Below are 44,237 nucleotides of genomic sequence, written 5' to 3' on the forward strand. Positions count from 1 at the left end.
AGCAGCGCCCAGATGAGCGCCGAGATGAGCGAGGAGTCGGCGCAGAAGGCCGAGGCCGGCGCGGAGACGGTGCGGAAGATGATGGCCGCGATGGAGGCGGTTCGCGAGACCGTGGCAGAGGTTGGCCAGAAGGTGGAGCAGATGCAGGAGTACTCCGCCCAGGTCGGCGCCATTGTGGAGACCATCGACGACATCGCGGAGCAGACGAACCTGTTGGCGCTGAACGCGGCCATTGAGGCGGCACGCGCCGGGGAGCAAGGCCGAGGGTTCGCGGTGGTGGCTGATGAGGTGCGGAAGCTAGCGGAGCGAGCCGGACAGGCCACGAAGGAGATCGCCCAACTGATCGGGAACGTGCAGGAGGGCACGCAAGCGGTGGTGAAGGCCCTGGAGGCGAACCTGCGGCAGGTGGAGTCGGGCTCGGCGTTGGCGGCGCAGGCGGACGAGGCGCTGCAGGAGATCTCCCAGATGGCGGAGCAGGTGAACGAGCAGGTGGAGCAGATCGAGATCGCGGCGCAGAAGATGACGGCGGCGAATCAGGAGCTGGTGAAGGTCATCGAGAGCGTCTCGGCCATCGCGGAGGAGAACACGGCGGCGACGGAGCAGGTGGCGGCGAGCAGCGGCGAGATCAACGAGGCGATGGAGACGGTGGCCAGCGTGAGCGAGGAGAACGGCGCTGCCGCGGAGGAGGTGAGCGCGGCCGCGGAGGAGATGAGCGCCCAGTCGGAGGAGATAGCGGCCTCGGCTCAGAGCCTGTCCGACCTGGCGGAACAGTTGACGGCGTTGATCTCACAGTTCAGGCTGACGGGAGATGGATTGGGAGTCGCTCAGGAGATGGGGGAACGTGTAGTGGTCAGAGCGCATGGGGATGGATCAGAGAACGGGCATGCGAGGCCGGAAGCGGTGGCGAAATCGGTGCCGACGAAGGTGTCGGTGAGCAATGGGAATGGTCGATCGTAGGGGGATTAGAGGAGCCAGATAGTGGGGGGAAGCGATGAGCCATCGCTTTCCCCCACGCACAGCCACACAAGATAAAGCCATTCTGAGGAAAGGAGGAAGCGAGATGGCATCGGAGGCTGTGAATGCTGAGGCGGTAGGCAGCGTGCGAGAGGAACAGCTGGTGGTGTTCCGGCTGGGCGATGAGCTGTATGGGATCGACATCAATCGAGTGCAGGGAATCGAGCGGATGCAGCGGGTGACGAAAGTGCCGCGTGCCCCCGAGTTCGTGGAGGGGGTGATCAACCTGCGAGGGCAGATCACCCCGGTGATCGATCTGCGGGTCCGGCTGGGCTTTGAGCGGGTGGAGGCGACCAAGGAATCCCGCATCGTGGTCGTGATGATGGGAGAGGATCGAGTGGGATTGGTGGTGGACGGTGTGGACGGGGTGACGCGAGTGCCCGTGGACCGGATCGAGCCGCCATCGGACCTGGTGAAATCAGAGGAGGCCGCGTATCTGCGGGGGATCGCCAAGCTGGACGGGGGATTGCTGGTCCTGCTGGATCTGGACAAGGTGCTGGAGGGATATGAGGTTGGCAGGGTTGAGGTAGCCGAGGCCGCCTAAGCGTTCGTAGGGAACATCCATGTCGGTCGGGGGTGGAACTTATGGAGATGAACTTTGATCTCACGCCGGAGGAGGCGGAGGTTTTCCTCCAGGAGGCTGATGAGCTCATCACCAGCCTGGATGAGAACTTCGTTCGGCTTGAGAGGGACGATGCGGATCCTGCGCTGTTGCAAGACATCTTTCGCAGCGCGCACACACTGAAGGGTAGCGCGGGGATGATCGGGCATCAGGCGATGGCGGCCGTGATGCACGAGATGGAAACCACCCTGGATCGGCTACGTCAGGGCCAACTTCATGTGACCGTTGAGCTGGTGGACACCCTGTTTGCCGCACTGGATGTTGTCCGGGCGATGGTGGAGGAGGTCAGGACCTCGCAGAGCAGTGGGGTGGAGTACGATGACGTATTGACGGCCCTGCGGGCCTTTGCAGAGGGTTCACAAGGGACAGGTGGAAGGGAAGCTGCTGATGATCACCCGGTTCCCCCTGTTCCGGAGGATGCGCTGCCTCCGGATGTGGAGCAGGCGTTCCTGGTCTTCGCGACCATCGCTCAGGACAGCGTGGCGCCCGGGGGACGCGCGCTTCAGGTCCTGCTGGCGCTCGACCAGTCCGCTCGGGTTCTGTGGAGCCAGCCCACGATCGATGACCTTGATGAGGAATGGTCTGAGCATCAAGTCCTGGCCCTGGTCACGGACGCGGATCCGGCGCAGTTGGAGCAGTTGCTGAGCACCATCTCCGAGGTGGAGTCGCGCGTGATGCCGTACTCCCCGGCGGAGACGGGCGAATCCCTCTCCGCTTCCCTCCCATCTCCTGAGTCGCAGAAGGCTCCCGAGGCGGAGGGGGCGCCTGATGCGGAGAAGGGCCCCTCACCCCAGAAGCCGTCCGGTGATGGCCGCGTCGCCTCAGGGCGGAAACCGGCCGTGGACGGGAAGACGCGCTGGGTGCGGACCAGCGTGGAGCGCCTCGATAAGTTGATGAACCTGGTGGGCGAGCTGGTGATCGACCGAAACCGGCTCTTTCAGATCCGAGCGCGGCTGCTGGATGGGGAGAACCGGGAGGAACTGCTCATGCACCTGGGCGACGCCATCTCGCATCTCTCCTGGATCACGGACCAGCTGCAGGACGAGGTCATGCGGGCGCGAATGGTGCCCGTGTCCCAGGTTTTCAATAAGTTCCCCCGTTTGGTGCGGGGACTGGCTCGGGACCTGGGCAAGAAGGTCGAGTTGGTGATCGAGGGGCAGGATACGGAGCTGGACCGCTCGGTGATCGAGCTGATCAATGATCCCCTGGTGCATCTAATACGCAATGCCGTCGACCATGGCATCGAGCCGCCGGAGGAGCGGGTGGCCGTCGGCAAGCCGGAGACGGGGCGAATCCTCCTGTCCGCTCGCTCGGAGGAGAACCACATCATCATCACCGTCGAGGATGATGGGCAAGGGATCAATCCGGACAAGATCCGCCAGACGGCGGTGGCTCGTGGCGTCCTGGATGAGGAGGCCGCGCGGCATCTCTCTGACGACGAGGCACTGGATCTGATCTTCGCCCCGGGGTTCAGCACGGCCAAGAAGGTGACCGAGCTCTCGGGTCGCGGCGTGGGCATGGACGTGGTGCGCACCAACGTGGAGCGGCTGAACGGGACCGTGCGGGTGAGCAGCCGGCCAGGGGCTGGGACGACGTTCGAGTTGCGATTGCCGCTGACCCTGGCCATCATGCCGGCCCTGATGGTCTCCGTCTCGGATCAGATCTACGCGATCCCGCTGGCGTCCGTCATGAGCACGCTGAAGGTGGAATCGGATCAGATCTCCAACGTGCTTCACCAGGGCGTGATGACCCTGCGCGATCGGGTGCTGCCCCTGCTGTGGCTCTCGGACTTCTTCGGCTGGGAGAATGGGCATCAGGCGGACTCTTGCTACGTCGTGGCCGTGCGGTGGGGGGATGCCCAGGTGGGCATCGTGGTAGATGGTCTGCTGGGCCAGCAGGATGTGGTCGTGAAGCCACTGGGGTATCAAATCGGGGACATCCCAGGGATTGCGGGGGGCACGATCATGGGAGATGGCACCGTCGCCCTCATCGTGGATGTACCCGGGTTGGTCGAGACGACCTTGCGGGAGCGGAAGGCCGCATAATCGATGGAGGAGGTGTCGGGTGAGCGGAGGGAATGGTCAGTTTGATCGCGTGATGGAGGCGATCACGAAACAGGGGCTGTCCACCACGGCGGAGGGGCTGTCCACGATGCTGGGGCGCCCCATCCAGGTGCAGGTCCCTCGTGTGAGCAGGGTCCCCATCCGTGATGTCGCGAATCGTGTGGGCGGCCCGGAGCAGCTCATCGTGGCCGTGTATCTCATGACTACGGGGGATCTTCCCGGCCATATCATGCTGATCCTACCCCATGAGAGCGCGTTGCGGCTGGTGGATATGCTGCTGGAGCAGCCCGAGGGGACCACGCAGCAGCTGACTCCGCTGGGGGAGTCGGCTCTGGGCGAGGTAGGCAACATCTCTGCATCCATGTTGCTCAACTTCATCGCGGCGACGCTGGGACTGAGCGCTCGTCCATCGCCGCCGGCCGTCATCGTGGATATGGCAGGCGCCATTTTGGACGTGATCCTGACCAGCGTCTGCCAGTCGGATGATGAGTTGCTGTTGTTGGAGGCGGTTTTTCAGGGACCGGATCGCAAGATGGAGGTGTACTTCTGGCTCGTCCCCGACAATGGCGCGGGCTTGGACGCTTTCGGAGGCGACGAGGATGGCGAACAGGCGATTGTCTGACGACAAGGGACGGAGCGAACATCTGCAGGATAAGAACACGATCGCCGTTGGCCTTGGGGAGATGGTGGTGACCAAAGATAGGGAACACGTGCTGGTGGCTTATGGGTTGGGATCGTGTATCGGGTTGGCCGCTTATGATCCGATGGGGCCGGTGGCTGGGATGCTCCACGCGGTGTTGCCGATGCGCCGCAATGGGGATGACAATCTGTACAAGTTTGTGGACACGGGGATACCGGCGTTAATCGACGAGATGAAGCGTATGGGGGCGAGTATGCGCCGGATCCGGTGGTATGTGGCGGGCGGAGCTCATATGTTGACCGCCCCCGGATTCAAGGGGATGTTCGACATTGGGCGTCGAAACGTGGAGATGACGCAGCGGCTTCTGACCGAATACGGGATCGAGCCGGTGGCCATGGCCGTGCGTGGAAGCAAGGGGCGTACGCTCAAGCTATATGTGGCCAGTGGCCGCGTTACGGTTCGCTTCGCTGGAGGGGAGGAGAAAGTTCTGTCTGTCGCCGGCAAGCGCTGAGAGAGATCGTTCGTGGGAACGCGGGGAGGGGATATGACTCGGATCGGCAGGGACGGCCAGCTACAACAGGTCCATTCCCATGAACGGGGGAATGGGACGGCATCTGCAGAGATGCGCCCGGCGATCCTCATCGTGGATGACGATCCGGAGCTGCGTCGATTGATCTCGCTGATCCTGGGGGATCGATATCAGGTGTTGGAGGCGAACAACGCGGACGAAGCGATCCGGGTGTTGGATCGATCCGCCTTTGGCCCCGCGGGATCTCAGATCAAGGTTGTCCTCCTGGACATCATGATGCCGGGCATGGACGGGATCACGCTCTGTCGACGCATCAAGAAGGAGTTCGGGGTTCCCGTCATCATGTGCACTGCCCGGGTGACGAAGGGGGACGTGCAGGCGGCTTTGCGTAACGGGGCGGACGATTACCTGGCAAAGCCCTTTGATCATCAGACGTTGATCACCCGGGTGGCCAGGTACACATAGATACGTCATTGATCGAATCTGCGATGCGATTGTGGAGAAGTGGGTAGAGGGGATAACGGATTCTGGGCCCCATTGGGGCTTGGAGTAACGACCGTCTCAGGAGTCATCATGCAAAATCCATCTGGGACTGAGGGAGGCTCGGAAGATGCCAAAGGTGCTCGTCGTGGATGATGCGCAATTCATGCGTATGCGCTGCGCTCGATTGCTCACAGAAAAGGGGTTTGAGGTGGTAGAGGCGGAGAACGGGGCTGAGGCCGTCCGTGTGTATCAGGAACAACGTCCGGACGTCGTTTTGATGGACATCACGATGCCGGAGATGGATGGCCTCACCGCCTTGAAAGAGATTCGCCGCCACGATCCCAACGCTCGCGTGGCCATGTTGACCGCGTTGGGCCAGCAGGGGATCGTGATCGAGGCGATTAAATCGGGGGCTCGGGACTTCATCGTCAAACCGTTTGATGCCGACCGCGTGTTGCAGGCGGTGAACAAGCTGCTCTCATAGCGTCGTATACGCATTGGAAAGCGAGGGGAGCCATGATTCGAGTACTCGTCGTGGACGATTCGGCGTTCATGCGGGCTGCGCTGACCCGGATCCTCGATCAAGACCCGGAATTGGAGGTCGTGGGGACGGCCCGGGATGGCGTGGAGGCCTTGACGAAGGTGGAATCCCTGCAGCCCCATGTCATCACCCTGGACGTAGAGATGCCCCGCATGAACGGGCTGGAGTTCCTGGCCCGTTTGATGAAAGAGCGCCCCATGCCGGTCGTCATGCTGAGCAGCCTCACGCAGGAGGGGGCTGATACGACGATCGAGGCGTTGACGCTGGGGGCGGTGGACTTCGTCCCAAAGCCCGATCGGACGATCTCCATTCATCAGGTCGCCCCCGACCTGATCACTAAGATCAAGCGGGCAGTCACGGCGAAGGTGTCCCCGGGCCCGCGTCGCCGCCCGTTGCGACGGGATGGCCATCGCAGTCGTCCGAGGATCGTAGCGACCCGTGAGGACTGGGATCGGGTGTTGGTGATCGGCTCCTCCACGGGAGGACCTCGTGCGCTGCGGGAGGTGTTTAGCGGACTCCCAGGGGATCTGCCGGCCCCTGTGCTGGTGGTGCAGCATATGCCGCAAGGGTTCACCCGCTCCCTGGCGGAGCATTTGAACGAGTGCTCGGAGCTGGAGGTGAGGGAGGCGAGCGCAGGTGATCGCCTTGAGCGCGGCGTGGCGCTGCTGGCCCCGGGGGGATATCACATGACCGTGCGTCGCAGCGGCGTGATCCGTCTGGACCAGGGGCCGACGGTGAACGGTGTGCGGCCTGCGGTAGATGTGACCCTGCTCTCGGCTGTGGCGGCCTTTGGCGCCCGGGTTGTGGCGGCCATCCTGACGGGCATGGGGCGTGATGGAACGGACGGAGCGCGAGCGCTGAAACAGGCGGGCGGATACGTGTTGGCGGAGCATGAGTCGACCTGCGTGGTGTATGGCATGCCCAAGAGCATCATCACGGAAGGGCTTGCGGACGAGGTGGCCGTGATCGAGGAGATGGCCCAAGCCATCGTTCGTTATCTGGAGAAACCCATAAGGGAGCGGAAGGATGATCGAGCAAGACTATCGGCTCGTGTATCGTAAGATCAAGCGGCTGACGGGCATCGACCTATCTTACTACAAGGGACGTCAGGTACAACGTCGCCTGGAGGCGTATCTCAGGCGCAGCGGCGCGGCGAACTGGAGGGAATACCTCCATCGCCTGGAGCAGGATCCTCAGGAGGTGAAGGCTCTCCGGGACTATCTGACGATCAATGTCTCCTGTTTCTTCCGGGACCCGCACAAGTTCCAGTATCTGCGGGAGAAGATCCTGCCCGAGCTCGTGCGGCCGGGGGGAAAGTTGCACATGTGGAGCGCCGGGTGCTCCTATGGCGCCGAGGCGTACACGCTCGCCATCCTGGGCGACCTGACGCGGGCGAGGTGGTTCCAGGTATGGGCTACGGACGTCGATCGCGGGGCCCTGACCAGGGCGCGAGCCGGGGGGCCGTATACCGATGAGGATGTGAAATATGTGGCGCCGGATCTCCTGAAGCGATACTTTGACCGACGGGATGATGGGTTCTACGTCAAGCGGACTTTGCGCCGTCATGTGGTGTTTGAGGAGCACAACCTGCTGGAGGATCAGGTGACGCGAGAGTTCGACCTGGTCCTGTGCCGTAACGTGATCATCTACTTCTCGGATGAGGCGAAGCGAAAGGTGCTGACGCGCCTGGTGGGGGCGCTGCGACCGGATGGGGTGCTCTTTATCGGGGGGACGGAGGTGATCTCCACCGCGCTGGCGCGGGAATTGGGCCTTCAGTCGGCAGGCATTTCCTTCTATCGAAAGATGGCTCACGTGATGGAGGGCGTGGTATGAACGTGAAATTCATCAATCCGTTCGTGATCGCCGCGGGGGAGGTCTTGCGGTCCGAGGTGCAGGCGGATGTCCGTCGAGGTGAGGTGAAGGTTTCCAATTCCGCCCACACGCAGAACGAGGTGACGGCCCTGTTCACCCTGGTAGGCCAGGTGGAGGGCGTCGTCATGTACGGCATGAGCAAGGAGATGGCGCTGGCCTTTGTGTCCAAGATGTTGGGCCAGCCGGTGGAGGAACTGGACGAGCTGGCGCAGAGCGGGATCGCCGAGCTGGGGAACGTGATCACGGGACATGCCAGCACGCTGTTGGCCTCGCAGGGGTATCACACTGACATCTCCGTGCCCACGCTCATCATCGGCGCCGGGGCGCAGATCTCCACGTTGGACTTCCAGCGGTTGGTGGTGCCTCTGGTTACCCAGTACGGGACTCTGGAGGTCCAGCTGGCGCTCCGGGAGAGGAGGAATGGCTCCTCATCGTCTCGGCAGGAGGTGGCGGGAGCCGCCAAGCAGGCGTGATGGGGCTGGAGATCATCGGATTGGCGGGGTTGTCAGGGGATTATGCTTTGTTTACAAAGGTTGGTACTATGGCGCTATCCTCGAAAGCGGGGCGAGCACTTATATTACATGTGGCCATTACCCCGCTTAGCCGGGAAGCACCTCAAAAAATCTTAATCTACGCTCCTAGATATTTGCCCCCATCTCCCTCACCAGAGGGATGGTCTGGCTATCATCAGGACCTATACGAGTAGGACGGATTGAAGGAGGTTCTCGTCTATGGCGAACATACTGGTCGTTGACGATGATGTCCGCGTGTGCAAAATGATCGAGGCTGTCTTGAAGGGTCAAGGGCATTTTGTGGTGACTGCGAACAACGGTACGGATGGTCTGGAGCAGGCCACGAAGCTTCTCCCGGATCTGCTGATCCTGGATGTGATGATGCCCGACTTGAACGGCTTTGAGGTCTGTCGTCGTCTACGATCCAGTGCGCGGCTGTCAGATGTTCCAGTCATGTTCCTGACCGGGCGCGGCATGGTGGACGACCGTATCGAGGGGTTTGAGGCGGGTGCTGATGATTATCTGGTGAAGCCCTTTGATCTGCGGGAGATGGAGCTGCGTGTGGAGGCCCTGTTGCGGCGCTCCGGGAATGGGAAGAAGAATGGCAATGGCGCCACTCCCAAGCAGCTGGAGGCGGGCGGCATGCGTTTGGATATGACGAAGTATCAGGTGGAAGTCAACGGGCGTACGGTGCAACTGACCCCTGTCGAGTTCGAATTGCTCCATTACCTGATGAGCCGGGCTGGCGAGGTGGTCTCCGCCGAGAAGCTGTTGCAGGAGGTCTGGCGCTACTATCCGGGCACCGGGGATCCCACCGTCGTGCGCATGCAGATTATGAATCTGCGGAACAAGATCGAGCCAACACCCAAATCACCGAAATATATCCGCACCCGGTATCGGCACGGATACTACGTGCCAGCCTGATCAGATTCTCGGGTGGGAACCAAGGACGGAGCCGGCCGCTCTCAAGGAGGCCGGTTCTTTGTTTTTCCCTGATCAAAAAGTCCTTCTTCTGCCTTCGACCTGCCCGGCCTTGGCCAGCCTCCAGCGGAAAAGGCCAAGAAAGGCAGGTGTGGGCCGGAAAAGTGGGATTTCCATTGAGGGGGCTTTCCCTCCACACCTCCCCCTGTAGGGTTGGTAGCTGAGGGAGACCCTCAGAGTGTGTCTTAGAAATGCCGTGCTTCTGCTGTGGGGAGGCCCGGAGGGGCGGAGCCCCTCCGGAAAAAGCCTTTCTCCCGCCTTCGACCTGCCGCCTTCGACCTGCCCGGCCTTGGCCAGCCTCCAGCGGAAAAGGCCGAGAAAGGCAGGTGCGGGCCGGAAAAGAAGGGCTTCTGTGCAGGTCGGAAGGGCTGCAGGGAATGATACGAGACTTTTACGATGGCTTTACGCTCCGTTTATCCGCCCATTCTGGGGCGTATGCTAGGATGCCCTGTGGAAGGGCGGAGGGCTTCCGTCCCACCGTGCTGTCTTGGCGACGGAAGCATATACGGTGGAGGAAATCCTGTGATCCATGTGACCCGGTTGGACGGTAGCGATCTGGTCGTCAACGCGGAGTTGATCGAGACGATAGAGCAACGTCCTGATACGGTCATCTCCCTCACGACAGGGCGCAAATTGGTCGTGCAGCAATCGGCGGAAGAGATCGTCGAGCGTGTCATCCTGTATCAGCGACGCATCCATGGTCCGATAGAGATTATCACCCGCAGTAAGGAGTAAGGGTTGGCATGAACATCGCGACCATCTTGGGGCTGGTAATCGGCTTCGGAGCGCTGTTGGCTTCCGTGGTGATCGAGGGGGGCGAGCTGGTTGCCCTGCTGAACGTGTCCGGCGCGTTGATCGTGTTCGGCGGTACCTTCGGCGCGGCGCTGGTGAGCTTCCCCTTGGAGCGCGTGCTGGTGGTCCCCAAGCTGATCGCCCGTACGCTGGGTGGGGGAGGTCTGGAGCCCGAACGGATCGTCTTGCAACTCGTCGAGCTGGCCGATAAGGCACGTCGACAGGGTCTCCTCTCCCTGGAGGAGGAGGAGGGCAATATCACGGACCCCTTCATGAAGAAGGGGATCATGCTGGTGGTGGACGGTGTGGACCCGGCGGAGGTCCGCCACATCCTGGAGACGGAGACGCACCTGATGGCGGAGCGTCACGCCCAGGGCTACAGCATCCTGGAGGCGATGGGCGGGTACGCGCCGACCATGGGGATCATCGGGACCGTGATGGGGTTGGTGCACGTGTTGAGCAACCTGGAGGACCCATCGGAGCTAGGTGCCGCCATCGCCGTGGCGTTCATCGCCACCCTGTACGGCGTGGCCTCCGCGAACCTGGTCTGGCTGCCTCTGGGCTCCAAACTGAAGGAGAGCAGCGCGGAAGAGGTGCTGATGCGCAAGATCATGACCGAGGGGATCCTGGCCATTCAGGCGGGTGACAACCCGCATATCGTGCGTCAGAAGCTGGAGGCCTATCTCCCGCCCAGCATCCGGGAGAAGATCAACCAGGCGTCTGGAGAGGGGGCGTAGGATATGGCCGGCGGACATGACTCGGGCGGTGGGCTTCGTTGGCTGCTCACCTATGCGGACCTTATCACGCTGCTGTTGGCGTTTTTCATCGTCATGTACGCCAGCTCTCAGGCGGATCTGGAGCGCTTTCACGAGGTGGCCGCCGCCATTCAGCGAGGGTTTGGCGTCGGCGTGAGCATTTTGCCCGCGGGAGGGGGGACGGGAATCCTCCCCGGCCAGGGGACATCGAGCGGGGGAGCCCTTCCCGTGGAGTCCCTGTCGCAGCGTAGCAAGGACTTCATGGCGATCTCAGAGGCTTTGGCGATCCAGAGCGCGATGCAGGGGACGGGGAAGTTCGTCGCCGTGAATATGCGTCGTGAGGGGATCGCGATCACGCTCTCGGGTGCGCTGCTGTTCCCCTCTGGGGGGACGGAGTTGAGCCCGGAGTCGGTCAAGGTGCTCGACGAGATCGCCCAGCTTCTGGCGGCACTGCCGAACCAGATCCGGGTGGAGGCGCACACGGACGACCTGCCGACCAACGACCCGCGGTACCCCACGAACTGGGAGCTCAGCGTGGCTCGCGCGGTGACCGTGGTGCGATACCTGATCGAGCATGGCATCGCCCCTGAACGCCTGATCGCGGTGGGGCGCGCCGAATACGATCCGTTGGTCCCGAACGATTCTCGGGAGCATCGAGCGTTGAATCGCCGGGCGGATATCGTGATCCTGTATCCTCCTGAGGACGAGGAGGAGAATGGCATCCCGAAACCGCCGTTGATGGAGTTGATGGAGTCTGGATCTGACTGATCTCGTTGGGTGGGAGCGCTTATGAAGAACCTACTCGCAAATCGCAAGCTGTTGATCATCGGTGGAGCGGTGGCTCTGTTCCTGTTTGGGGTCGGATACCTTGTTGTTCCGTCAAACCTGCCCAAGCCCATCCACATTCAGCTTGAGGTGGGGGGAAAGAGCGCGGAGGCCGCTCCGGCTCCCGTCCCTACTCCGACCCCGGAGGAGCCGGAATTGCCGGTGGCTCCGATACAGCACGTGGTGCCCAAGGGGAACGGCATCATGTTTCCCTTGGGGGAGCGGCTGGTGAACCTGGCGGACCCGGGCGGCTATCGCTATCTCCGGATCTCCATCGTGCTGGAGTTCCTGCCTGAGAGCGCTGAGTTCTATCATCTTCCTCCGGAGAAGCGCCGTGAGGAAGAGGAACTGTTCAAGGAGGAACTGACGCGCCAGAAGCCGGTCATCGATGATGTGATCACGTACGTGTTGAGCAGCAAGACGTTTGCTGAGGTCTTTACAGTGGAGGGCAAGGAGGAACTGAAGAAGGAGATCATGGAGAAGCTGAACGAGAGCCTGGGTAGCGGTAAGTATGTCGGAGCCGTGTATTTCACCGACTTCGTGGTGCAGTAGTCTGATCTCTCCGTGAGTTAGGGAGGCCCTGCGTGGCAGCTACGCCCAGTGACAACCTGTCCCAGGAGGAAATCGACGCCCTCCTGGCTGCTCTGCCAACTGAAGATGCAGATGCCTCCGATGCGGGGGAATCTGACGCGCCGCCGGAGCCGGAGGTCTCCATCCAGCCGTACGATTTCCGTCGCTCGAACAAGCTGTCTAAGGAGCAGATTCGTGCGCTTCGCATGATGCACGAGAACATGGGACGGCGGGCGGCGGTCTCCCTCTCCGCGTATCTGCGGACGACGGTGGACATGATCCTGGTGGAGATCGATCAGGGCACCTATGCGACCTTCCTGGCGCAGACGGCCGGGCCGGCGATCTATAACCTCGTCAGCCTGAAGCCCCTGCAGGGGCAGCTGGTCCTGGAGATCGGGGCTTCCCTGGCCGATGTGGTGATCGATCGGCTCCTGGGCGGGCCGGGCCGGGCCAGCGAGCACCAGCGCGAGCTGACGGATTTGGAGCTGTCCCTTCTGCAGGGGTTTGTGGAGCGGATTTTGGACAGCCTGGCGGAGGCCTGGTCGGCCGTGCTGCCCGTGGAGCCCCAGGTGAACGAGACGCTGCTGAACCTGTATTTCGTGCAGGTCGGCTTGCTGTCCGACGCCACCGTGTGGGTCGTGTTCGAGGTGCGGATCGGCGAGTCGAGCAGCCATCTCCGGCTGGGCTTGCCCTATGCGTTGCTGAAACCCGTCAGCGCCAAGCTGAGCCCTCAGGCGTGGATCGCCGGGTCCGAGGCGCATGTGGACGTCATGCAGGGTGTGGATGTGCGATATCTGCGTGCGCACCTGCAGGATGTGCCCGTGACCATGGTAGCGATCCTGGGGGAGACGGAGACGACGTTTGAGGAGCTTTACAAGCTGAAGCCGGGGGATCTCATCCCCTTGGACTCGGCGGCTGGCCGGGATATCAAGGTGTACGTCGGGGGCCTGCACGAATTCTGGGCACGCCCTGGCGTCCGTGGGAATCGCCTGGCCATCGAGATCACCCAGGTTTTGAAGAATCGGAAGAACGGCATTGACGATGTCTCAATGGAGGAGAACGGCTCCAAAGAGACCTCGGAAGGGATCGCATAAAGCCGGATGAGGTTTGACTAGTAGCACCGCTCGCGATGATCCACGGAACTGAGCGAGATGTGGGAGGCGAGATATCGTGACGGATTCACAGCCACTTGATCCGCAAACGGATCCGCAATCCATGGAGATCCAGGACTCGGAGCTTGAGGCCCTGGGGGCGCAGGAAGTGGAATTCGAGCCCCCGGAGATTCAACTGCCGGAGTCGGAGGACCAGGAGGCTCAGGAGCCTCCGCAGGAGGCAAAGTCGGACACCGCGGTGTCCGGCTCGCAGGCTCTGGACGAGTCACTGGCCCAGCAGGTGCAGGTGGAGGAGATATCCACCCAGCCGTCGGAGTCAGGCTGCCCGGACTGGGAGGACAATGGCCAGGAGGAGGGCGCCGACGGCAACCTGGACCTGCTGTTGGACGTGCCCCTGCGGGTGACCGTCGAGCTGGGGCGCGCCGAGATGCCCATCCGGGAGGTTCTGGCTCTGAGGCCGGGCTCCGTGGTGGAGCTCAGCAAGGTGGCGGGCGAGGCGGTGGATATCCTGGTCAACGGCAAGCTGATCGCCCATGGCGAGGTGGTGGTCATCGACGACATGTTCGGCGTGCGCGTGACGGACATCATCCCGCCGTCGGCGCGCGTGCGATCTCTGAGTTAGGCGCGGAGACGAGAGGATGCGTGCGACGCGTGTGGGGCGGTGGTGGCTGATCGGGCTGTTGTGCCTGGCCGTGTGGGGGACGTCCGGGGCGGTGACGGGGTGGGCCCAGGAGCCCTCGACGGACCTGGCGCGCCCCGCCGCGGAGACGGAGCCTTTTATCCGGGATTACGAGGACCTGATGCCGGCGGTGCCGGCCGAGCCGGAGCCGATGGGATGGCGTACCGGGCTGGGCGTGGTGGGCAGCCTGGGCCTGGTGATCCTGGTCGCCTACGGGAGCATCTGGGGGATGAAGCGGTTCCTGATGTCCCGGGAGGGCCCGGGGGGGACGACGGCGCTGATCCGGGTGCGGGAGCGGGTGAATCTGTCCCCCAATCGCGTGCTCTACCTAGTCGAGGTTGGGGACCGGGTGCTCCTGCTGGGGGGCACGGATCAACAGATCACCACGCTGGCGGATTTGGAGGCGGAGGCCCTCGAGGAGGGGGAGTCGTTTGCCGAACGGCTGGCCCAGGCGACCGATGGGGAGCTGACGCCGGTGATGGCGTGGCGGGATAACGTGGAGACGGCGTTGGAAGGGCTGCGATCCGCGATCGGGCGGTTGCGAGATCTGGATCGGGCGGAGGAGCTATGAGTCGGCGAACGGGTCGCCATCTGCTGCTGATCGTGGTCGCGTTGTCCGTCCTCGTGTTGGCCGGATGCACGGTCCAGTCGAGCGGCGGGGAGACGCCGGAGGTCGATCTGCGCGTCGGGATGCCCGGCGACGCGCAGCAGATGACGGTGGAGCTCCAGCTCCTGATCATGCTCACCACCCTGGCGTTCATCCCGTTCCTCCTGATCGTCACGACGGCCTTCATCCGCATCACCGTGGTCCTGTCCATCTTGCGGAGCGCGATCGGGCTGCCCCAGCTGCCGCCCAATCAGCTCATCATCTCGCTCTCTTTGTTCCTCACCTTCTTCGTCATGGGGCCGGTGTGGGATCAGGTGAACCAGGATGCGATCCAGCCCTTCCTGGCGGGGACGATCTCACAGGAGGAGGCGCTGGATCGAGGGTTGCGGCCCTTGCGGGAGTTCATGCTGCGGCAGGTGCGTGAGGAGGACATGGCGTTGTTCATCCGGCTGGCCGGCCTTCCTCGCCCGCGCACCCCGGACGATGTGCCGACGCGGGCGTTGATCCCGGCCTTCGTGATCAGCGAGCTCAAAACGGCCTTCCAGATGGCCTTCGTCATCTATGTGCCCTTCCTGGTGGTGGACATGGTGGTGTCCAGCGCCCTGCTGTCCATGGGGATGATGATGTTGCCGCCCACCGTGGTCTCCCTACCGTTCAAGCTTTTGCTCTTCGTGTTGGTGGACGGATGGCATCTGGTGGCGCGCTCGCTGGTCCTGAGCTTTCAGGTGTGATGGTGGGGATCGGAGGGTAGGATGACGGACGCGATGGTGATGGAGCTGGGGCGTCATACGTTGATCATCACGCTGAAGCTGGCGTTGCCGCTGTTGCTCACCAGCCTGGTGGTGGGAGTGCTCGTGAGCCTGATCCAGGCGGTGACCCAGATCCACGAGGTCACCCTGACCTTCGTCCCGAAGATCCTGGCCTTCTTCCTCGTCCTGGCGTTGCTGGGCTCCTGGATGCTGCAGAACCTGTTGCAGTACGCGGCCAACCTGTTTAACAGTCTGCCGAATTTCGTGCGCTGAGGGGATCGGATGGAGCTCACGATTGCGGGAGGTTTGCTGGAATATGCGGCGCTGGTGTTCGTGCGGCTGCTGTCCGTCTTCTCCACGGCGCCGATCTTCGGACATCGGAGCGTCCCCGCGCCGGTCAGGATCGGGCTGGCGATGGGGATGACCCTAACGCTCCTGATGGCCGTCCAGCAGCCGTTCACCCCGTTCGCCGACGGGTGGGACTTCCTGCTGGCGTTGGGCGGCGAAGTGGTGATCGGGCTCTTGATCGGCTTCGTCAGCATGCTGATCTTCTACACGTTGGAGATGGCGGGGGGGATCATCGGCGCGGGGATGGGGCTGCAATTCGCCGCTTCCATCAGCCCGGTGCTGCCGAGCCAGGGGGGGATGGTTCAGCAGTTCTACGTCCTGTTCTCCATCCTTCTCTTCCTGGCGATAAACGGGCATCATGCCTTCCTCCTGGCCCTCGGCCGCACGCTGGAGGTGCTGCCACCCGGGGCGTTCCCCCAGGGCGATCTCGCCATGGAGCACCTGATCCGTATGAGCTCAGCGATCTTTCTCAGCGCGATGCAGATCGCATTGCCCGTGCTGGCGTCCCTGATGCTTACGGACATCGCGCTGGCTTTGATGAACCGGGTGCTGCCGCGAGTCCCCGTTTTCATCGTGGGGATGCCCTTGAAGATGGGGGTGGGCCTGGTGGTGTTGATCGCGACGCTGCCCGTGATGGCGCCCGTGATCCTGCGTGTGCTGGATCAGATGGCCCGGAACGTGCTGCTGATCGTTCAGTAGTCGGCGGGGAGGAAGGTTCGTGGCGGAGCGCACGGAAAAACCCACACCTCGTCATCTGGCACGGCTGCGGAGGCGGGGACAGGTTCCCAAGAGCGCCGAACTGAGCAGCGCGATCGGGCTGATGGTCGGCATCTACCTGCTCCGCTCGCGCGGCGCCGAGCTTATTCGGGCGCTGGAGCAGCTGATGCGAGACATGTTCCTGGCGCTGGCCACACAGGATCTGACGCCTGCCACGGTCCAGGCGCGTGGCTCGAAACTGGCCCTGTGGGCCATGACGTTGATGGCGCCGCTGGTCCTGGGGGCGATGGTGACGGGGGTTTTCGCCACCGTGGTGCAGACCAGAGGACTCGTCGCCCCCGCGTTGCTGAAGCCCACCTTCAGCCGGATCAACCCGGTGAACAACCTCCGGCAGCTGCTCTCCCGCCGGGGCCTGGTGGAACTGCTCAAGGACATCGGCAAGATCGCTGTGCTCGGCTTCGTCGTGTTCCAGGCCCTCTCGGGGCAGATCATGGGCATCGCGGCCGCCTCAACGATAGGGGTCTCGGCGGGTGTGCAGCTGCTGGGCGGCGCCGTGTACAAGATGGCCGTCCGGGTCTCGTGGCTGTTCCTGGTGCTGGCCATCATCGATTACATCTATCAGCGGCGGCAGTTCCAACAGAGCAGCCGCATGACCAAAGAGGAAGTGAAGGAGGAGATGCGCAGCGCGGAGGGGTCTCCTCTGACCAAAGGGCGGCTGCGTCGAGAGCAACGGAAGTGGGCGCTGCAACGCATGATGCAGCAGGTGCCCAAGGCGGATGTGGTGGTGACCAACCCGACCCATCTGGCCATCGCGTTGCAATACGATGGGCGTACCATGCTGGCGCCCACGGTGGTGGCCAAGGGCAAGGGATTCATCGCATCCCAGATCGTCAAGATCGCGCGTCAGCATCGCGTGCCCATCGTGGAGAATCGTCCGTTGGCGCACGCGTTGATCCGGCTGGAGATCGGCACGCAGATCCCGCCGGAGCTGTACCAGGCCGTGGCCGAGGTGTTGGCCTTCGTGTACCGGCTGCGTCGGGCTCGAATCGCATGACGAGGATGGTGAGGAACGATGCTAGGCTCTAGCGCGGATATGCTTCAGACACGGACCTTCAGCCGAATTTTGCAGCAGAGTGACATCGTCCTGGCGGTGGCCGTCGTGGCCATCGTGGCCATGATGGTGATCCCGCTGCCGCCGGTCGTGCTCGACCTGCTGCTCACGTTGAATATGAGCGTCTCCATCACCATCTTGCTGATCACCATGTATGTGCGGGAGCCGTTGCAGTTCAGCGTGTTCCCTTCCCTGTTGCTGATCGTGACGCTCTTCCGGCTGGCGTTGAACGTCTCCGCCTCCCGACTGATCCTCCTGCACGGGTATGCCGGGGAGGTGATCCAGGCCTTCGGGAATTTCGTCGTCGGCGGGAATTACGTCGTCGGCATCGTCGTGTTCCTCCTGCTCATGATCATCCAGTTCTCCGTGATCACCAACGGCGCCGGCCGCGTTGCCGAGGTGGCCGCCCGTTTCACCCTGGACGCCATGCCCGGCAAGCAGATGAGCATCGACGCGGACATGAACGCCGGCCTGATCAACGAGGAGGAGGCGCGTCGGAGGCGGCACCTGATCGAGCTGGAGGCGGATTTCTACGGCGCGATGGATGGCGCCAGCAAGTTCGTCAAGGGGGACGCCGTCGCCGCGGTGGCGATCATCCTGGTCAACATCCTGGGCGGTTTTGCCATCGGCATCTTGCAGCAGGGCATGCCCCTGACCGAGGCGCTGAAGACGTATACCCTGCTGACCGTCGGCGATGGGTTGGTGTCCCAGATCCCCGCCCTGCTGGTGTCCACGGCGACGGGCATCATCGTGACCCGCGCCGCCTCCGAGAGCAATATGGGGCAGGATGTGCTCCGTCAGACGGTGGCCAACCCGCGTGCGCTCATGATCGTCTCCGGCATGTTGCTGCTTTTCGGCCTGGTGCCGGGGCTGCCCAAGTTGCCCTTCTTCTTCCTGGGGGCCGTGGTCGGCGGCGCGGGCTATCTGCTGGATCAGTCGGCGAAGGAGGCCCCTCCGGAGCAGGCGGAGGAGGCGCCTCCGAAGCCCGCCGAGGAAACGGAGGATATGACGGCGTTGCTCCAGGTGGATCCGTTGGAGCTTGAGCTGGGGTATGGCCTGATCCCGCTGGTGGACGAGGGACAGGGCGGCAACCTGTTGCAGCGCATCAGCGCGATCCGCCGCCAACTCGCCCTGGAGATGGGGTTTGTGCTGCCCAAGGTGCGGATCCGTGACAACCTGACGCTGCCCCCGAACGTGTACGTCATCAAGGTGCGTGGTGAGGAGGTAGCTCGCGGTGAGGCGATGCCGCATCACTTCCTGGCCCTGGCGCCGGGTGGCGACGCGGCTCAGCAGGGTGGGCTGATCGAGGCGTTGGGCGAGGTCGAGGGGATGCCCGCCAAGGAGCCGGTATTCGGCATGCCCGCCCTTTGGATTGATCAGCAGACGAAGGAGAAGGCGGAGGTCCTGGGATACACGGTGGTGGATGCCAGCTCGGTGGTGACGACGCACCTGACCGAGGTGGCGAAGGCGCATGCCGCCGAGCTGCTGAGCCGCCAGGAGGTGCAGAAGCTGATCGAGGGGCTGCGGGATCGCTATCCGGCCGTGGTGGACGAGGCGCTGAGCGATCGGGTCGGCGTGGGGCTCATCCAGAAGGTACTCCAGAACCTGCTCGACGAGCGTGTGCCCATTCGCGACCTGGTGGCCATCATCGAGGTCGTGCTGGACCACGCGCAGGAGACCCGGGACCCGGACACGCTGAGCGAATACGCCCGGCTCGTCCTCAGCCGCAGCATCACGAACCAGCTCAAGGCCCCCGATGGCGCGCTGCACGTGCTCACGTTGGGGCCGTCCGTGGAGTCGCGTCTGATCGAGGGGCTCCAGTCCACGGATTGGGGCACCACCATCGCGCTGGAGCCGGAATGGGCGCAGAAGCTGGTCCAAAAGGTCGCCGCTCAGATGGAACAGATGGCGGCCAGGGGGTTCCAGCCCGTTCTGCTGTGCTCCAGCCGGCTGCGGCTGCCGCTGTATCGATTCTTGCACCGGGCGCTGCCCACGCTGACCGTGCTGTCGTATAACGAGGTGAGCTCCGGCGTGGAAGTGTACACCGAGGGTATGGTCGAGATCGAAGAGGGCGACGATGACCATGCGAGTTGAGCGATTCCAGGCGCAGGATATGACCCAGGCGCTGGCGATGATCAAGGCGCGCCTGGGGCCTCATGCGGTGATCCTTCACTCTCGGCGAATTCGCAAGGGGCTGTTGCGACGCTCCGTGTTCGAGGTGATCGCGGCCGTGGACGAGCAGGAGCCGCCCGCCTCGCCGCCTCCTGCGGCTGTGGCGCAGCCGCCTAAGGAGCTCCTGGCGATGCGGGAGGACCTGGCCGCCTTGCAGGAGGCCGTGACCCGGCTGACCTGGGAGGTGCGGGGTGCCCGCCTGCCCGCCGTGGCGCCGGGTTTGCAGATGATCTATTCGCATCTCGTGGCACAGGGGGTGTCCGCGGAGCTGGCCTCCGATTGCGTCATGGCGGCGGCGGAGGAGTTGAGCCCCAACGCGGCCAATGATCTGGACACGGCCCGGGCCAGTGTGGCCCGTCACCTGCAGGGCAAGATCCGGACCTGCACGCCCACCGTCGGCGATCGGCCGGGCAGAGTGATCTTCCTGGTCGGGCCTACGGGAGTGGGGAAGACGACCACGCTGGCCAAGCTGGCCGGCCGCTGGACGCGAGAATGGCACCGGTCGGCCGTGTTGGTCAGCATCGATACCTATCGGGCGGGCGCGATGCCCCAATTGCAGGCCTATGGGGAGGTGCTGGGCGTCCCGGTGGAGGCGGCCTACACGCCGGAAGAGTTCGCCGCGCTGGTGCGGGCCTATGGCGATCGGGATCTGATCTTCGTGGACACGGCGGGGCGTCATCAGCAGGATCAGGCCTACCTGGATGAGCTGGGCACCTTTGTGGCCGCGGTGGACTCCTGCGAGGTCTACCTGGCCATCGCCGGTCCCACCTCCTACGCGGACATGGAGGGGATCGTCCGCCGCTTTGAGGCGCTTCCGTTGACCGGAATGGTCTTGACGAAGGCGGATGAGACAAGACGCCTTGGGGCGGCCGTCAGCCTTTCTCTCCAGGAGGATCTGCCCCTGGCGTACGTCACCACGGGGCAGCGGATCCCAGAGGATGTGGAGATCGCCTCAGCCCAGGATCTGGCGCGGTGGATCGTCTACGGGACGCGGGAGGGGGCAACGGATTCGGGGGATGGAGCACACCCGGTGAGTCACCAGGCGTCCGCCTCCCTGCCTGTCACGGAGACGTCGTTATGAGTTGCGATGGAACGGACCCGTCCTCTGGGCGGGTCGCTGGTCCGATAACCAGGGAATCCGAAGCATCCACGACGAAGGAGAGGCGCTTATGGGGATGTCACCAACGGTCATGAGAGCTGTGTACCTGATGAGTCTGGCGTTGGCCCTGCTGGTGGCCCTGACCAGCTTCATGTCGGGCGCCAGCTTTGAGGCGATGGTGAGCCGGAGCATGATCGCTTTGGCCGGCTTCGCCCTTCTCGGCCTGATGGCCATCTTGACGCTGACTCCCGACTCCTCCCCGGTTCGGATCGAGGAGGAAAAGCCCGAGGAGAAGTCCGATGGCGTGGGGACGGAGGGTGGCGAGGAGGTCGCCGACGCGGCGTAGAGATGCCTTCTGACGTGGGAGGGGGCTTCTCCGGCGCGATCGGGATCACTCGGCCTCCGTCCGCTGCTGGCCGTCCTGGCCCGTTGGATGGCGTGGTGTAAGCGGAGAAGGCGGGCGTCCGATCCCCGCCGCACTTACGGACGAGTGTAGGGGAACCATTGGTGGAGAACACGCGACGTTCACGTCGTTCCAGGGCATCCAACCACAAGGAGGATGCGCGCCTGGAAAAGCTCTGGGCGGAATACAAGGCCACTGGCGATCCGGCGGCGCGAGAGGCGCTCATCCTGGCCTACGCTCCGCTGGTTCGACGCGTCGTCGCGCGCATGGGGGTACAGCCCTCCGGTAGCATTGACGAAGAGGACTTGATCGGGTATGGAGTAGTAGGACTCATTGAGGCGGTGGAGCGCTTCGACCCGGAGTTGGGGAACCGGTTTGAGACCTTCGCCGTCAGCCGCATCCGGGGGAGCATCCTGGACGCTCTACGCTCGCTGGATCCGTTACCCCGCAGCGCCCGCCAGCGGGTGCACACCGTGCGAAGAGCTATCGGTGACTTGCAACAGCGCCTGGGGAGGATGCCGACGGATGAGGAGATCCTCTCGTATACGGGCATGGAGCAGGAGACGTACGAGCAGGCGCTGCTGGAGGCCGGATTCGCTATCCTCTCGCTGGATGCCCCTCTGGCCCCCTCGCAAGACGGTCAGACGACCTTCCTGGGGGATATGCTGAACGATCCGAACGGGGTGGAGCTGTCGACCGGCCTGGAGGAGGAGGAGCTGCGGGTGGAGCTGCAGGAGGCGCTGAGACGCCTTCCCCAACGTGAGCAGATCCTGCTCTCCCTGTATTACTATGAGGGGCTCACCATGAGGGAGATCGGCGAGGTACTGGGGCTTTCTCAGGCCCGGGTATGTCAGCTTCACGCGAAGGCGATCCTATCGCTGCGGGCCAGCCTGGGGGTCGAATCCCCGCCCAGGAGAGGCGCGAGGAGACGGATGTATGCATGAGGTGATCGCGGTCGTAGCCCTGGTAGTGGCTGTATGCGCCATGGTCATGGCGTGGAGGGCCTCGCGTCTGGCGGCCTCCGCTTCCTCCATCGAGGAGTGGGAGCGGGCAATGGCGAGGCTGTCCGAGGACCTCCTGCTGACGGCCGAGCAGGTGAGCGCTCATTTGGATCATCAGAGTGATGAACTGGAGGCGTTGCTGGATCGCGCCGAGCGCATGCGCGATGCGCTCCGCGCGCTTTCAGAGGATCGGATAGAGGAGCCGGTGCTGGACGAGGTACAGATCAGCCCGGAGGCGATGAAGCTGGAGACGGCCGAGGAGCCTCACGCTCCCCCCTCGATGGATCAGCGGATCCGTGAGATGCTGGCGCAGGGGAAGAGCGTGCGTGACATCGCCCGTCAAATGCAGGTGGCGCAGGAGGAGGTGGCGCTGCGACTGAAAATATCGGCACAGGAGGCATGATGATGGATTTAAACTCCTTCCCTCAGTGGGCTTGCCCTGAGGATCGCCCTTATCCCGGGCAGGATGTGGAGGATTGCTCCGGGCTTCGTTGTGTCCGGTTTGCCATAGTGATGGGGGTGCTGGCGGCCGTGCTGTTGCTCTCCATTGCCGTCCGAGAGGTGGAGGCGAACGGCGCTCCTGTGGATATCTTCCTGGACTTCATCCCCGGGATGTCCACCTGGGGGCCGGCGACGGCTACAGGCCATGCGGTGGTGTCCGTGGGCGAGGGGGAGGTGCGCCTGGAGATCCAGGGACTTCCTCGCCTGAAGGGGGAGATCTACCAGGTCTGGCTCCAGCGTGCGGATACCGGCGAGATGATCCCCGTGGGCACGTTTAACAGCGATGAGCAGGGGAATGGCCGGTTGCACGTGTTGCTGGATGACCTGCCGTACACCACCTATCGCATGATGCTCATCTCCGTGGAGCCAGGGCCTGATCCCAGCGAGGAGCCCAGCGATCGTTGGGCTCTGGTGGGGCGGTTCCCTAACACGGCCGTCGTGCCCGAGGCGTTGTTGAAGCAGGAGACCTCGGCCGAGGGCTCCTCGGACATCCCGCGGCCGGAGTTCCTTCCCGTGACCGGAGGGGAGACGGGCGGGCGCTCGATCTCACGAGATGTGATCGTGGGAGCTGCGGTGGTGTTCGGCATACTGATCTTCGTACTGTGGGGCGGACGGCAGGAGGAGACTCGATGAACCGAGGGATCTATTCGGTTGCCACGAGCATGAAGACCCTGTTGGAGCTGCAGTCGGTGCTCGCGAACAACCTGGCTAACGTCAATACCCCTGCCTTCAAACAGGAGATTCCGGTGCTCAGCCCGGCTGGGGACGTGCCGCTCGCCCAATGGGATGCGAACCGGGGCGCTGTGGCGGAGGTGGGGGCGCTTGGCATGGGCGTGTATCAGGGGGAACATCGGATCGATCTGTCCCAGGGGCCGTTGGAGGCCACCGATGATCCCCTGGCGCTGGCGATCAGTGGGGATGCCTTCTTCGTCGTGCAGACGCCGGAAGGGGAGCGATACACTCGCAATGGGAGTTTTGGCCGGGACGCGGCCGGTTATCTGGTGACTCATCATGGTTATCGAGTACTGGGCGAGGATGGGGCGATTCAGCTGCCCGATGGCGACGTCTCGATCGATCCCAACGGCGTGATCTGGGCGGGGGAAACGCGCGTGGCCCGGCTGGCCCTGGTGCGCTTCGCGGACCCGACGGCGTTGCAGCGCGTGGGCCAGGGCCTGTTCGCGGGGCAAAACCCCCAGCCCGTCCCGGAAGGGCAGGTGACCATTCAGCAAGGGTATCTGGAGCGTGCCAATGTGGATGTGTCTTCTGCCCTGATCACGATGATGACGGCGCTCAAGACGTATGAATCGAACCAGAAGCTGCTCAAGGTGCAGGATGAGACGATGAAGCGTCTGTTGGATCTTGGGCGGGTGTGATGGAGGGATAGGAGATGGATGCGACGCTGAGCTCGCTTTTGCGAATTGTAGCCAGTGGAATACGCGCTCGCGAGCAGGAGATCGACCTGATCAGCCACAATATCGCCAACCTGCAAACGACCGGCTACAAGCGCTTTCAGGCGATCACGGAAAGTGTGGCGCTCCCGTTGCCCAAAGAGGGAGGCGAGGGATGGGAGTGGCAGCCTGAGGGGACCCGCCTGGCGGCCACGCGTCGCGTCGTCCTGCAGGGCGCCATCGAGCCCACGGAGCGGGCCTGGGATCTGGCATTGGATGGCCCTGGGTACTTTCAGGTACAGCTGTCGGATGGGACGATCGCGTACACTCGGGATGGGGCGTTTCGCCTGGATGCCGAGGGGCGATTAGTCACCGCGGATGGCAAGCTGGTACTGCCGCCCATCACCATCCCCGCCGATGCCCGTGAGGTCTACGTCGATCGCGACGGCGCCGTTCTGGTGCAGGTGAACGGGCAGGTGCAGCAGGTGGGCGCGATTCAGATCGCCCGATTCTCCAATCCCGCGGGGTTGCAGGCGATTGGGGGGAGTTACTACATCGCGACGGCGGCCTCCGGCCCCGCCCAGGTGGCCCAGGCGGGCTCTCCCGGATATGCAGAGATCGTCTCCCGGGCGCTGGAGACATCCAACGTGGACCTGTCCACCGAGATGGTCTCCCTGCTCATCACCCAGCGGGCTTACGGGGTCTCCCTCCGCGCGCTGCAGATGGTGAATCGCATGTATGAATTGGCGGTAGAGATACAGGCCTGAAAGAATCCGTGAGATCGGGGGAAATTGGATTTAACGAGAGGCCGTTTTCTGCCGATAAATATTATAGGACGACTGTATACTCCGGAAGGCGAACGCAGCACATGGAAGGAGTAAGGGGGCGATGATCATTCCGGATAAGATCCCTTCTGAGATCTCACGGGCTTATCAATCCCAGCTCCCTCAGGTCGATGAGAGACTGGTGCAGGGGGCGCGTCAAACTGAGCAGGTGCAACGGGACGAGGTCACTTTCTCGGCGGAGGCACATGTTTTGCAGAAGGCGAAGACCGCCGCGATGGAGGCACCGGAGGTCCGTACCGACCGGGTGAACGAGCTCAAGCGGATGATTGAGGAGGGTACCTACCAGGTGCCTGTGGAGTCCCTGGTAGATCGGCTGCTCAAGGGGGGATATCCGGAGAATTACACGGAGTAAGGGGCCGTGGTGCCGAATCCCTCTCTATCCCCGGCTGGGGCGGATATGGAAAACCGCCTGTTGGACGTACTGAGGCAGGAAGCGGCCGCGTGCGCTTCTTTGTTGGTGAGCGCGCGGGAGATCCAGAGAGCTCTGCTGGCGGCGGATTCGCAGGAGGTGGAGCGGGCCAGCCAGCGGCAGCTGAAGATGTTGGCCACATTGCATCGTATTGAGCTCGCTCGAAGGGCTCTCCTGGTGGCCTGGGCGGATCGCCATGGGATGATGGCCTCAACGGTGACGGTGGCCGATGTGGCGAATCGGATGGACTCCGATCTTGGGAAGGAACTGATGCGCCAGGCGCGAGTGGTCGCCGATCGCCTGGCGGAGCTGTATCTGGTCAACCAGTGCAATAAATCCGTGGTGAACGTGGAGTTGGGATTGCGGCGGGCGCTGTGGCAGTATTTGGTGGGGGAGGAGACGGCGTTGGTGTACGGCCCCAGGGGGCCAGGTGGTGGCCGGAAGGGCGGTCGATTGGTGGAGCGTCAAGCTTGATGGCGGCCGAAATGGTGACGTGGGTCGGGGGGAGACGGTAACCTATGGTGTCATCATTCTTTGGCCTGCAGATCGGTCTCAGTGCTCTTCGAGCGCATCGACGCTCGATGGAGACCATTACCCATAACATCGCCAATGTGAACACGGAGGGATACTCTCGGCAGGAGGTATCCCTGGCTTCGCGTTGGCTGCCGATAAATCAGCGTCCGGGAGGGGGATTCCTGGGCGCCGGCGTAAACGTCGTGGACGTGCGCCGATATACCTCTCGTTTCCTGGCGGAGCAGATACGGCGTGAGGATGGGGAGAAGGCGCGTTGGGAGGTGTTGGGAGATGCTCTCCGCCGGGTGCAGGTGATCCTGAACGAGCCGTCCGAGGAGGGGCTGGGGGCGGCGCTGGATCAATTTTGGAGTGCGTGGCGGAATGTGGGCGCGGATCCTACCAGCTTTGCCATGCGAGCGCATCTACGGGAGATCGCGGAGGAGCTGGCCAATCTGATCCGGCAGAAGTACCAGGAGCTGTTGGCGCTGCGCGAGGAGCTTGCCGAGCGGATTCGCGACGCCATCCGGCAGGTCAATGATCTCTCCTCTCGCATCGCGGATGTGGATCGTCAGATCCGACAGGCGGGGAGCGCCGCCGGGACCCCCAATGATCTCCTGGACGAGCGGGATCGGCTGCTGGCGGAGCTGGGACGGGTGATTAAGATCTCGACGACGATTCGCGAGGACGGCGGGGTCACGGTGAACGTGGGGGGGCATCTCCTGATCAGCAAGCGGGGTGCCCATGAGATCTCGGAGAGCACCGAGCCGACGTGGGCCGAGGACGGAACCCCGGTGCAGGTGCTGGGGGGGGAGCTGGCCGGTCTGCTGCAGGCTCGGGAGGAGGAGGTCCCCTCCTACATCGATCGACTGAATGAGCTGGCCGGCACCCTGATCTCCAGCGTGAACAGCGTGCATCGGAACGGATATGGCCTCAATAACGCGACCAACCTGGACTTCTTCCAGGGCACGGATGCCAGCGATATCGCCGTGGCCGAGCCTATCCGGGAGGATCTGGACAACATCGCGGCGGCGTCCGAGCCTGATGCGCCCGGGGATGGCAGCCACGCGCTGGATATCGCGGCGCTGGCCGATCAGCCGTTGATGCCCCAGGGCACGACGCCCGGGTCGTTCTACAACACCATGATCTCCCTGCTGGGGGTCGAGGTGCAGCACGCGGACGCCGTCGCTCGCAATCAGACCGTGCTCCTGCAGCACCTGGGTGAGCGGATGGACAGCATCGCCGGCGTCTCGCTGGATGAGGAGACCCTCAAGCTGGTGTCGTCGCAGAAGGCCTATGAGGCCGCGGCTCGCGTGATCACGGCTATGGATGAGATGCTGGATCGGCTGATCAACAACACCGGATTGGTAGGTCGGTAAGCGGAGTGAGAGATGCGGATTACACAACGTCGCCTCATAGAGGAAGCCAATCAGAACATCTCGGATCATTTGAGCCGGCTGCAGCGCTTGCAGTCCGTGGTGGCATCGGGAAAGCGGATTCAGAAGCCGGAGGATGACCCCATAGGCGTGGAGCGGGCGCTGGAGATTCGGTCCCATCTGCGGGGGCTGGAGACGACCTTGCGTAACCTGGGGCTGACGACGGACTGGCTTGGGGCTACGGATAAGGCGTTGCGGGATTTGGGCGATGTGGTGAAGCGAGCGCATGCGCTCGCCCTGCGGGCCGTGAACGAGGCGAATCAGTCTCCAGAGGCGTTCCAGGGGTGGATCGTAGAGGTGGACGCCATGCTGCGGCAGGCGGTGCAGATCGGGAATTCGAGCCATCGCGGCCTGTATCTCTTCTCCGGCCGCAGGGTGAATACCGCGCCGTTTGAGCTGGTCTCCACGCCTACCCCGCAAGTGATCTATCACGGGGATGGAGGAGCCCTGGAGCATGAGTTGGAGGAGGGGCTGCGGATCCAGATCAACGTTCCTGGGGACCATCCGCTCTTTCAGCAGGTATTTGACTCGTTGACCGGCCTGCGCTCCGCTCTGGAGGCGCAGGATACGGATGGGATCCGCAGCTCGATCGAGGACATCGAGCAGGCCCTGGATACCACGTTGGAGGCGCTGGCCGTGATTGGATCCCGGGCCGATCGGGTCGACGCGACCGAGTCCCGCCTCCGGGAGTGGGAGCTGGATCTCCGTCAGCTCCTGAGCGATGTGGAAGATGCGGACATGGCGGAGGCGGTGTTGAACCTGAACGTGGAGGACCAGGCCTATCGGGCCCTGTTGGCCGCCAGCGCCCGGCTGGTCGGCCCCTCCCTGGTTGATTATCTCCGATAAGCTCTCCGGCCGTGATCGTGGCGCGGGGAGCCGATGCGGTGGACATGCGGGCCGGATCACCCGGCCCGTTTTCTTTTGGGGCTCAGAGCGGGTAGGACTCCCTGTCTGGTGTTGGTGGCCCACAGGAGGCCATTCCCGTGGGCGGGGGCGATTCATGAATCTCCCCTGCCCCGGCAACCCCATGAGGGAGACTGCCTCAAAGCGCACCTGAAAATTTGCGGTACGGGAATCCCGCTTTTCCGGCCTGCACCTCTCTGCCCCATTCGCATCAACGGAACAGCATGGGCGAGGCCCCCGCCTGTCGCTTTCTTCCTCCACGGGCGGTCGCACCTGAAAGGGGAGGTGCGGAGGGGAAGCCCCTCCGCAGAAAAACGCTTTCTCTCGCCTTTTCCCTGCCTGGTTGGGGCTTTGGCCGGTGGCCTCGGCCCCACGGGGCAGCGGCCTGCACCTCTTTGCCCCTTCCGCTGTGTGGTGTGAGGACAGAAAGAAGCCGGGCGTCTTTGCCCGGCTTGAAGCGATTGGAGGCCGTCTTCCTATGCGTTAGGATCCGGTGTGGGATCCTCTTGGGGTGGTTCATCCGCAGCGGGCTGGCGGGGCGGTAGCAGATCGGCCTCAGAGGATTCCGATCGAAGGATCCGCTCCACCTCCGACCGAGGGATTCGCAGCCTCTTACCGGATGGAAGCCGACCTGCCCGGATATATCCCTTCTTGATGTACCGTCTTACGGTGCCCGGGCTGACCCCAAGATAGCGAGCGGCCTCCCTCACGCTGATCCACTCCTCGAGAGGGGGCTCTTCTTCCCCGTCGCTATGCGAGTCCCCATCTTTTCCCAGCTCGACGACGGTGGTGACGACGCCCAGGTCTTGGATCTGTTGTGCCAGACGATCGAGGGAGATGGGGATCTCCGCGATCTGGGCGTGCAGGTCCCGTACCTGCAAGAAGAGCTCCGTTTGGGCGGCGTCGAGTTCCTCTACGCGGCTGCTGACCTCGGCGATCTCCCGCTCGATGCGTGCGATGGCGTCCTCCTGCCCCCTTCCCGTGACGGGCTCCTGGTGGTTTGGGGTGGGAGCGGGCTCGACGACGCCTGGACCTAGGTACAGCAGACGCCAATGCCGACCGCTGACGGGCCATCGGGCCAGCGTCTTCAAGAGGTAGATTTTCTTCCCATTGGCTCGATCGGTGCTCGGCATGGCCTGACTCCGAGATGTCGTTCGATCGCCTGACGCAGACGCTATTCCGTGACCGGCTTGGCGATGACGATCACGCGATAGGTGTTTCCATCCGGAGGCCAGCATGTGACCAGGGTCAAGCGTTCGTCCCGCGTCGGGGCGATCCAGCGTGCGTTCTGGCGCCGCTGCTCCAGCGGCGCGCCGGCCTCCTTCACCAGGAACTTGTCCACCACCCGGTACTGATAGGGCCGGTCGTCCGCGTATAGGATCACGAGATCCCCCGGCTTGAGGGCGATCAGGTGTTCAAAGACCTTTCCTTCGATATTGTGATGTCCTGAGATTACCGTGTTTCCCACGTGGCCGGGCAGAGCGGAGTCCTGATGAAATCCGGCCGCGTAGGAGGCTGTCTGCCACTCTGAGAACCAACGTCCGTCTCGCTCCTGGGCGGACCACCCCACGGTCACCACCGGCGCGTCCAGATCGATGCTGGGAGCGACGATCCGGGTGGGTGGCGACTGCGCTGGGATCCTGGGTTGTGGCCGTGTAGGCTCGGGTGTAGGCGTGGATGGCACGGCCGTGGGCTCCTCGTCCGCGACGGTGGCTTCCGGCGTGGGCGCGCCATCCGGAAGTGCGGGCACGGCTTCGCCTGCATCCGTCACGGTGGGGTCGTCCGCTGACGGGCCGATGACCACGGCCAGGTGGATGCCGCTGCATCCCACGAGCCAGAGGATCATCAGGCCCAACGTGAGGGCTAGTATGGTCTTGCCCTGGAAGCGATGCTGTCGTCCGTACGGTGTTGGAAGCGATGATGGCGACATATCCCTCACCCTTATGCCCGGCTCTCGTGCCACCGTTGCACATGGACGCCGGGGAGACGGCCTGTGTCCCATCAACTGAGAGCGTGTCTGAAAATTTACCGGCCAGGTGTCTGAGGGTCTCCCTCAGCTATCAGCTCCACAGGGGGAGGTGTGGAAGGGACCTCCCCTCCACAGAAACCCCGCTTTCCGGCCTGCACCTGCCCTTCTCGGCCCTTCCCGAAGGACTCGGTCCGGGGCCGGACACGTCAAGAAGGACTTTTCCGGAGGGACGGAGCCCCTCCGGGCCTCCCCATAGCAGAAGCGGCGGCATTTCTCGGACACACTCTCAGGGATGCCCCCTCCTCGCGGCGTTGCGCCGCGAAGGAGGGGGCTCCAGGGGGCAGGCTCTCCCGGATTCCACGTCCTGTGCAGGGTGCCGCACGAGAGTTCGGATGTTTTTGTAAACTGCACGGTCCATCTGTCTCGGAGACCGGCGAGGCTTTCTCGCCGATCCTGGCGTGTTCTCCCCAGGCGGGTGGCGTGAAAGCTCCACCCGCGGCGGCTGTCAAGCTGTCATGGCCATCTCCGTCGGCTCGCGTGCCCTGGAGCCCTGGTGGGCCCTGAGGGACACGCTAAGCCAGACGGCTGAATGAGCCGAAGAGCATGGTGCCCAGCGTGAACTGGGTGGCGTTCGCCGCGTAGATCTGGTCAAACAGCGCCGTGTATTGTCTGCGGAGGGAGGCCTCCTGCAGCTCCATGCGCTCCTCCATCCGGTCCAGCGTCTCGTTGGTGTCCTCGATCTGGTTGTCGATGTTCTCAATCAGCCGATCCATCAGGCTGTCCACCGTCCGGGTGTACGGATCCAGCCGGCTGGAGAGCCGATCCATGAGCGCATCGAACAGGTTGGCCACCCCCTCGAAGTTGGAGGAGAGCGCCTCGTTGAGGGCGCCGCTGTCGCTGATGACCAGATGCAGGTTGTCGTCAAAGGTGATACCGATCTCGCTCAGCGAGGTGGGATCCCCGGCCGGCAGGGTATCTACCGAACGGATCAGATCTGTGATCAGGGAGAGGCGTAGCCGATAGAACGTGGGCTCATCGGCCAATCCGCCGCGGGTGTACGTGGTGCTCGACGTCGAGGTCGTATCGGTTTGCGTCTTCAGGTAGTCGATCAGGTCGTTGAATTTGGAGATGAAGTCGTTGATCGTGTTCGTGACGGTCTCCGTGTCGGCCGCGATGGTGAGATCGGCTGTGGCGTTCGTGCCCTCGTCGAGCAGGTTGAGCGTCACACCGCGGATGATGTCGGTGAGCCCCGTGTTGCTCTGACGGGTGATGCTGATCCCGTTCACCGTGAAGCTCGCGTCCACGGCCTGTTGCAGGGTGACCAGGAATCCGTCAGAGGTATCCACATCTCCTGTTCCGCCATCTCCCAGAATACCTAGCCCACTGCTCCCGGTCCCGGAGAGGACCGTTCCGGAGATATCGCTGGCTACGATCTGATGGCGCGTGCCCGTATTCGCAGCGGTCAGGACGAGGTGCCGATCCACGACGGTGGCCGTGACCTCGTTTCCCTCCGCGTAGGTGCCGTTGTTGATCGCGCTGGCGATGTCGACCAGCGTATCACTGGTGTCCACCGTGATGGTGGCGCCCTGCGCGTCGTAGCGGACGCTGGCTGCACCGTTCCCTCGCCATCCCTCCGTGAAGGTACCCGTGCCGAAGGTGATGGTCAGCCCACGCCCGGTATCGTAGGTCTGGCCGGCGACCGCGCTCAGGCTCTGCCAGCCGGACGTGAAGGTGGAAGCATCGTTGACGCTTGCGATGCTGACCGCCTGGCCGTCCTCATCGACCAGCCGAAACTCCCATGTGCCCGCGTTGTCGCGAACCTCCACATAGTATGTGCCGCTTCCGAGCTCTTTCTGTCCCGACGTGATGCTGGTCCCGACGCCGAAGTTGTCCACCGTGTTCGCGACGGTCACCAGATTGGACACGGCGCGATTCTGCAGCCCGCCGATGACGAAGGTGCCGGACAGTCCCAGCGCCTGATCGATGTAGAGCTGTTGCTCCGATCGAACCTGGTGTGCTCTGGCGAGCGTCTGGATGGAGATGCTGTACGTCCCCTCACTGGCGAGGGACGTGGCCGTCGCCGTGACGACGTCGGTATCGCTGCTGGTAGCGGTTTTGCTGCCGAAGACGGAGGAGGAACTGGCCGCCAGGCTGTCTACGACGTTGTCCAGGTCGTCCAATCGCGACTGGAGGCTTGTGTACAGAGAGCGAGTGGTGTTGAGCTGATCCAGTTGAGCTTCGATCAACTGGTAATTGCGCTGGTAGTAGGCCATAGCCTGGGTAACCAGCGCATCCAGATAGTCGGAACTTACGGTGGAGGCGGAAGACAGCCCCGAAATCAGGCTTACCATGGCGACCCTCCCACTCGAAGATGTTGCGTTGGCTGAGCGCACCCTCCTCTGGCCCTCCATGTGGGGCGGTTGCCGGGGTGCCCCAGGGCCGTCCTGTTACGCTCATGCCGTCCCATCGTCATGCGGTTCCCCTTCATGCCTTAATGGACATTGGTTTTCGGGGGCGATCCTTGCTCCACGAGGCACTGAATCCAGGCACTGGCAAGCTCTCGGAGCACCCTCGCTGCCTCATCGAACTGACCCTGTCGCGCCATATCGTTGCAGTACTGGTACAGGTAGTAGAGCTGCACGGCGATGTCGCCCTGGCTCATGTCCAACGCCTTGATCAGCGTGTTCACCGCCTGGGTGGTCTTGGCCAGATCGCGACGAGCACACCCCACCAGGGCGGCGTCATAGGCCATGAGCACCAGCTGCAACGGCGTGGCGGACATGATCTGACTCCTCTTGTAGTTGCGCAGTGCGATCTGTGGATTCATCTGTCCTCCCCCCTGGTCTCCAGGTTATGGAATGGCCGAGCTCAGGGTGGGGAACTCCCCACCCTGAGCCCGTGCCGGGATCATGAAGGCTATCCGGCTATCAGCTGTAGGACGGATTGTGGTGCCAGGTTCGCCTGAGCGAGCATGGCGATAGCCGTCTGTTGCAGGATCTGGTACTTGACGGAGTTCAACTGCTCCTGTGCCATATCCGCGTTCATGATTCGGTTGTAGGCCGCTTGTGTGTTGACCTTGCCGATGGCCAGCGTGTCCTCCTTGAAGGTCAGCCGGGCGACCATGGAGCCGATCTCGGACAGGGCGTTCGACACCGTCGAGATGGCGTCGTCCAGCGTGTCCATGTAGGCCCGGGCGCTGGCCGCCGTGCTCACGTCGTTGACGGTGTAGGTGCCGCCGCTGACGCTGGCCAGGTCTCCAAGGCCGTTGGTGCCGGTGCCCTGCACGTCGAACGCCTGGTTGAGCGACCACTCGGTGTAGTTGGAGGACACAGGGCCCGTCTGGAAGTCGAAGTCCGCGGTGCCGTCCAACAGGGCCTGGCCGTTCCACAGGGTTGTGCTGACGATGTCATCGATCTCCTGGGCGTACTGGGCCAGCTCGTTGGCGATGTCGCTGCGCTCGTCGCTACTCAGGGCGTCGTTCGCAGCCAGCTCCGCCTTGGCACGCATCTTGCCCAGGATCTCGTTGATCTTCTTCAGACCGCCCTCGGCCACCGCCAACAGGTTCTTGGCGTCGCCGATGTTGTCGATGGCCACCTGCATGCCGGTCGCCCGCACGTCCAGCTTGGTCGCCAGGGTCAGACCGGCCGGGTCATCCGCAGCCTCGTTGATGCGCTTACCCGTGGAGAGACGGGTCTGGGCCAGCGCCAGGTTCTTGTTCACCTCGCGCAGCGTGTTCAGAGCGTTCAGAGCGGCGATGTTTGTGTTGATCCGGGTGAAATCAATCGTTGCCATCTTACTTACCTCCTCTACCGTCCTATGGATCTCTCATTTCAGATCAGAGTTGAATTGCGAATCTTCGTTTTGGTCCAGGTTGTCAGCCTGTGGCGTTGCAAGGCGCCTTTGCGAGAATGCTCCGTCCCGAGACGTTCATGCGTATCGAGCGCTTGTGCACCTCCTTACCCAACCGGATTGCCAGTGCGCCTGGCTTATGGGTGTTTCTATCCCTCATATCGGCGGGGTGTGTCATCGGATTTGTAAACGTCCCGTAAGTTTCCTTTACAATTCGCTTTATGGATGCGGGGCGAGGCCGTATTGCGCATCGTCGTGGGCGGCGAGGGCTCTCAGCCTGCATGGACCTCTCCCGATCTTTTCCGCTGAGGGGCAGGTCGGGGATGGGAGAAATGCTTTCCCGGAGGGGCACGGCTTCTCAGGGGACCCGCCGTAGCCAGACCAAGGCGGTAGGGCACGGCAGCGTCGTGTCCATTCGCATCAACGGAAGGACTTTGCTCAGTCTTGCCTTGCCCGGCTGGGGCGGGAGCTCTGGCCTGTGGCCTAAGCTCCCGCCGGACAACAGTCCGGCGACACAGGGCGGACTGCTGTCCGCTTGGAGCATGTATGGGCAGGTGCAAAGACTCGAGACATGACCCTTCAAAGGGGCTGTGTCCCCCTGAGCCTCCCTGGGGATGTGGAAGCATGCCCCCCTGGGGCTTACGTTGATGCCAGTGGGACACGGCAGCGCGTGTCCTTGTTTCCGCCGAGAGAGATGCCATACCCCGGCATCGGACGAGGCTGTTACGGACCTTTTACGCCAATATAATGTCGTCTTTATGTTGCCGCTCGCCTCCTCGGCTACACTGTTCCCGGAAGATCAGCCCTAATCTATGGAATGTCCTCGTGTTGCATCTCGTATGCAAGCTTCGCCTGCCGGGGCGTGTCTGGTGCGAGGCGATGCAGCCGGGCATGCAAGGCGACCCTACCCCACCCTCCTTAGCCCCCTCTCCCTTGGGAGAGGGGGCCGTAGGGAGGGGGTGTCGCCGTTTTTGGACGTGATGGCCCGGGCGAGAAACTCACGTGTGTAGCGCTGGATGTGAGGTGACCGAATGGGGAAGCGTCGCTCGGCAACCCGTAGGAAGCGCAAGGGGAACCCCACGCGCTCGAAGGCGCCGCGAACGGCCCAGGAGCTGTGCCGACAGGCGGCGGTGGATTACGACAATGGGGAATACGAGCGGGCCGTTGCCCGGCTGTGCAGGGCGTTGCAGATCCGCCCCCGGGTGCGGGACGCTCATTTCCTGTTGGGGGCCTGCTATTTCAAGTTAGGGCGGCTGGAGGAAGCCGCTCAGGAGGCCGAGGCCGAGCTACGGATGCACCCGGACCATGCCCTGGCCTGGAGTTTATTGGGACAGGTACAGATGAGCCAGGGACGGACGGCCGAGGCGCTGGAGGCCCTGGAGCGGGCGCATGAGATCGATCCACACGACGTGGAGATCGCCCGCCATCTGCATCGGGCACGCCTTCGGGCGTTCGAGGAGGAGCGCAAGGAGGTCTCCGTCCCGGATACGGCCCCAAAGGAGTGGCCGTCCATCTCCGTCTGTATGATCGTGCGAGACGAGGAGGAGACCCTGGGGCGGTGCCTGGATTCGTTGGGGGACCTGGCCAGCCAGATCGTGGTCGTGGATACGGGCTCGCAGGATCGGACCGTCGAGATCGCCCGGGCGTATGGGGCGGAGGTGCACTACTTCGAGTGGATCGATGATTTCTCGGCGGCGCGCAATGAATCCCTGCGGCATGCTCGTGGGGAGTGGATCCTCTGGCTGGACGCGGACGATGAGCTGAGCCCCCGGGCGGTGGCCCAGATCAAATACGCCGTCGCATCGGGGTGGGCGGACGCGTACACCCTGCGCGTCGTCAGCCATCTGCCCGACGGGGCGCAGGATATCGGCTTCCATACGCGTCTGTTCCGGAACGGCCTGGGGATCCGATTCTACGGACGGATTCATGAGTCCGTCTATCCGGACCTCGTCGCCAAGGGGCTTCGGTCCCTCGATACGGATATCACGGTCGTCCACCACGGGTATGAGGAGGATCCGGAGGTCCTCAAGCGCAAGCACGCCCGGAACCTTCCCTACCTGGAAAAGGAGTTGGAGCGACATCCGGATAACGCCTCGCTGTGGTGCTATGTGGGGCTGGCGAAGCTCAGCTTGGGGGATGAGGTCGGCGGCGAGGAGGCCCTTCGGCGCGTGGTGGAGGACGAGCCGATGGGGCTGTACTTCGACCAGTACCGGTTCTGGGCGTGGGCCTCGCTCTTGCGCCTGTACATGCAGCGAGAGGATGAGAGCGTTCTGCGCGAGACGCTGGATCAGGCTTTGCAGGAGTTCCCCGAACATCCTTACCTGTTGGCGGTCGCGGGCGAGGCGGCCGTGAAGCGCGGCGACTTCGCCGCCGCGCTGGAGCTTTTCACCCAGGCGTATGAGCGCTGGGACGCGTCCACTTACGGCCTGCGGCCGAACCGCAGGTTGCTGACCCTGCAGGTGGCGACGTGTCGCATATTGCTGGGACGCCCGGAGGGAGACGCATGGCTCGAACGGGCGGGTGATCTGCCCCAGCGGGAGTTTGAGGAGTACTTGCGTTGGCTGGTGACGATCGGCCGCCATCGGGATGTGGGTATCACGCGAGTTCTGGAGGCGGTGTTGCGACACTGGCCGGAGCATCCGGCCGTCTGGAAGGGCCTGGCCCTGGTGTACGAGCAGCAGGGAAGCCGGGTCGCGGCCTATGGCGCATGGGTGCGCGCGGTGGAGCATGGCGTGCCCAAGGAGGAGGCCGCCCCTCATATGTCGACGCTGGCGGCCAACAAGACGAATGGGACCTCCCTGGATGGCGAGCAGGGGGAGGATCGCTCCCTGGTGCTGTTGGGGCGTGGCATGTTGCACATGCAGACGGGGCGGTTCGTCGAGGCCGCCGAGAGCTTTGCCAAGTTGATCGAGGCGGACCCTCAGGACCTGCAGGCGTATCGCTACCTGGCGGTCGCGCTGCAGAAGATGGGGCGGGAGGATGACGCGATCGATGTGTGGCGAATGGCCAAGAGCCTCGCATCCGGCGGGTGAGGTCGTCGTGTCGATCCCATCTCTCCTCGGACGGGGTGAGGTTCGATGAACGTTCTGGTCACCGGAGGGGCTGGATACATCGGGTCGGTTACCGTGGCGGAGCTGCTGCGGCGGGGCCACCGTGTGCGCGTGGTGGATCGCCTCCTATTCGGAGGCGAATCGCTGTTGGGGGCGTACAACACACCATATTTCGACTTTGTGCGGGGGGATATCAGGGATCGGGGAACTCTGTCAGACGCTCTGGATGGGGAGGTGGACGCCGTGGTCCACCTGGCCGCGATCGTGGGGGATCCCGCCTGCGCGAGTCAGCCGGAGGAGGCGAGGCAGGTGAACTACGAGGCGACGCTGGGCCTCGTGGACCTCTGCCGGGAGAGGGGCATCTCGCGCTTTGTGTTCGTCTCCACGTGCAGCAATTACGGTATCAGCGATCCCTCCCAGCCGGCCACGGAGGAGAGCCCGTTGAACCCCGTGTCCCTATATGCGGAGACCAAGGTGGGCTCGGAGCGGTATATCCTCCAGGCCGCCGATGACGAGTTCCGGCCCTGCATCCTGCGGCTGGCCACGGTCTTTGGCCTCTCGCCGCGGATGCGGTTCGACTTGTTGGTGAACGAGTTCACCCGGGATGCCCTCCTGCATAGGAAGCTGGTGGTGTACGGCGAGCAGTTCTGGCGGCCCTACGTGCACGTACAGGATGTGGCAGAGGCCATCGTCACCGTTCTGGCCTCGCCGACATCCCTGATCGCCGGCCAGGTCTTCAACGTCGGCAGCGATTCCGAGAACTACCAGAAGCGCCAACTGGTCGAGCTGGTCCTCCAGCAGATCCCGGGTACCCAGGTGGAGACGGTGCCGAAGGGAGACGACCCTCGCAGCTATCGCGTCTCCTTTGCGAAGATCGCCCGGATATTGGGCTTCCGGCCGCGATGGCGCGTCCCGGACGGGATCGCCCAGGTAAAACGGGCGTTGGAGCAGGGGGTCTTTGACGATCCCTTCTCCACGAGGTATCGGAACACGAGAGCGTGAGGGTAGGTGCGTGATGAAAGCGATCATTTTGGCGGGTGGACGGGGTACGCGATTGGCGCCATATACGACGGTGTTCCCCAAGCCGCTGGTTCCTCTGGGACATCGCCCCATCATCGACATCATCATCCGGCAGCTCGCGTATTACGGCTTTCGGGATATCGTGCTGAGCGTGGGCTATCTGGCCGAGCTGATTCAGGCCTACTTCCAGCAGGTCAACGGCCGGCTTTCCCATGTGAGGCTGACGTACATCCAGGAGCGCAAACCGCTGGGCACGGCCGGCCCCCTGGGGATGATCCCCGGCCTGAACGAGACGTTCCTGGTCATGAACGGGGACGTGCTGACGACGTTGAACTACTCCGATCTGGTCGCGTACCACCGGGAGAAGGGTGGGATCCTCACCATCGCCATGCACAAGAAGCGGGTCAAGATCGACCTGGGCGTGATCGAGACGGATGAGGACGGCGTGCTGACCGGGTACGTGGAGAAGCCGGAGAAGGTGTACATGGTCAGCATGGGGATTTATGTGTACGAGCCCGATGTTCTCCGTTACATCGAGCCGAACCAATATCTGGATTTCCCCGATCTGGTGCTGCGGCTGCTGGAGAACGGCGAGCGGGTGGTGGGGTATCCCTGCGACGCACACTGGCTGGATATCGGCCGTCACGAGGATTATGCCCGGGCGCAGGAGGAGTTCGAGCAGCGGAAGGCGGCGTTCCTGCCCGGCGACGGAATTCGATGATCTGGGGGTGCTGCCGTGTGGCGCGTTCCTTTGTTCGATCTCACTTTAGGGGATGAGGAGCTGAAGGCGGTGGAGCGGGTGCTCCGGTCCGGATGGCTGACGATGGGGGAGGTCACCCGGGAGTTCGAGCGGCGGTTCGCCGAGTTCCTAGGCGTCCGGCACGCCATCGCCGTGGCCAACTGCACGGCCGCGCTCCATCTGGCGAATCGGGCGCTGGGCATCGGCCCCGGCGATGAGGTGATCTGCCCGGCGCTCACCTTTGTGGCGACGGCGAATTCCGTCGTGTACACGGGCGCCCGGCCGGTGTTCGCCGACATCACCGGGCTGGACGATCTCAGCATCTCGCCCGCGGACATCGAGGCGAAGATCACGCCGAGAACGCGGGCGATCCTGGTGGTGCACTATGCGGGCTATCCGTGCGACATGGATCCGATCCTGGAGATCGCAAGGCGGCACGGGCTTCGAGTGATCGAGGACAGCGCCCATGCCCCCGGCGCCGAGTATAAGGGGCGGAAGTGCGGCACCATCGGGGACGTCGGATGCTTCAGCTTCTTCTCCGGCAAGAACATGACCACCGGCGAGGGGGGGATGGTCGTCACCGATGACGACGAGCTGGCCGAGCGGATCCGGCTCATGCGCTCCCACGGGATGACCAGCCTGACGCTGGATCGCTACAAAGGGCATAGCTTCAGCTATGATGTCGTCGAGCTGGGATACAACTATCGCCTGGACGAGATGCGCTCGGCGTTGGGGCTGGTCCAGCTGACGAGGCTGGCCGACAACAACGACCGACGACGGCGGATCCACGCCTGGTACCGGGAGCGGCTGCGCTCCGTGCCGGGGATTCGCGTCCCGTATTCCGATCCCGTGGGAACCCCGGTGCATCATATCTTCCCCGCGATCCTGGACGAGGGCATCTCCCGGCGCGCGTTCATGGGCGAGATGAAGGCGCGAGGGGTGCAGACCAGCATTCACTATCCCCCCATCCACCTGTTCGAGTTCTACCGGCGCGCCTTCGGCTTCCGGGGGGGGCATTTGCCGATCACCGAGGAGGTGGCCCGGCGTGAGGTGACATTGCCCCTGTACCCGTCCATGGACGAGTCGGACGTGGCGTATGTCTGCGACGCGATCCTGGAGTCGATCGGGGTGGAGGTCGGGCTATGAGGATTCTGGGCATCAACCACGATATGTTCATCTCCTCGGCGGCCCTGATTGAGGACGGCCGAATCGTCGCGGCCGCGCCGGAGGAGCGATTCACGCGCGTGAAGCGTACCCGGGACTTCCCGATCCACGCCATCCGGTACTGTCTGAAGGAGGCCGGATGCCGGATAGAGGACGTCGATTACGTCGCCTCCTCCTGGAACCCCGGCGTGTATTTCAAGAAGTTCAATCCCCTGTTCTCAGGCCGACGCCGATGGAAAACGGAGTACCTCTACTCGGTGCCCGACCACATCCTGTCCCTCTACCCGGATGAGGAGAGGGATGTGGATTACGTGTTCCAGCATATCCGGCTGTTCGGTGCGGACTGCAAGATCTATTACATCACCCATCATCGGGCCCATGCGGCCAACGCGTTTCTCCTCTCCCCATTCGAGGAAGCGGCCATCCTGACGGCGGACGCGCAAGGTGAGTTCGAATCCACCACCTTTGGCTACGGCCGAGGCCATCAGATCACGGTGTATCAGTCCATTCTGTATCCCCAGTCGCTGGGAGGGTTCTACAGCACGTTCACCGAGTACCTGGGCTTCCGCCCCAACTCGGACGAGTGGAAGGTGATGGCCCTGGCCGCCTTCGCCGACTGGGAGAACGTCTACTACAAGATCCTCAAGGACGAGGTGGTGAGGCTGCTGCCGGACGGCCGCTATGAGTTCGATCTGACCTTTTTCAAGGGGTACAACGTCGAACAGCCGAACCTGTATACCGAGAAGCTGGTGGATCGCTTCGGCCCACCCCGGCCGCCCGGCGGCGAGCTGCACATCCGGCACTACGAGATCGCCGCCGCCATGCAGCGCGTCGCGGAGGAGATCGCTTTCCACATGTTGCATTGGCTGTATGCGCAGACCCGGAGCAAGAACATCGTCGTCTCGGGCGGGTTCTTCATGAACTCCGTGTTGAACGGCAAGATCCTCAGCTATACGCCCTTTGAAAACATCTTCATCTCGTCCTGCCCGGACGATAGCGGAAACGCCATCGGGGCGGCTCTGTACCTGTACAACCACATCCTGGGACACGAGCAGCGGGAGCCGCTACGACACAACTTCTTCGGCCCGGAGTACGACGAGGAGGAGATCCGGCGCACCCTGGAGAAGTACAACGTCCGCGCCCGTCGCGTGGACGATGCGGCGGCGTACTGCGCCCGGCTGATCAGCGAGGGGAAGTTGGTCGGCTGGTTCCAGGGGCGGATGGAGTTCGGCCAGCGGGCGCTGGGGAACCGGTCGATCTTGGCCGACCCGCGTGACCCCAGGACGAAGGACCGGGTGAACCTGGCGGTGAAGTATCGGGAGCCCTTCCGCCCGTTTGCCCCGGCGGTGCTCGCGGAGGAGGCCCCTGCCTACTTCGAGATGGATGATGGGGTGGGCGTGCCGTTCATGGAGAAGGTCTACCCGATCCGGCCGGAGAAGCGGGCCGTGATCCCGGCGGTGACCCATGTCGACGGCAGCGGGCGGCTGCAGACCGTGGATCGGGAGACCAACCCCCGCTTCCACCGGCTGATTGAGGAGTTCCGGCGCATTACCGATGTGCCGGTGGTGCTCAACACATCCTTCAACTTGAACGGCGAGCCGATCGTCTGCACGCCCACGGATGCCATTCGCACGTTCTTCTCCTGCGGGCTGGACGCGCTGGTGCTGGGGGATTACGTGGTCTCCAAGAACGGGGATCTGCCATGACGACGGTGTGCATCCATCAGCCGGACTTCGCCCCCTGGATCGGCTTCTTCGATCGACTGATCCAGAGCGACATCTTCGTCGTCTTGGACAACGTGCAGTTCCTGCGCCGGGGGTGGCACAACCGGGACAAGATCAAGACAGCGCACGGGACCATGTGGTTGACCGTCCCCGTGAAAAAGAAGGGGCGGTACGGGCAGCTGATCCGTGAGGCGGAGATCGATAACACCCGCAGGTGGCGGGAGGAGCACCTGAAGAGCCTGCAGACCTGGTATGGGGGCGCTCCCCATTTCGACGCCTACTTCCCCGGCGTCCGAGAGATCTATCTGCGGAATCATCGGCTGCTCATCGATCTGAACATGGACCTGCTGGCGTTCCTGATGGCGGCCTTCGACATCCAGGTGGAGATCCGAAAGGCCTCATCGTTGCCTGTGACGGGGAAGCGGACGGATCTGCTGGTGGAGATCGTGAAGGCGGTCGGCGGGGATGTCTACCTGAGCGGGTTGGGTGCCCGGGCCTATCTGGAGGAGGAGAAGTTCGCCCGGGCCGGGATCCGGGTCGTCTGGCAGGAGTTCGAGCATCCGGTGTACCCGCAACTGTATGGCGAGTTCATCCCGAACCTGTCCAGCCTGGACTTCCTCTTCAACTGCGGCGAGCAATGCCGGGCGATCCTTCGGCGGCAGCCCGCGGTGGTGATGTGCGGATGACGATCCGGGCGGAGGTGGTGGAGAGGCCTCAGGAGCTGGAGGAGATCGCTCGTCTCCTCCAGTATGCGCCTTATCGATATTTCCCGGCCCTGGCGCCGGATCGCGTGTCGCTCTATCTGGAGCGATATCTGGCGGGGAAGGTGGCGGAGCCGGGGGCCACGGTGATGGTGGCTCGCGGCGCCCGTGACGAAACGGGGGTGGCGATCCTGCAGGACCTCCCGTGGGACACGGAGCACTTTGGGTGGCGCTGCGGCAAAATCGAGGTCTTCGCCACCCCGGCGACTTATGCAGCGCAGGAGAGGCTCGTGCGAGCCCTGGTCCGGGAGATGGTCGATACGGCCCGGACGCAGGGGTACGCCTTCCTCTGGACGAAGTGCGATGGTGGGTTCTTCCCTCTGATCCACACCCTGGAGGGGGAGGGATTCCGCCTGATGGATTGCGAGCTGACGCTGGTTCATCGGGGTGGGCCGATCCCCGAGAGCCGAACCCGGTATCGGGTGGAGATCGTGCGGAATCGGGAGGTGGCGGGCCTGGATGATCTCGGCGGGCTCTTCTCGTTGAGCCGCTTCCACGCGGACCCCAGGATCCCGGACGATCTGGCGGATGGCCTTTGGCGAAAGTCCATCGCCAACGCCTGCCGAGGGTTCGCGGACGAGGTCGTCGTTCTCCATGACGGCGATCGGCCGGTCGGCTTTGTGGTCTGCCGGGATGATCGACTCGCCGGCGAGCTGTTCTCCCGGCCGGTGCGCTCATTCTTTCTGGTGGGCGTCGCCCCTGGCTATCAGGGCCAGGGCGTGGGCCGGGAGCTGATGCGCGCGGCCCTGGGGCGCTCTCTGGCGACGACGGACCTCATCGAGGTGGAGACGCAGGCCCGCAACCGGGCGGCCCTGGCGCTCTATCAGGGGAGCGGATTCCAGGTTGTGGCGTCGGAATACGCTTTCCACGGCTGGCTGTAGAGGAAGGAACGCCCTTGTTGACATAGATGGCATGACCACGGTTCGTGCAGCGTTACCGTAGGGGGTGTGTGATGAAGGTATTGGCGATTGGGGCGCATTTTGACGATGTAGAGCTGGGATGTGGTGGGACGTTGGCTCGACATGCTCAGAATGGGGACGAGGTCATCATCTATGTGGTCACGAACTCCGGCTACACGGATTATGCCCAGCGGGTGATCCGGAGGCCGGAGATCGCTCTGGCGGAGGGGGAGAGGGCGGCGGAGATTCTGGGCGCCTCGCGCCTGCTCTGCGGTGATTTTCCGACCAATGACCTGCAGTTCAATGAGAGGCTGGTGTGCAGCCTGCGCAAGATCATCGACGAGGAGGAGATCGAGCTGATCTACACTCACTGGATCGACGACATCCATTTGGATCATCAGAGCGTGGCCCGGGCCACGCTCTCGGCGGGGCGTCACGTCCCCCGGATGTTCATGTACCGCAGCAATTACTACGATACGAACAAGTTCTTCCGGGGCAACTTCTACGTGGATATCACCGACACGATCGAGCTCAAGAAGAGGGCCATCATGGCTCATGAGTCGGAGTACAACCGTATCGGCGAGAAGTGGCTCCGGTTCTTCATGAACCAGAATCAGAATGATGGGCAGAAGATCGGCGTGGAGTACGCGGAGTGCTTTGAGGTGGTGAAGTACCTGGTGTGAGAGCGTGTCTGAAAATTTACCGGTAAGGTGTCTGAGGGTCTCCCTCAGCTATCAGCTCCACAGGGGGAGGTGTGGAGGGGACCTCCCCTCCACGAAAACCCCACTTTTCCGGCCTGCACCTGCCTTTCTCGGCCCTTTCCAAAGGACTCAGGCCGGGGCCGGGCAGGTCGAAGGCGGGAGAAGGGCGTTT

At 63.3% G+C, this 44,237-nt stretch carries 47 protein-coding genes (1 of these 47 only partly in view); 42 read left to right on the forward strand and 5 right to left on the reverse strand.

The features are described 5' to 3' along the window. The 34 genes from GXP39_11130 to flgL form a co-directional block, all read left to right on the forward strand. Nucleotides 1-957: the 3' portion of a methyl-accepting chemotaxis protein gene (locus GXP39_11130; protein NOZ28589.1), read on the forward strand. Its footprint begins 1,188 nt before the window's first position; only the last 957 of its 2,145 coding nucleotides appear in the window; the start codon falls outside the window, past its left edge; it ends in the stop codon at nt 955-957. Between the two features lie 103 nt (nt 958-1,060). After that, the gene (locus GXP39_11135) at nt 1,061-1,558 is read left to right on the forward strand and encodes a purine-binding chemotaxis protein CheW (protein ID NOZ28590.1); all 498 of its coding nucleotides are present in this window, start codon (nt 1,061-1,063) and stop codon (nt 1,556-1,558) included. Nucleotides 1,559-1,599: 41 nt separating this feature from the next. Then, complete coding sequence (locus tag GXP39_11140; protein NOZ28591.1) at nt 1,600-3,681, forward strand: chemotaxis protein CheA; 2,082 nt, start codon at nt 1,600-1,602, stop codon at nt 3,679-3,681. A 19-nt stretch (nt 3,682-3,700) separates the two neighbouring features. Next, nucleotides 3,701-4,321 (forward strand): CheY-P-specific phosphatase CheC, encoded by a 621-nt coding sequence (locus tag GXP39_11145; protein NOZ28592.1) that lies wholly within the window; start codon nt 3,701-3,703, stop codon nt 4,319-4,321. After that, on the forward strand, nt 4,299-4,850 hold the full coding sequence (locus GXP39_11150; GenBank protein NOZ28593.1) for a chemotaxis protein CheD: 552 nt from the start codon (nt 4,299-4,301) through the stop codon (nt 4,848-4,850). Before GXP39_11145 ends, GXP39_11150 begins: the two co-directional genes overlap by 23 nt. A gap of 33 nt (nt 4,851-4,883) precedes the next feature. Then, nucleotides 4,884-5,333 carry a response regulator gene (locus GXP39_11155; GenBank protein ID NOZ28594.1) on the forward strand — a complete coding sequence of 150 codons (450 nt, stop codon included), beginning with the start codon at nt 4,884-4,886 and terminating at the stop codon, nt 5,331-5,333. A gap of 145 nt (nt 5,334-5,478) precedes the next feature. Then, nucleotides 5,479-5,835 (forward strand): response regulator, encoded by a 357-nt coding sequence (locus GXP39_11160; GenBank protein ID NOZ28595.1) that lies wholly within the window; start codon nt 5,479-5,481, stop codon nt 5,833-5,835. A gap of 32 nt (nt 5,836-5,867) precedes the next feature. After that, nucleotides 5,868-6,953 carry a chemotaxis response regulator protein-glutamate methylesterase gene (locus GXP39_11165; protein ID NOZ28596.1) on the forward strand — a complete coding sequence of 362 codons (1,086 nt, stop codon included), beginning with the start codon at nt 5,868-5,870 and terminating at the stop codon, nt 6,951-6,953. Continuing rightward, nucleotides 6,919-7,725 (forward strand): protein-glutamate O-methyltransferase CheR, encoded by an 807-nt coding sequence (locus GXP39_11170; protein NOZ28597.1) that lies wholly within the window; start codon nt 6,919-6,921, stop codon nt 7,723-7,725. The genes GXP39_11165 and GXP39_11170 overlap by 35 nt, the downstream gene beginning before the upstream one ends. After that, nucleotides 7,722-8,237: a chemotaxis protein CheX gene (locus tag GXP39_11175; GenBank protein ID NOZ28598.1), complete on the forward strand. Its 516-nt coding sequence runs from the start codon at nt 7,722-7,724 to the stop codon at nt 8,235-8,237. Before GXP39_11170 ends, GXP39_11175 begins: the two co-directional genes overlap by 4 nt. 258 nt (nt 8,238-8,495) lie before the next feature. Further along, nucleotides 8,496-9,200 (forward strand): response regulator transcription factor, encoded by a 705-nt coding sequence (locus tag GXP39_11180; GenBank protein NOZ28599.1) that lies wholly within the window; start codon nt 8,496-8,498, stop codon nt 9,198-9,200. A 579-nt stretch (nt 9,201-9,779) separates the two neighbouring features. Next, nucleotides 9,780-9,992, forward strand: a complete 213-nt coding sequence (locus GXP39_11185; GenBank protein NOZ28600.1) for a flagellar FlbD family protein — start codon at nt 9,780-9,782, stop codon at nt 9,990-9,992. An 8-nt stretch (nt 9,993-10,000) separates the two neighbouring features. Next, entirely contained in the window at nt 10,001-10,786 is a 786-nt protein-coding gene (locus tag GXP39_11190) for a flagellar motor protein (GenBank protein NOZ28601.1), read from the forward strand. A gap of 3 nt (nt 10,787-10,789) precedes the next feature. Beyond that, on the forward strand, nt 10,790-11,572 hold the full coding sequence (locus GXP39_11195) for a flagellar motor protein MotB (GenBank protein ID NOZ28602.1): 783 nt from the start codon (nt 10,790-10,792) through the stop codon (nt 11,570-11,572). A 21-nt stretch (nt 11,573-11,593) separates the two neighbouring features. Beyond that, complete coding sequence (locus GXP39_11200; GenBank protein NOZ28603.1) at nt 11,594-12,181, forward strand: hypothetical protein; 588 nt, start codon at nt 11,594-11,596, stop codon at nt 12,179-12,181. Between the two features lie 32 nt (nt 12,182-12,213). Further along, a complete protein-coding gene (gene fliM, locus GXP39_11205; GenBank protein NOZ28604.1) occupies nt 12,214-13,293 on the forward strand; it encodes a flagellar motor switch protein FliM in 1,080 nt (359 codons plus the stop codon). Between the two features lie 121 nt (nt 13,294-13,414). Further along, nucleotides 13,415-13,933, forward strand: coding sequence for a flagellar motor switch protein FliN (gene fliN / locus GXP39_11210; protein ID NOZ28605.1), 519 nt, complete (start codon nt 13,415-13,417; stop codon nt 13,931-13,933). A gap of 16 nt (nt 13,934-13,949) precedes the next feature. Further along, entirely contained in the window at nt 13,950-14,561 is a 612-nt protein-coding gene (gene fliO, locus GXP39_11215) for a flagellar biosynthetic protein FliO (GenBank protein ID NOZ28606.1), read from the forward strand. After that, nucleotides 14,558-15,328 carry a flagellar type III secretion system pore protein FliP gene (fliP, locus tag GXP39_11220; GenBank protein ID NOZ28607.1) on the forward strand — a complete coding sequence of 257 codons (771 nt, stop codon included), beginning with the start codon at nt 14,558-14,560 and terminating at the stop codon, nt 15,326-15,328. The genes fliO and fliP overlap by 4 nt, the downstream gene beginning before the upstream one ends. Before the next feature lie 21 nt (nt 15,329-15,349). Next, the gene (fliQ, locus tag GXP39_11225; GenBank protein ID NOZ28608.1) at nt 15,350-15,619 is read left to right on the forward strand and encodes a flagellar biosynthesis protein FliQ; all 270 of its coding nucleotides are present in this window, start codon (nt 15,350-15,352) and stop codon (nt 15,617-15,619) included. 9 nt (nt 15,620-15,628) lie between these two features. Then, nucleotides 15,629-16,393, forward strand: a complete 765-nt coding sequence (fliR, locus tag GXP39_11230) for a flagellar biosynthetic protein FliR (GenBank protein NOZ28609.1) — start codon at nt 15,629-15,631, stop codon at nt 16,391-16,393. Nucleotides 16,394-16,412: 19 nt separating this feature from the next. Then, nucleotides 16,413-17,465 (forward strand): EscU/YscU/HrcU family type III secretion system export apparatus switch protein, encoded by a 1,053-nt coding sequence (locus tag GXP39_11235; GenBank protein ID NOZ28610.1) that lies wholly within the window; start codon nt 16,413-16,415, stop codon nt 17,463-17,465. 39 nt (nt 17,466-17,504) lie between these two features. Next, entirely contained in the window at nt 17,505-19,616 is a 2,112-nt protein-coding gene (gene flhA / locus GXP39_11240; protein ID NOZ28611.1) for a flagellar biosynthesis protein FlhA, read from the forward strand. Further along, entirely contained in the window at nt 19,600-20,775 is a 1,176-nt protein-coding gene (flhF, locus tag GXP39_11245) for a flagellar biosynthesis protein FlhF (protein NOZ28612.1), read from the forward strand. Before flhA ends, flhF begins: the two co-directional genes overlap by 17 nt. 88 nt (nt 20,776-20,863) lie before the next feature. Continuing rightward, on the forward strand, nt 20,864-21,139 hold the full coding sequence (locus GXP39_11250; GenBank protein ID NOZ28613.1) for a hypothetical protein: 276 nt from the start codon (nt 20,864-20,866) through the stop codon (nt 21,137-21,139). Between the two features lie 161 nt (nt 21,140-21,300). Beyond that, nucleotides 21,301-22,140, forward strand: a complete 840-nt coding sequence (locus GXP39_11255; GenBank protein ID NOZ28614.1) for a FliA/WhiG family RNA polymerase sigma factor — start codon at nt 21,301-21,303, stop codon at nt 22,138-22,140. After that, complete coding sequence (locus GXP39_11260; GenBank protein ID NOZ28615.1) at nt 22,133-22,600, forward strand: hypothetical protein; 468 nt, start codon at nt 22,133-22,135, stop codon at nt 22,598-22,600. The genes GXP39_11255 and GXP39_11260 overlap by 8 nt, the downstream gene beginning before the upstream one ends. Beyond that, entirely contained in the window at nt 22,597-23,331 is a 735-nt protein-coding gene (locus GXP39_11265) for an anti-sigma factor (GenBank protein NOZ28616.1), read from the forward strand. Before GXP39_11260 ends, GXP39_11265 begins: the two co-directional genes overlap by 4 nt. After that, on the forward strand, nt 23,328-24,071 hold the full coding sequence (locus GXP39_11270) for a flagellar hook-basal body protein (GenBank protein ID NOZ28617.1): 744 nt from the start codon (nt 23,328-23,330) through the stop codon (nt 24,069-24,071). The genes GXP39_11265 and GXP39_11270 overlap by 4 nt, the downstream gene beginning before the upstream one ends. A gap of 14 nt (nt 24,072-24,085) precedes the next feature. Further along, complete coding sequence (locus tag GXP39_11275; GenBank protein NOZ28618.1) at nt 24,086-24,853, forward strand: flagellar hook-basal body complex protein; 768 nt, start codon at nt 24,086-24,088, stop codon at nt 24,851-24,853. A 121-nt stretch (nt 24,854-24,974) separates the two neighbouring features. Then, the gene (flgM, locus tag GXP39_11280) at nt 24,975-25,283 is read left to right on the forward strand and encodes a flagellar biosynthesis anti-sigma factor FlgM (protein ID NOZ28619.1); all 309 of its coding nucleotides are present in this window, start codon (nt 24,975-24,977) and stop codon (nt 25,281-25,283) included. Nucleotides 25,284-25,328: 45 nt separating this feature from the next. Further along, entirely contained in the window at nt 25,329-25,814 is a 486-nt protein-coding gene (locus GXP39_11285) for a hypothetical protein (protein NOZ28620.1), read from the forward strand. 44 nt (nt 25,815-25,858) lie between these two features. After that, nucleotides 25,859-27,229, forward strand: a complete 1,371-nt coding sequence (gene flgK / locus GXP39_11290) for a flagellar hook-associated protein FlgK (protein NOZ28621.1) — start codon at nt 25,859-25,861, stop codon at nt 27,227-27,229. Nucleotides 27,230-27,241: 12 nt separating this feature from the next. Further along, nucleotides 27,242-28,132 (forward strand): flagellar hook-associated protein 3, encoded by an 891-nt coding sequence (gene flgL, locus GXP39_11295; GenBank protein ID NOZ28622.1) that lies wholly within the window; start codon nt 27,242-27,244, stop codon nt 28,130-28,132. A 533-nt stretch (nt 28,133-28,665) separates the two neighbouring features. On the opposite strand, the gene GXP39_11300 is transcribed toward flgL, so the two are convergent. From GXP39_11300 to GXP39_11320, 5 genes are all read right to left on the reverse strand, one after another. Continuing rightward, entirely contained in the window at nt 28,666-29,322 is a 657-nt protein-coding gene (locus GXP39_11300) for a helix-turn-helix domain-containing protein (protein NOZ28623.1), read from the reverse strand. 41 nt (nt 29,323-29,363) lie between these two features. Further along, a complete protein-coding gene (locus tag GXP39_11305; protein ID NOZ28624.1) occupies nt 29,364-30,119 on the reverse strand; it encodes a sortase in 756 nt (251 codons plus the stop codon). Between the two features lie 611 nt (nt 30,120-30,730). Then, entirely contained in the window at nt 30,731-32,509 is a 1,779-nt protein-coding gene (gene fliD / locus GXP39_11310) for a flagellar filament capping protein FliD (GenBank protein NOZ28625.1), read from the reverse strand. A gap of 140 nt (nt 32,510-32,649) precedes the next feature. Beyond that, nucleotides 32,650-32,985, reverse strand: coding sequence for a flagellar protein FliS (locus GXP39_11315; protein ID NOZ28626.1), 336 nt, complete (start codon nt 32,983-32,985; stop codon nt 32,650-32,652). 89 nt (nt 32,986-33,074) lie between these two features. Next, nucleotides 33,075-33,950, reverse strand: a complete 876-nt coding sequence (locus GXP39_11320) for a flagellin (GenBank protein ID NOZ28627.1) — start codon at nt 33,948-33,950, stop codon at nt 33,075-33,077. A 1,088-nt stretch (nt 33,951-35,038) separates the two neighbouring features. On the opposite strand from GXP39_11320, the gene GXP39_11325 reads away from it, so the two are divergent. From GXP39_11325 to GXP39_11360, 8 genes are all read left to right on the forward strand, one after another. Then, on the forward strand, nt 35,039-37,039 hold the full coding sequence (locus tag GXP39_11325) for a tetratricopeptide repeat protein (GenBank protein ID NOZ28628.1): 2,001 nt from the start codon (nt 35,039-35,041) through the stop codon (nt 37,037-37,039). A 45-nt stretch (nt 37,040-37,084) separates the two neighbouring features. Next, entirely contained in the window at nt 37,085-38,059 is a 975-nt protein-coding gene (locus GXP39_11330; protein NOZ28629.1) for an NAD(P)-dependent oxidoreductase, read from the forward strand. A gap of 13 nt (nt 38,060-38,072) precedes the next feature. After that, nucleotides 38,073-38,798 (forward strand): NTP transferase domain-containing protein, encoded by a 726-nt coding sequence (locus GXP39_11335; GenBank protein ID NOZ28630.1) that lies wholly within the window; start codon nt 38,073-38,075, stop codon nt 38,796-38,798. Nucleotides 38,799-38,813: 15 nt separating this feature from the next. Then, nucleotides 38,814-39,962 carry a DegT/DnrJ/EryC1/StrS family aminotransferase gene (locus GXP39_11340; GenBank protein NOZ28631.1) on the forward strand — a complete coding sequence of 383 codons (1,149 nt, stop codon included), beginning with the start codon at nt 38,814-38,816 and terminating at the stop codon, nt 39,960-39,962. Further along, a complete protein-coding gene (locus tag GXP39_11345; GenBank protein NOZ28632.1) occupies nt 39,959-41,686 on the forward strand; it encodes a carbamoyltransferase in 1,728 nt (575 codons plus the stop codon). Before GXP39_11340 ends, GXP39_11345 begins: the two co-directional genes overlap by 4 nt. Then, nucleotides 41,683-42,390 carry a WbqC family protein gene (locus GXP39_11350; GenBank protein NOZ28633.1) on the forward strand — a complete coding sequence of 236 codons (708 nt, stop codon included), beginning with the start codon at nt 41,683-41,685 and terminating at the stop codon, nt 42,388-42,390. The genes GXP39_11345 and GXP39_11350 overlap by 4 nt, the downstream gene beginning before the upstream one ends. Next, nucleotides 42,387-43,346, forward strand: coding sequence for a GNAT family N-acetyltransferase (locus GXP39_11355; protein ID NOZ28634.1), 960 nt, complete (start codon nt 42,387-42,389; stop codon nt 43,344-43,346). The genes GXP39_11350 and GXP39_11355 overlap by 4 nt, the downstream gene beginning before the upstream one ends. A 71-nt stretch (nt 43,347-43,417) precedes the next feature. After that, the gene (locus tag GXP39_11360) at nt 43,418-44,047 is read left to right on the forward strand and encodes a hypothetical protein (protein ID NOZ28635.1); all 630 of its coding nucleotides are present in this window, start codon (nt 43,418-43,420) and stop codon (nt 44,045-44,047) included. Nucleotides 44,048-44,237: the final 190 nt, after the last annotated feature.

It is taken from the genome of Chloroflexota bacterium, from assembly GCA_013152435.1.
In the GTDB taxonomy this organism is placed as follows: Bacteria; Chloroflexota; Anaerolineae; order DUEN01; family DUEN01; genus DUEN01.

Coding starts and splice junctions, on each gene's coding strand:
- GXP39_11135 (NOZ28590.1), top strand. CDS start 1,061: ATGGCATCGGAGGCTGTGAATGCTGAGGCGGTAGGCAGCGTGCGAGAG.
- GXP39_11140 (NOZ28591.1), top strand. CDS start 1,600: ATGGAGATGAACTTTGATCTCACGCCGGAGGAGGCGGAGGTTTTCCTC.
- GXP39_11150 (NOZ28593.1), top strand. CDS start 4,299: ATGGCGAACAGGCGATTGTCTGACGACAAGGGACGGAGCGAACATCTG.
- GXP39_11155 (NOZ28594.1), top strand. CDS start 4,884: ATGACTCGGATCGGCAGGGACGGCCAGCTACAACAGGTCCATTCCCAT.
- GXP39_11160 (NOZ28595.1), top strand. CDS start 5,479: ATGCCAAAGGTGCTCGTCGTGGATGATGCGCAATTCATGCGTATGCGC.
- GXP39_11165 (NOZ28596.1), top strand. CDS start 5,868: ATGATTCGAGTACTCGTCGTGGACGATTCGGCGTTCATGCGGGCTGCG.
- GXP39_11170 (NOZ28597.1), top strand. CDS start 6,919: ATGATCGAGCAAGACTATCGGCTCGTGTATCGTAAGATCAAGCGGCTG.
- GXP39_11175 (NOZ28598.1), top strand. CDS start 7,722: ATGAACGTGAAATTCATCAATCCGTTCGTGATCGCCGCGGGGGAGGTC.
- GXP39_11180 (NOZ28599.1), top strand. CDS start 8,496: ATGGCGAACATACTGGTCGTTGACGATGATGTCCGCGTGTGCAAAATG.
- GXP39_11190 (NOZ28601.1), top strand. CDS start 10,001: ATGAACATCGCGACCATCTTGGGGCTGGTAATCGGCTTCGGAGCGCTG.
- GXP39_11195 (NOZ28602.1), top strand. CDS start 10,790: ATGGCCGGCGGACATGACTCGGGCGGTGGGCTTCGTTGGCTGCTCACC.
- GXP39_11200 (NOZ28603.1), top strand. CDS start 11,594: ATGAAGAACCTACTCGCAAATCGCAAGCTGTTGATCATCGGTGGAGCG.
- fliN (NOZ28605.1), top strand. CDS start 13,415: ATGGAGATCCAGGACTCGGAGCTTGAGGCCCTGGGGGCGCAGGAAGTG.
- fliO (NOZ28606.1), top strand. CDS start 13,950: ATGCGTGCGACGCGTGTGGGGCGGTGGTGGCTGATCGGGCTGTTGTGC.
- fliP (NOZ28607.1), top strand. CDS start 14,558: ATGAGTCGGCGAACGGGTCGCCATCTGCTGCTGATCGTGGTCGCGTTG.
- fliQ (NOZ28608.1), top strand. CDS start 15,350: ATGACGGACGCGATGGTGATGGAGCTGGGGCGTCATACGTTGATCATC.
- fliR (NOZ28609.1), top strand. CDS start 15,629: ATGGAGCTCACGATTGCGGGAGGTTTGCTGGAATATGCGGCGCTGGTG.
- flhA (NOZ28611.1), top strand. CDS start 17,505: ATGCTTCAGACACGGACCTTCAGCCGAATTTTGCAGCAGAGTGACATC.
- flhF (NOZ28612.1), top strand. CDS start 19,600: ATGACCATGCGAGTTGAGCGATTCCAGGCGCAGGATATGACCCAGGCG.
- GXP39_11250 (NOZ28613.1), top strand. CDS start 20,864: ATGGGGATGTCACCAACGGTCATGAGAGCTGTGTACCTGATGAGTCTG.
- GXP39_11260 (NOZ28615.1), top strand. CDS start 22,133: ATGCATGAGGTGATCGCGGTCGTAGCCCTGGTAGTGGCTGTATGCGCC.
- GXP39_11265 (NOZ28616.1), top strand. CDS start 22,597: ATGATGATGGATTTAAACTCCTTCCCTCAGTGGGCTTGCCCTGAGGAT.
- GXP39_11270 (NOZ28617.1), top strand. CDS start 23,328: ATGAACCGAGGGATCTATTCGGTTGCCACGAGCATGAAGACCCTGTTG.
- GXP39_11275 (NOZ28618.1), top strand. CDS start 24,086: ATGGATGCGACGCTGAGCTCGCTTTTGCGAATTGTAGCCAGTGGAATA.
- flgM (NOZ28619.1), top strand. CDS start 24,975: ATGATCATTCCGGATAAGATCCCTTCTGAGATCTCACGGGCTTATCAA.
- GXP39_11285 (NOZ28620.1), top strand. CDS start 25,329: ATGGAAAACCGCCTGTTGGACGTACTGAGGCAGGAAGCGGCCGCGTGC.
- flgK (NOZ28621.1), top strand. CDS start 25,859: ATGGTGTCATCATTCTTTGGCCTGCAGATCGGTCTCAGTGCTCTTCGA.
- flgL (NOZ28622.1), top strand. CDS start 27,242: ATGCGGATTACACAACGTCGCCTCATAGAGGAAGCCAATCAGAACATC.
- GXP39_11300 (NOZ28623.1), bottom strand. CDS start 29,322: ATGCCGAGCACCGATCGAGCCAATGGGAAGAAAATCTACCTCTTGAAG.
- GXP39_11305 (NOZ28624.1), bottom strand. CDS start 30,119: ATGTCGCCATCATCGCTTCCAACACCGTACGGACGACAGCATCGCTTC.
- fliD (NOZ28625.1), bottom strand. CDS start 32,509: ATGGTAAGCCTGATTTCGGGGCTGTCTTCCGCCTCCACCGTAAGTTCC.
- GXP39_11315 (NOZ28626.1), bottom strand. CDS start 32,985: ATGAATCCACAGATCGCACTGCGCAACTACAAGAGGAGTCAGATCATG.
- GXP39_11320 (NOZ28627.1), bottom strand. CDS start 33,950: ATGGCAACGATTGATTTCACCCGGATCAACACAAACATCGCCGCTCTG.
- GXP39_11325 (NOZ28628.1), top strand. CDS start 35,039: ATGGGGAAGCGTCGCTCGGCAACCCGTAGGAAGCGCAAGGGGAACCCC.
- GXP39_11330 (NOZ28629.1), top strand. CDS start 37,085: ATGAACGTTCTGGTCACCGGAGGGGCTGGATACATCGGGTCGGTTACC.
- GXP39_11335 (NOZ28630.1), top strand. CDS start 38,073: ATGAAAGCGATCATTTTGGCGGGTGGACGGGGTACGCGATTGGCGCCA.
- GXP39_11345 (NOZ28632.1), top strand. CDS start 39,959: ATGAGGATTCTGGGCATCAACCACGATATGTTCATCTCCTCGGCGGCC.
- GXP39_11350 (NOZ28633.1), top strand. CDS start 41,683: ATGACGACGGTGTGCATCCATCAGCCGGACTTCGCCCCCTGGATCGGC.
- GXP39_11355 (NOZ28634.1), top strand. CDS start 42,387: ATGACGATCCGGGCGGAGGTGGTGGAGAGGCCTCAGGAGCTGGAGGAG.
- GXP39_11360 (NOZ28635.1), top strand. CDS start 43,418: ATGAAGGTATTGGCGATTGGGGCGCATTTTGACGATGTAGAGCTGGGA.